Annotated in this window: 54 protein-coding genes (2 of these 54 cut by a window edge); 29 read left to right on the top strand and 25 right to left on the bottom strand. The window is 62.3% G+C overall.

Annotated elements, in window-relative coordinates; all coding sequences use genetic code 11:
• Positions 1-989, top strand: the final stretch of a protein-coding gene (gene ptsP, locus PSH81_RS25740; protein WP_192297879.1) for a phosphoenolpyruvate--protein phosphotransferase. Its footprint begins 1291 nt before the window's first position; only the last 989 of its 2280 coding nucleotides appear in the window; its start codon lies off the left edge, out of view; its stop codon occupies positions 987-989.
• Positions 990-1134: 145 nt separating this feature from the next.
• Here ptsP and PSH81_RS25735 read toward each other — a convergent pair whose 3' ends face one another.
• Positions 1135-1881, bottom strand: coding sequence for an NRDE family protein (locus tag PSH81_RS25735; RefSeq protein ID WP_192297878.1), 747 nt, complete (start codon positions 1879-1881; stop codon positions 1135-1137).
• Positions 1882-2001: 120 nt separating this feature from the next.
• On the opposite strand from PSH81_RS25735, the gene PSH81_RS25730 reads away from it, so the two are divergent.
• From PSH81_RS25730 to PSH81_RS25720, 3 genes are all read left to right on the top strand, one after another.
• Positions 2002-2784 (top strand): sulfite exporter TauE/SafE family protein, encoded by a 783-nt coding sequence (locus PSH81_RS25730; RefSeq protein WP_226454590.1) that lies wholly within the window; start codon positions 2002-2004, stop codon positions 2782-2784.
• Between the two features lie 65 nt (positions 2785-2849).
• The gene (lgt, locus tag PSH81_RS25725; RefSeq protein WP_192297876.1) at positions 2850-3662 is read left to right on the top strand and encodes a prolipoprotein diacylglyceryl transferase; all 813 of its coding nucleotides are present in this window, start codon (positions 2850-2852) and stop codon (positions 3660-3662) included.
• Positions 3663-3716: 54 nt separating this feature from the next.
• Positions 3717-4550 (top strand): thymidylate synthase, encoded by an 834-nt coding sequence (locus tag PSH81_RS25720; RefSeq protein ID WP_226454589.1) that lies wholly within the window; start codon positions 3717-3719, stop codon positions 4548-4550.
• 131 nt (positions 4551-4681) lie between these two features.
• Here the strand turns inward: PSH81_RS25720 and cadR are convergent, their stop codons facing one another.
• Positions 4682-5122, bottom strand: coding sequence for a Cd(II)/Pb(II)-responsive transcriptional regulator (gene cadR, locus PSH81_RS25715; protein ID WP_226454588.1), 441 nt, complete (start codon positions 5120-5122; stop codon positions 4682-4684).
• An 84-nt stretch (positions 5123-5206) separates the two neighbouring features.
• Here cadR and PSH81_RS25710 point away from each other — a divergent pair, with 84 nt between their 5' ends.
• The 7 genes from PSH81_RS25710 to PSH81_RS25680 all read left to right on the top strand — a co-directional run bounded on the left by PSH81_RS25710 (position 5207) and on the right by PSH81_RS25680 (position 14211).
• A complete protein-coding gene (locus tag PSH81_RS25710) occupies positions 5207-7459 on the top strand; it encodes a heavy metal translocating P-type ATPase (protein ID WP_305391695.1) in 2253 nt (750 codons plus the stop codon).
• Positions 7460-7475: 16 nt separating this feature from the next.
• Positions 7476-8339, top strand: a complete 864-nt coding sequence (locus PSH81_RS25705) for a LysR family transcriptional regulator (RefSeq protein ID WP_226454586.1) — start codon at positions 7476-7478, stop codon at positions 8337-8339.
• Between the two features lie 238 nt (positions 8340-8577).
• Positions 8578-9642, top strand: coding sequence for a putative 2-aminoethylphosphonate ABC transporter ATP-binding protein (locus PSH81_RS25700; RefSeq protein WP_192297871.1), 1065 nt, complete (start codon positions 8578-8580; stop codon positions 9640-9642).
• 1 nt (position 9643) lies between these two features.
• Positions 9644-11356, top strand: coding sequence for a putative 2-aminoethylphosphonate ABC transporter permease subunit (locus PSH81_RS25695; protein ID WP_226454584.1), 1713 nt, complete (start codon positions 9644-9646; stop codon positions 11354-11356).
• 19 nt (positions 11357-11375) lie between these two features.
• Positions 11376-12398: a putative 2-aminoethylphosphonate ABC transporter substrate-binding protein gene (locus PSH81_RS25690; protein ID WP_192297869.1), complete on the top strand. Its 1023-nt coding sequence runs from the start codon at positions 11376-11378 to the stop codon at positions 12396-12398.
• Positions 12399-12523: 125 nt separating this feature from the next.
• Complete coding sequence (locus PSH81_RS25685; RefSeq protein ID WP_305391694.1) at positions 12524-13657, top strand: TIGR03364 family FAD-dependent oxidoreductase; 1134 nt, start codon at positions 12524-12526, stop codon at positions 13655-13657.
• Complete coding sequence (locus PSH81_RS25680; protein ID WP_226454581.1) at positions 13657-14211, top strand: phosphonate degradation HD-domain oxygenase; 555 nt, start codon at positions 13657-13659, stop codon at positions 14209-14211. Before PSH81_RS25685 ends, PSH81_RS25680 begins: the two co-directional genes overlap by 1 nt.
• On the opposite strand, the gene PSH81_RS25675 is transcribed toward PSH81_RS25680, so the two are convergent.
• Together PSH81_RS25675 and PSH81_RS25670 are read right to left on the bottom strand one after the other, a co-directional pair.
• Positions 14208-15575 (bottom strand): DUF3482 domain-containing protein, encoded by a 1368-nt coding sequence (locus PSH81_RS25675; protein ID WP_305391693.1) that lies wholly within the window; start codon positions 15573-15575, stop codon positions 14208-14210. The two genes, PSH81_RS25680 and PSH81_RS25675, sit on opposite strands and share 4 nt — an antisense overlap.
• Entirely contained in the window at positions 15568-16947 is a 1380-nt protein-coding gene (locus PSH81_RS25670) for a DUF2868 domain-containing protein (RefSeq protein WP_226454579.1), read from the bottom strand. Before PSH81_RS25670 ends, PSH81_RS25675 begins: the two co-directional genes overlap by 8 nt.
• 69 nt (positions 16948-17016) lie before the next feature.
• Here PSH81_RS25670 and PSH81_RS25665 point away from each other — a divergent pair, with 69 nt between their 5' ends.
• Positions 17017-17529 carry a dihydrofolate reductase gene (locus PSH81_RS25665; RefSeq protein ID WP_192297864.1) on the top strand — a complete coding sequence of 171 codons (513 nt, stop codon included), beginning with the start codon at positions 17017-17019 and terminating at the stop codon, positions 17527-17529.
• Positions 17530-17670: 141 nt separating this feature from the next.
• On the opposite strand, the gene PSH81_RS25660 is transcribed toward PSH81_RS25665, so the two are convergent.
• Positions 17671-19062: an L-cystine transporter gene (locus PSH81_RS25660; RefSeq protein WP_226454578.1), complete on the bottom strand. Its 1392-nt coding sequence runs from the start codon at positions 19060-19062 to the stop codon at positions 17671-17673.
• Between the two features lie 239 nt (positions 19063-19301).
• Here PSH81_RS25660 and PSH81_RS25655 point away from each other — a divergent pair, with 239 nt between their 5' ends.
• From PSH81_RS25655 to PSH81_RS25640, 4 genes are all read left to right on the top strand, one after another.
• Positions 19302-20360: a haloacid dehalogenase-like hydrolase gene (locus PSH81_RS25655; RefSeq protein ID WP_370694873.1), complete on the top strand. Its 1059-nt coding sequence runs from the start codon at positions 19302-19304 to the stop codon at positions 20358-20360.
• A gap of 217 nt (positions 20361-20577) precedes the next feature.
• A complete protein-coding gene (locus PSH81_RS25650; protein WP_192297862.1) occupies positions 20578-21111 on the top strand; it encodes an RNA polymerase sigma factor in 534 nt (177 codons plus the stop codon).
• Positions 21108-22055, top strand: coding sequence for a FecR family protein (locus tag PSH81_RS25645; RefSeq protein ID WP_305391692.1), 948 nt, complete (start codon positions 21108-21110; stop codon positions 22053-22055). The genes PSH81_RS25650 and PSH81_RS25645 overlap by 4 nt, the downstream gene beginning before the upstream one ends.
• Positions 22056-22187: 132 nt before the next feature.
• Positions 22188-24635 carry a TonB-dependent siderophore receptor gene (locus tag PSH81_RS25640; protein ID WP_305391691.1) on the top strand — a complete coding sequence of 816 codons (2448 nt, stop codon included), beginning with the start codon at positions 22188-22190 and terminating at the stop codon, positions 24633-24635.
• A 56-nt stretch (positions 24636-24691) separates the two neighbouring features.
• Here PSH81_RS25640 and PSH81_RS25635 read toward each other — a convergent pair whose 3' ends face one another.
• Both PSH81_RS25635 and ilvD read right to left on the bottom strand, forming a co-directional pair.
• Positions 24692-25339, bottom strand: a complete 648-nt coding sequence (locus PSH81_RS25635) for a putative adhesin (protein WP_305391690.1) — start codon at positions 25337-25339, stop codon at positions 24692-24694.
• A gap of 158 nt (positions 25340-25497) precedes the next feature.
• Positions 25498-27339, bottom strand: coding sequence for a dihydroxy-acid dehydratase (gene ilvD / locus PSH81_RS25630; protein WP_192297858.1), 1842 nt, complete (start codon positions 27337-27339; stop codon positions 25498-25500).
• A gap of 280 nt (positions 27340-27619) precedes the next feature.
• Here ilvD and PSH81_RS25625 point away from each other — a divergent pair, with 280 nt between their 5' ends.
• Entirely contained in the window at positions 27620-29353 is a 1734-nt protein-coding gene (locus PSH81_RS25625) for a DUF4153 domain-containing protein (protein ID WP_226454574.1), read from the top strand.
• Here the strand turns inward: PSH81_RS25625 and PSH81_RS25620 are convergent.
• The gene (locus tag PSH81_RS25620) at positions 29328-30254 is read right to left on the bottom strand and encodes an MFS transporter (protein ID WP_305391689.1); all 927 of its coding nucleotides are present in this window, start codon (positions 30252-30254) and stop codon (positions 29328-29330) included. The genes PSH81_RS25625 and PSH81_RS25620 overlap by 26 nt on opposite strands.
• Before the next feature lie 231 nt (positions 30255-30485).
• Positions 30486-31682: a class I SAM-dependent rRNA methyltransferase gene (locus PSH81_RS25615; protein WP_003195152.1), complete on the bottom strand. Its 1197-nt coding sequence runs from the start codon at positions 31680-31682 to the stop codon at positions 30486-30488.
• A gap of 279 nt (positions 31683-31961) precedes the next feature.
• Here PSH81_RS25615 and PSH81_RS25610 point away from each other — a divergent pair, with 279 nt between their 5' ends.
• Together PSH81_RS25610 and mutM are read left to right on the top strand one after the other, a co-directional pair.
• Positions 31962-32774 carry an HDOD domain-containing protein gene (locus tag PSH81_RS25610; protein ID WP_192298234.1) on the top strand — a complete coding sequence of 271 codons (813 nt, stop codon included), beginning with the start codon at positions 31962-31964 and terminating at the stop codon, positions 32772-32774.
• Positions 32775-32795: 21 nt separating this feature from the next.
• On the top strand, positions 32796-33608 hold the full coding sequence (gene mutM, locus PSH81_RS25605) for a bifunctional DNA-formamidopyrimidine glycosylase/DNA-(apurinic or apyrimidinic site) lyase (protein WP_305391688.1): 813 nt from the start codon (positions 32796-32798) through the stop codon (positions 33606-33608).
• A 124-nt stretch (positions 33609-33732) separates the two neighbouring features.
• Here mutM and PSH81_RS25600 read toward each other — a convergent pair whose 3' ends face one another.
• The 5 genes from PSH81_RS25600 to PSH81_RS25580 all read right to left on the bottom strand — a co-directional run bounded on the left by PSH81_RS25600 (position 33733) and on the right by PSH81_RS25580 (position 38526).
• The gene (locus PSH81_RS25600) at positions 33733-33984 is read right to left on the bottom strand and encodes a YfhL family 4Fe-4S dicluster ferredoxin (protein ID WP_003195146.1); all 252 of its coding nucleotides are present in this window, start codon (positions 33982-33984) and stop codon (positions 33733-33735) included.
• A gap of 196 nt (positions 33985-34180) precedes the next feature.
• Positions 34181-34660: a pantetheine-phosphate adenylyltransferase gene (gene coaD / locus PSH81_RS25595; protein ID WP_003176711.1), complete on the bottom strand. Its 480-nt coding sequence runs from the start codon at positions 34658-34660 to the stop codon at positions 34181-34183.
• Positions 34661-34763: 103 nt separating this feature from the next.
• Positions 34764-36359: a GMC family oxidoreductase gene (locus PSH81_RS25590; RefSeq protein ID WP_305391687.1), complete on the bottom strand. Its 1596-nt coding sequence runs from the start codon at positions 36357-36359 to the stop codon at positions 34764-34766.
• 165 nt (positions 36360-36524) lie between these two features.
• The gene (locus PSH81_RS25585) at positions 36525-37070 is read right to left on the bottom strand and encodes a twin-arginine translocation pathway signal protein (protein ID WP_226454570.1); all 546 of its coding nucleotides are present in this window, start codon (positions 37068-37070) and stop codon (positions 36525-36527) included.
• A 28-nt stretch (positions 37071-37098) separates the two neighbouring features.
• Positions 37099-38526, bottom strand: a complete 1428-nt coding sequence (locus PSH81_RS25580; protein WP_226454569.1) for a coniferyl aldehyde dehydrogenase — start codon at positions 38524-38526, stop codon at positions 37099-37101.
• Positions 38527-38673: 147 nt separating this feature from the next.
• Between PSH81_RS25580 and PSH81_RS25575 the strand changes: the two genes are divergently transcribed.
• Entirely contained in the window at positions 38674-39345 is a 672-nt protein-coding gene (locus tag PSH81_RS25575; RefSeq protein WP_192297850.1) for a TetR/AcrR family transcriptional regulator, read from the top strand.
• 33 nt (positions 39346-39378) lie between these two features.
• Positions 39379-40233 (top strand): sulfurtransferase, encoded by an 855-nt coding sequence (locus tag PSH81_RS25570; RefSeq protein ID WP_305391686.1) that lies wholly within the window; start codon positions 39379-39381, stop codon positions 40231-40233.
• A 32-nt stretch (positions 40234-40265) separates the two neighbouring features.
• On the opposite strand, the gene PSH81_RS25565 is transcribed toward PSH81_RS25570, so the two are convergent.
• The 4 genes from PSH81_RS25565 to PSH81_RS25550 all read right to left on the bottom strand — a co-directional run bounded on the left by PSH81_RS25565 (position 40266) and on the right by PSH81_RS25550 (position 44844).
• The gene (locus PSH81_RS25565) at positions 40266-41261 is read right to left on the bottom strand and encodes a hydrolase (protein WP_305391685.1); all 996 of its coding nucleotides are present in this window, start codon (positions 41259-41261) and stop codon (positions 40266-40268) included.
• Positions 41262-41388: 127 nt separating this feature from the next.
• On the bottom strand, positions 41389-42006 hold the full coding sequence (gene rsmD / locus PSH81_RS25560) for a 16S rRNA (guanine(966)-N(2))-methyltransferase RsmD (protein ID WP_192301240.1): 618 nt from the start codon (positions 42004-42006) through the stop codon (positions 41389-41391).
• Positions 42006-43496, bottom strand: a complete 1491-nt coding sequence (locus PSH81_RS25555) for a pitrilysin family protein (RefSeq protein ID WP_305391684.1) — start codon at positions 43494-43496, stop codon at positions 42006-42008. The genes rsmD and PSH81_RS25555 overlap by 1 nt, the downstream gene beginning before the upstream one ends.
• Positions 43489-44844 carry a pitrilysin family protein gene (locus PSH81_RS25550; protein WP_226454565.1) on the bottom strand — a complete coding sequence of 452 codons (1356 nt, stop codon included), beginning with the start codon at positions 44842-44844 and terminating at the stop codon, positions 43489-43491. The genes PSH81_RS25555 and PSH81_RS25550 overlap by 8 nt, the downstream gene beginning before the upstream one ends.
• Positions 44845-45182: 338 nt before the next feature.
• On the opposite strand from PSH81_RS25550, the gene ftsY reads away from it, so the two are divergent.
• The 4 genes from ftsY (at position 45183) to rpoH (ending at position 49266) form a co-directional block, all read left to right on the top strand.
• Positions 45183-46595, top strand: a complete 1413-nt coding sequence (gene ftsY / locus PSH81_RS25545; RefSeq protein ID WP_226454564.1) for a signal recognition particle-docking protein FtsY — start codon at positions 45183-45185, stop codon at positions 46593-46595.
• Positions 46592-47263, top strand: coding sequence for a cell division ATP-binding protein FtsE (gene ftsE / locus PSH81_RS25540; protein WP_135290290.1), 672 nt, complete (start codon positions 46592-46594; stop codon positions 47261-47263). The genes ftsY and ftsE overlap by 4 nt, the downstream gene beginning before the upstream one ends.
• Positions 47260-48285 (top strand): permease-like cell division protein FtsX, encoded by a 1026-nt coding sequence (gene ftsX, locus PSH81_RS25535; RefSeq protein ID WP_192301245.1) that lies wholly within the window; start codon positions 47260-47262, stop codon positions 48283-48285. Before ftsE ends, ftsX begins: the two co-directional genes overlap by 4 nt.
• 126 nt (positions 48286-48411) lie before the next feature.
• Positions 48412-49266 carry an RNA polymerase sigma factor RpoH gene (gene rpoH / locus PSH81_RS25530; protein WP_016972967.1) on the top strand — a complete coding sequence of 285 codons (855 nt, stop codon included), beginning with the start codon at positions 48412-48414 and terminating at the stop codon, positions 49264-49266.
• Between the two features lie 135 nt (positions 49267-49401).
• On the opposite strand, the gene mtgA is transcribed toward rpoH, so the two are convergent.
• Positions 49402-50124, bottom strand: coding sequence for a monofunctional biosynthetic peptidoglycan transglycosylase (mtgA, locus tag PSH81_RS25525; protein WP_192301246.1), 723 nt, complete (start codon positions 50122-50124; stop codon positions 49402-49404).
• Between the two features lie 70 nt (positions 50125-50194).
• On the opposite strand from mtgA, the gene PSH81_RS25520 reads away from it, so the two are divergent.
• From PSH81_RS25520 to trmB, 4 genes are all read left to right on the top strand, one after another.
• Positions 50195-50569, top strand: coding sequence for a DUF423 domain-containing protein (locus tag PSH81_RS25520; RefSeq protein WP_192301247.1), 375 nt, complete (start codon positions 50195-50197; stop codon positions 50567-50569).
• 79 nt (positions 50570-50648) lie between these two features.
• Positions 50649-50849, top strand: a complete 201-nt coding sequence (gene thiS / locus PSH81_RS25515) for a sulfur carrier protein ThiS (protein WP_015886354.1) — start codon at positions 50649-50651, stop codon at positions 50847-50849.
• 48 nt (positions 50850-50897) lie between these two features.
• Positions 50898-51692, top strand: a complete 795-nt coding sequence (locus PSH81_RS25510) for a thiazole synthase (protein WP_305391683.1) — start codon at positions 50898-50900, stop codon at positions 51690-51692.
• Positions 51693-51701: 9 nt separating this feature from the next.
• A complete protein-coding gene (trmB, locus tag PSH81_RS25505; protein WP_226454561.1) occupies positions 51702-52427 on the top strand; it encodes a tRNA (guanosine(46)-N7)-methyltransferase TrmB in 726 nt (241 codons plus the stop codon).
• 143 nt (positions 52428-52570) lie between these two features.
• Here trmB and PSH81_RS25500 read toward each other — a convergent pair whose 3' ends face one another.
• The 6 genes in view from PSH81_RS25500 to PSH81_RS25475 are tightly spaced (at most 21 nt apart) and all read right to left on the bottom strand, a layout consistent with a single transcriptional unit that may run on beyond the window.
• Positions 52571-52894 carry a DUF3392 domain-containing protein gene (locus PSH81_RS25500; RefSeq protein WP_010207241.1) on the bottom strand — a complete coding sequence of 108 codons (324 nt, stop codon included), beginning with the start codon at positions 52892-52894 and terminating at the stop codon, positions 52571-52573.
• Between the two features lie 18 nt (positions 52895-52912).
• On the bottom strand, positions 52913-54115 hold the full coding sequence (gene hemW, locus PSH81_RS25495; protein ID WP_225595756.1) for a radical SAM family heme chaperone HemW: 1203 nt from the start codon (positions 54113-54115) through the stop codon (positions 52913-52915).
• Positions 54112-54705, bottom strand: coding sequence for an RdgB/HAM1 family non-canonical purine NTP pyrophosphatase (gene rdgB, locus PSH81_RS25490; protein WP_101273418.1), 594 nt, complete (start codon positions 54703-54705; stop codon positions 54112-54114). Before rdgB ends, hemW begins: the two co-directional genes overlap by 4 nt.
• A complete protein-coding gene (locus PSH81_RS25485) occupies positions 54702-55139 on the bottom strand; it encodes a DUF4426 domain-containing protein (RefSeq protein WP_226454558.1) in 438 nt (145 codons plus the stop codon). Before PSH81_RS25485 ends, rdgB begins: the two co-directional genes overlap by 4 nt.
• Before the next feature lie 21 nt (positions 55140-55160).
• On the bottom strand, positions 55161-55781 hold the full coding sequence (metW, locus tag PSH81_RS25480; RefSeq protein WP_105521094.1) for a methionine biosynthesis protein MetW: 621 nt from the start codon (positions 55779-55781) through the stop codon (positions 55161-55163).
• 7 nt (positions 55782-55788) lie between these two features.
• Positions 55789-56416 carry the 3' portion of a homoserine O-acetyltransferase gene (locus PSH81_RS25475; protein WP_192301250.1) on the bottom strand. The gene runs 512 nt beyond the window's last position, so only the last 628 of its 1140 coding nucleotides appear in the window; its start codon lies off the right edge, out of view; its stop codon occupies positions 55789-55791.

Genomic DNA, 56416 nt, shown 5'->3' with positions numbered 1-56416 from the left:
GCGAACTGCCGTGCGTGACCACCGACGGCCATCGCGTGCCGCTGCTGGTCAACACTGGCCTGCTGGCCGATGTGGCCCGCGCGCAACAGCGTGGCGCCGAAGGGGTGGGGCTGTACCGCACCGAAGTGCCGTTCATGATCAACCAGCGTTTCCCGAGCGAGAAGGAGCAGCTGGCGATTTATCGCGAGCAATTGCAGGCCTTCCACCCGTTGCCGGTGACCATGCGCAGCCTGGACATTGGCGGCGACAAGTCACTGTCGTATTTCCCGATCAAGGAAGACAACCCCTTCCTCGGCTGGCGTGGGATTCGTGTCACGCTCGACCATCCTGAAATTTTCCTCGTCCAGACCCGCGCCATGCTCAAGGCCAGCGAAGGCCTGAACAACCTGCGCATCCTGTTGCCGATGATCTCCGGCACCCATGAGCTGGAAGAGGCGCTGCACCTGATCCACCGTGCCTGGGGCGAAGTGCGCGACGAAGGCGCCGACGTACCGATGCCGCCGATTGGCGTGATGATCGAAATCCCGGCGGCGGTGTACCAGGCCAAGGAGCTGGCGCGGCAGGTGGACTTCCTGTCGGTGGGTTCCAACGACCTGACCCAATACCTGCTCGCCGTGGACCGTAACAACCCACGGGTGGCCGACCTCTACGACTACCTGCACCCGGCGGTGCTGCAAGCCCTGCAACATGTGGTGCGCGACGCCCATGCCGAAGGCAAGCCGGTGAGTATCTGCGGCGAAATGGCCGGTGACCCGGCGGCGGCAGTGCTGTTGATGGCGATGGGCTTTGACAGCCTGTCGATGAACGCCACCAACCTGCCAAAGGTGAAGTGGATGCTGCGCCAGGTGGATCTGGGCATGGCGAAGGAGCTGCTGGCGGAATTGATGACCATCGACAACCCGCAAGTTATCCACAGCTCGCTGCAGTTGGCGCTGAAGAATCTGGGGCTGACGCGGATGATCAATCCGGCTTCTGCGAAGACCCTCTGACTTCAGCTGATGGCCCTTGTAGTGAGCGGGCTTGCCCGCGCTGGGTGGCGAAGCCGCCCCAAACCGGCCGCCGCGGTGTTTCAGGAAGATCGCGGTGTCTGGGTTTAGGGCGGCTTCGCCACCCAGCGCGGGGCAAGCCCGCTCACTACACGTTGAGTTCTACCTCACCCAGCCGCCCACCATGGGGCCCAAAACTACGCTCCACCATCCGCCGAGTCCCGTCGGCATTCACAATCAACGCCGTACTCGCCCGCGTCCCATAACTGGGGCTGGCGATAAACACGCTGGATAAAAGACTCTCCGTCGCCAACCCCACGCCGGTATCGGGCAAGTCTGCAAACGGCGCTGTCTGCGGATCACTTAAAAGCCCCAGCAACGCCTCCGGTTGCGGGTCATCCAGCACCGCACTCAACGCCGCCTTGGCCTTGAGCAACTTGGGCCAAGGCGTATCCAGCCCAGCGTTGGATAACCCATACACCCCGGCCTGCAACCGCGTCGGCTGGGTGTGATTGGCGTTGTAGTGCCACAACTCCTCCCGTGTGCCCAGCAGCAGGTTAAACCCGGCATATTCGATCGAACGGCCGTTAACGTCGGCCAAGTAGTCGTCAATCGGCAGGTTTCCATTGAGAAAGCGCGCCACCAGTTCCCCGCGGGACTTGCGCGCCGGTGGCTGGTGCGGATCGCGGATATTGGTCAGGGCGGCAAACCGCCCGTCGGCATTCACGCCCAGCCAGGTGCCGCCGGCTTCCTGATCGCGGCCGGCGTAGACCTCGGGTGCATCCGGCCACTGGGCCAGCGGCAGGCTGGGGCGGGCGTAGAACTCATCACGGTTGGCCGCGACGATCAGTGGCTGGGCATGGCCCGGCCGCCAGGCGAAGACAATCAGGCACATCAGGCGATCCCTTTTGTGTTTTTTGCCACTCTACGCACTCAAGCGCGGGCGTTCCATCGTCTCCAGTTGGGTCGCATGCCTTCCATCCGTTAACATGCCGGACTTGATTTGGGGGCTCCCATGGAATTTTTGCTGTATTTGGCGCTGGGCGCCTGTGCGGGTGTGCTGGCCGGGCTGTTCGGGGTGGGCGGCGGGATTATCATCGTGCCGGTGCTGGTGTTCAGCTTCACCTTGCAGGGCTTCGACCCCCAGGTGCTGACCCACCTGGCCGTGGGCACCTCACTGGCGACCATCATTTTTACCTCGATCAACGCCGTGCGTGAGCACCACCGGCGTGGCGCGGTGCGCTGGCCGATCTTTGTGTGGATGACCGTGGGCATCCTGATCGGCGCCGGTTTTGGCGCACTGACCGCCGAAGCCATCTCCGGCCCGCACTTGCAGAAGGTCATCGGTGTGTTCGCCTTGGTGATCGCGCTGCAACTGGCCCTGGAGGTCAAGCCCAAGGCCAGTCGCACGGTGCCGGGCAAACTCGGCCTGACCCTGGCCGGCACGGTGATCGGCTGGGCGTCGGCGATTTTCGGCATCGGCGGCGGCTCGTTGACCGTACCGTTCTTGACCTGGCGCAGCGTGCCGATGCAGCAGGCGGTGGCCACCTCATCGGCGTGCGGCCTGCCGATTGCCCTGGCCAGTGCATTAAGTTTCATGATTCTGGGCTGGCATGACCCGCTGCTGCCCGCTCATAGTCTAGGGTTCGTGTATTTGCCGGCGCTGTTGGGCATTGCCCTGACCAGCATGGTGTTTGCCCGTTTCGGCGCGCGCCTGGCGCACAAGCTGTCGCCGCGCTTGCTCAAGCGCCTGTTTGCCGGGTTGCTGTTTTGCGTCGGTTTGAATTTCTTGCTGTAACGCAGCCTTAATCGCGCCCCGGCATGGTCCGGGCGCTATAACGAATGATTTAACGAGGAGTCGCAATGCTGCCTTACCCGCAGATCGACCCGGTGGCCCTGGCCATCGGTCCGCTGAAAATCCACTGGTACGGGTTGATGTACCTGATCGGTATCGGCGGCGCCTGGCTGCTGGCTTCCCGGCGCCTGAACCGTTTCGACCCGACCTGGACCAAGGAGAAGCTCTCCGACATGGTCTTCTGGCTGTCGATGGGGGTGATCGTCGGCGGGCGCCTGGGCTACGTGTTGTTCTACGATCTGTCGGCGTACATCGCCAATCCGACGCTGATCTTCGAAGTGTGGAAGGGCGGCATGGCGTTCCACGGTGGGTTTGTCGGCGTGATGATCGCTGCCTGGTGGTTCGGCCGTCGCAACGGCAAGTCGTTCTTCGAACTGATGGACTTCGTCGCGCCGCTGGTACCGATTGGCCTGGGGGCCGGGCGCATCGGCAACTTCATCAACGCCGAGCTCTGGGGCAAGCCGACCGACGTGCCGTGGGCGATGGTGTTCCCGCCATTCAGCGACCCGGCGCAACTGCCGCGCCATCCGTCGCAGCTCTACCAGTTCGCGCTGGAAGGCGTGGCACTGTTCCTGATTCTCTACCTGTTCTCGCGCAAGCCGCGCCCAACCATGGCTGTGTCGGGCATGTTCGCGTTGTTCTACGGGATCTTCCGGTTCATCGTCGAATTCGTGCGCGTGCCGGATGCACAGTTGGGCTACCTGGCGTGGGGCTGGGTGACCATGGGTCAGATCCTCAGCCTGCCGATGATCCTCGCCGGCCTGGGCCTGCTGTGGTGGGCGTACAATCGCCCGCAGCCGCTGAAGAACACTGCGCTTTAAATTCGAATGCCGAGGCGGTTGCCCTGCCTCGGCTTCAACGATACGGGTAAAAAAATGAAGCAATATCTCGAACTACTGAACGACGTCGTGACCAATGGATTGACCAAGGGCGATCGCACCGGCACCGGCACCAAGGCCGTGTTTGCCCGTCAGTATCGGCATAACTTGGCCGACGGCTTTCCGCTGCTGACCACCAAGAAGCTTCACTTCAAAAGCATCGCCAACGAACTGATCTGGATGTTGAGCGGCAACACCAACATCAAGTGGCTGAATGAAAACGGCGTGAAGATCTGGGACGAATGGGCCACCGAAGACGGTGACCTGGGCCCGGTGTACGGCGAGCAGTGGACCGCCTGGCCGACCAAGGACGGTGGCACGATCAACCAGATCGACTACATGGTGCATACGCTCAAGACCAACCCCAACAGCCGCCGCATCCTGTTCCACGGTTGGAACGTCGAGTACCTGCCCGACGAGACCCTGAGCCCCCAGGAAAACGCGCGCAACGGCAAGCAAGCCCTGCCACCGTGCCACCTGCTGTACCAGGCCTTCGTGCATGACGGTCACCTGTCGATGCAGTTGTATATCCGCAGCTCCGACGTGTTCCTCGGCCTGCCGTACAACACCGCGGCGCTGGCGCTGCTCACCCATATGCTGGCGCAGCAGTGCGACCTGATCCCCCACGAGATCATCGTCACCACTGGCGACACCCATGCGTACAGTAACCATATGGAACAGATCCAGACCCAGCTGGCGCGTACGCCGAAGAAGCTGCCGGAGTTGGTGATCAAGCGTAAGCCTGCGTCGATCTATGACTACAAGTTCGAAGACTTTGAAATTGTGGGTTACGACGCCGATCCGAGCATCAAGGCTGATGTCGCCATCTGATCAATGTGGGATCTAGCTTGTGTGGGAGCGGGCTTGCTCGCGAAAGCGGTGGATCAGCTTGCAGATGTGTTAGCTGACACACCGCATTCGCGAGCAAGCCCGCTCCCACATTTAGTCCGTATTCACTTGAGTTAGTGGCCGTGGCTTCTGCCCACATGGGAAGGCTCAGCCTCACTGGCCGCCACACTTCCGCTGACTTCAAGCCGCTGCAAAATCCCGCACTGCTCCCCACCGCCACAACGCTGGCGCAGGTCCAGCAACTGTTCCTGCAACGCCAACAGCCCGTCGATCCGCGCTTTCACATGGTGGATATGCTCGTCGATCAACGCATTCACGCTTTCGCACTGGTCCTGCGGACTGTCGCGCAAATCCAGCAGGCTGCGGATCTCCTCCAGGGTCATGTCCAGGCTGCGGCAATTGCGGATAAAGATCAGCCGCTCGGTGTGCGCCTGGGTGTACACGCGGTAATTGGCCTCGGTGCGCGCCGGCGGTGGCAGCAGGCCTTCCTTCTCGTAATAGCGGATGGTTTCCACGGGGCAGTCGGTCAGTTTCGCCAGTTCGCCGATCTTCATCGCAGCAATCTCCAAATGGGTGCTTGACCCTATAGTGGCTACAGGGTCTTTACTTGGCAACAGGCACCTTACGGACGCGACCTGATGAGCGATTCCATCCACACCCCGCATAAACACAAGCACGACCATGATCATGGCGAGCATAAACTCACGCCTGTGCATAACCACGGCCACGGCGATTCCTGCTGTTCCGCCAGCTCGGCTGCGGCAAAGGTGACGCTGAACGAGGCGCCCACCGCCGGCTCGCGCTTGAGCACGTTCCGCATCGAAGCCATGGACTGCCCCACCGAGCAGACGCTGATCCAGAACAAACTGGGCAAGCTCGCCGGCATCCAGCAGTTGGAATTCAACCTGATCAACCGCATCCTCGGCGTCACCCACGACCTGCCGAGCACCGCGCCGATCATCGCCGCGATCAAATCCATCGGCATGCAGGCCGACCCCATCGAGGAAGGCACCCCGGCTGCCGCACCACCCGCCAAGAAACACTGGTGGCCGCTGGCATTGTCCGGCGTCGGTGCATTGGGCGCTGAAGTGCTGCACTTCACTAACGCCGCGCCGACCTGGGTGATTGCCCTGGTGGCGCTGGTGTCGATCCTCAGCGGCGGCCTTACCACCTACAAAAAGGGCTGGATCGCCCTGAAAAACCTCAACCTGAACATCAACGCGCTGATGAGCATCGCGGTGACCGGCGCAATCCTGATCGGCCAGTGGCCGGAAGCGGCCATGGTGATGTTCCTGTTTACCGTCGCCGAACTGATCGAAGCCAAATCCCTGGACCGTGCGCGCAACGCTATCAGCGGCCTGATGCAGATGACCCCCGAACAGGCCACGGTGCGGCAGGCCGACGGTTCGTGGGCTGAACAAGAGGTCAAAAGCATCGATCTTGGGGCTATCGTGCGGGTCAAGCCTGGCGAGCGCATCGGCCTGGACGGCGAAGTCACTGCGGGCCAATCGACCATTGACCAAGCGCCGATCACCGGCGAAAGCCTGCCCATTGAAAAGACCGTGGGCGACAAGGTCTTCGCCGGCACCATCAACCAGGCCGGCGCTCTGGAATACAAAGTCACCGCAGCGGCCAACAATTCCACCTTGGCGCGGATCATTCACGCCGTGGAACAGGCCCAAGGCGCCCGCGCGCCGACCCAGCGCTTTGTCGACAGTTTCTCCAGGGTCTACACCCCGGCGGTATTCCTGTTTGCCCTCGGCGTAGCCCTGATCCCGCCGCTGTTCATGGCCGGCGTGTGGTTCGACTGGATCTACCGCGCCCTCGTGCTGCTGGTGGTGGCGTGCCCGTGTGCGCTGGTGATCTCCACGCCCGTGACCATCGTCAGCGGCCTCGCGGCGGCGGCGCGCAAAGGCATCCTGATCAAGGGTGGCGTCTACCTGGAGGGCGGCTACAAACTCGACTACCTGGCCCTCGACAAGACCGGCACCATCACCCACGGCAAGCCGGTGCAAACCGATTACCTGGCGCTGTTCCCCAACGTCGAAGCCAGCGCACCGGCGTTAGCCGCGAGTTTGGCCGGGCGTTCCGACCACCCGGTGTCCCTCGCCATCGCCAATGCGGCTGTGGATAAAAACCTGGCGCTGCACGCTGTGGATAACTTCGCGGCGCTGGCGGGCCGTGGCGTGCGCGGCGACATCAACGGCGAAACCTATCACCTGGGCAACCACCGCCTGGTGGAGGACCTCGGCCTGTGCTCGCCGGAGCTGGAAGAAAAACTCTTCGCCCTGGAAAAACAAGGCAAGTCCGTGGTGCTGCTGCTCGACAAGTCCGGCCCGCTGGCGCTGTTTGCCGTGGCCGACACGGTCAAGGACAGCAGCCGTGAAGCCATCCAGCAACTGCACGCGCTGGGCATCAAGACCCTGATGCTCACCGGCGACAACACCCACACCGCCCAGGCGATTGGCGCCCGGGTCGGCATCGATCAGGCCCGTGGCGACCTGCTGCCCACCGATAAACTGCAAGCCATCGAAACCCTCTATGGCCAAGGCCATCGCGTCGGCATGGTCGGCGACGGCATCAACGATGCCCCGGCCCTGGCCCGTGCCGAGATCGGTTTCGCCATGGCCGCAGCCGGCACCGACACCGCCATCGAGACGGCCGACGTGGCCCTGATGGACGATGATCTGCGCAAGATTCCCGCATTCATTCGGTTGTCGCGGCAAACCTCGAGTATCCTGCGGCAGAACATCGCCCTGGCGCTGGTGATCAAGGCGATCTTCCTCGCAGTCACGTTCCTGGGCATGGCCACCATGTGGATGGCGGTGTTTGCCGACATGGGCGTCAGCCTGCTGGTGGTGTTCAATGGCCTGCGCCTGTTGCGCAAATAATGGATGTGAGGGTGGCGTGCTGAGTGCCGAGTTGAAGGCTTTTTACATGGTCGCGCGCCTGGGCAGCATTACCCAGGCGGCGAAAAAACTCGGCCTGAGCCAGCCCACGGTCACCACCCAGATCCGCAACCTCGAAAGCCAATACGGTGTTGAGCTGTTCTACCGTGGCGGCCGGCGTCTGACCGTCAGCGATGAAGGCGCGCGGCTGCTGCCGATGGTCAAGGCGCTGTTGCAGCAAGAAGCGGACATCGAGTTTTTCCTGCGCAACAACGGCCAGGTCCAGGGCGCATTGCGGATTGCCGCGACGGCGCCGTATTACATTCTCGACCTGGTCAAAGCCTTCCGCGAACGCCTGCCGCAGGTGGACGTGTCGGTGGAAATCGGCAACTCCCAACAGGTGCTCGAAGCGCTGGACGATTACCGCGTCGATGTCGCCGCGTCCTCGCAGTTGGTGGAAGACCCACGCCTGATCCGCCGGGTATTGGGCACCGACCCGCTGGTGCTGGCGGTGCATCGCGACCATCCCCTGGCCAAGCTCGACCATGTACCCCTCAGTGCCCTGGCCGGGCATACCTTGTTGATGCGTGAAGCGGGCTCGACCACACGGCGGCTGACGGAAGAGATGTTGCAGGGCGCTAGCGTGAGCTACGGGCCGCTGCTGGAAATCGGCAGCCGCGAGTCGATCCGCGAGGCGGTGTTGCGCAATATCGGCATCAGCATCATTGCGCGCCAGGAAGTGCCCCATGACCCGCAACTGCGGGTGCTGACCATCGAGCATGCGCCGCAGATTCCGGAGTATTTGTACTGCCTCAAGGAAAGAAAAAGCGCACGGTTGCCAGCGGCGTTTCTGGGCTTGGCGCAGGAAATGTCGCCCCTCTGAGTTCTATGGTGGTCTTGAGGGCCTCTTCGCGGGCAAGCCCGCTCCCACATTTTGACCGTGTGAACCCGATCAAGTGTGGGAGCGGGCTTGCCCGCGAAAGCGGCAGTGCAGGCACCACACCCCTTTGACCCCTACCCAAATCCACCAATACCACTATCACCACCTTTTGCCTTCCTGCCACACGCGCGACGCATTGCCTACCTAGCATGACCCTCATCCGTTTGATGAGGTGCCACGCATGAACACTGCCCTGAGCCAACCCGGCGCGCCGATGAAGGTGCGCAATATCCAGAAACGCTTCGGCGCCTTCACTGCGCTCGACAACGTATCCCTGGACGTCGCCGCCGGTGAGTTGGTGTGCCTGTTGGGCCCGTCCGGCTGTGGCAAGACCACCTTGCTGCGCTGCATCGCCGGGCTCGAGCGCCAGGACAGCGGCGAACTTTACCTGGGCAACCGCGACGTTTCCCTGCTGCCACCCCAGGCACGGGACTACGGCATTCTGTTCCAGTCCTACGCCCTGTTTCCCAACCTGACCGTCGAAGCGAACATCGGCTACGGCCTCACCGGCAGCGGCCGCGATGAAGTGCGCAAGCGTGTCGCTCAGATGTTGGAACTGGTCGGCCTGGTCGGCAGTGAAAAGAAATACCCCGGCCAACTCTCCGGCGGCCAGCAACAACGCGTGGCTCTAGCCCGGGCGCTGGCGCCTGCGCCGTCGTTATTGCTGCTGGATGAACCGATGTCCGCCCTCGACGCCCGTGTGCGCGAGCATCTGTGCACCGAACTGCGCCAACTGCAACGGCGCCTGGGCATCACCACGCTGATGGTCACCCACAACCAGGACGAAGCCATGCTGATGGCCGACCGCATCGCCGTGATGAACAACGGCAAGGTCGAGCAGTACGCCACGCCCCAGGAAATCTACGACCGCCCGGCCACGTCGTTCGTGGCGGAATTTGTCGGCCAGGGCAATTGGCTGCCATTCAGCCGCAACAGCGCCAGCCACGCCCAGGTCGGCGGGATGAACATGCGCTTGGCCGATGATGCCGGCGTGGCCAAGTCCGGCCGCCTGTTCTGCCGCCCGGAAGCCATCAGCGTCAACCCGCCGGTGCATGAAGAAAACCTGTTCCCGGCCAAGGTCCGCGAGGTCACGTTCCTCGGCAACCGCTGCCGCATGAGCTTTGAGCTCGAGCAGTTACCCGGCCATGCGCTGCTCGCCGAACTGGCCCCGGAAGCCATGCCGCGCCTGGGCGCCCAGGACATCTGGGTGGCCTTGCCGCCGCGCAGCCTGCAGGTGTTTGCCTGAGATGGCCGTTGTCATGACCTTGCCCGCCGTGCGCCAGGCTTCCCGTGCCGAACTGGGCGACCGCCTGTTTGTGGTCGGCGGCAAACTGCTCTGGCTGTGCTTGCTGGGCGTCGCCGTGTTGCTGCCGTTGCTGGCGATCTTCTGGCGTGGTTTCAGCAGCGAAGCGGGGCAGGGCGGCGGTCTGGTCGCGGCTAAAGCACTGATCACCAGCGCAAACTTCCACTGGTTGCTTGGCAACAGTCTGAAAGTTTCCCTCAGCGTCGCGGCCATCGTCGTACCGCTGGCCTACCTGTTTGCCTACGCCCTGCAACGCACGCTGATTCCCGGCAAGGCGATCTGGCGCGGCCTGTCCCTGTTGCCGTTGATGGCACCGTCGATGCTGCCGGGGATTGCGCTGGTTTATCTATTCGGCAACCAGGGTATGTTGCGCGGCTTGCTCTCGGAGAATATCTACGGTTTCTGGGGCATCGTTCTGGGCGAAGTGATCTACACCTTCCCACACGCCTTGATGATCCTGCTGTCGGCGCTGTCCCTGGCGGATGCGCGCCTGTTCGACGCGGCCTCCAGCATGGGGGCGAGCCCGGCCCGGGCGTTTCGCAGCATCACCTGGCCGGCCACGCGCCAGGCGGTGTTCGCCGCATTCTGTCTGGTGTTTACCTTGACCATCACCGACTTCGGCGTGCCCGTGGTGGTCGGCGGCGATTATCAGGTGCTGGCGCTGGAGGCGTACAAGGCGGTGGTCGGCCAGCAACAGTTCGGTCGCGGCGCGTTGATCGGCATGGTGTTGCTGCTGCCGGCGCTGTTCAGCTTCGGCGTGGATGCGTGGTTGCGCCGCCGTCATGGCGACTCTATGAGCGGCCGCGCCCAAGTGTTCCAACCGCTGCCATCGCGTTCGAGGGACGGCTGCTACCTGGCCATCGTCCTACTGATCTGCGCCGTTTTGCTGCTGGTGTTCGGCATGGCGGTGTACTCCTCGCTGGTGAAATTCTGGCCGTACAACCTGTCGCTGTCGCTGACCCACTACCAGTTCGAAGACACCGCCGGCGGCGGCTGGCTGGCCTATCGCAACAGCCTGACCCTGGCCTTGTGCACCGCGTTGATCGGCAGCGTGCTGATCTTCACCGGCGCCTACCTGATGGAAAAGACCAAGGGCCAGAAAGGCCTGAACCTCGCGCTGCGCCTGCTCAGCTTTGTGCCGATGGCCGTGCCGGGGTTGGTGCTGGGCCTGGGCTACGTGTTCTTTTTCAACCTCAACGGCAACCCGCTGCATGTGTTCTACGGAACCATGACCCTGCTGGTGGTGTGCACCATTGCGCATTATTTGACCACCGCGCAGATGACCGCCACCACGGCGTTGCGCCAGCTGGACGCCGAGTTCGAAGCCGCCGCGCTGTCCCTCAAGGCGCCGCTGTATCGCCATTACCTGAAAGTCACCGTGCCGATCTGCCTGCCGGCGCTGCTGGACATCGTGCGCTACCTGTTTGTATCGGCGATGACGACCGTATCCGCCGCGATTTTCCTCTACAGCCCCGACACCATCCTCGCCGCCGTCGCCGTGTTGAACATGGACGATGCCGGCAACGTGGGCGGCGCGGCGGCCATGTCGACCCTGATCCTGTTCACCTCGGCCGGCGTCTCGCTGTTGCTGGCGTGGGCCTCACGTGGCGCGTTGCGTCGCTCCCAAGCCTGGCGCCAGAGCGCGCCGGGCCAATAATCCCGATAGGAGGTGTTCCATGTTCAAACCCCTGGCACTGGTCGCTGCCGTACTGTCTGCATTCAGCCTGAATGCCTTCGCCAAGACCGACCTTACGGTGTACACGGCCCTCGAAGCCGAGCAGTTGAAGACCTACAAGCAAGCCTTCGAAAAGGCCAACCCGGACATCGAAATCAAGTGGGTGCGCGACTCCACCGGCATCATCACCGCCAAGCTGCTGGCCGAGAAAGACCGCCCGCAAGCCGACGCGGTCTGGGGCCTGGCCGCGTCGAGCCTGGCGATCCTCGATCAGCAAGGCATGCTGGATAACTACGCCCCCAAGGACCTGGACAAGATCGGCAAAAACTACCGCGACCCGGCCAACCCGCCGGCTTGGGTGGGCATGGACGTCTGGGCCGCGACCATTTGCTTCAACACCGTCGAAGCTGAGAAGCAAGGCCTGAGCAAGCCGGTGAGCTGGCAAGACCTGACCAAGCCTGAGTACAAGGGCAAGATCGTGATGCCCAACCCGGCCTCGTCCGGCACCGGTTTCCTGGATGTGAGCGCGTGGTTGCAGACCTATGGCGAGAAGCAGGGCTGGCAGTACATGGACGACCTGCACCAGAACATCGGCCAGTACGTTCACTCGGGCTCCAAGCCGTGCAAGCTGGCGGCGTCTGGTGAATTCCCGATCGGGATTTCCTTTGAATACCCGGCCGTGCAGTTGAAGCGCCAGGGCGCGCCGCTGGACATCATCCTGCCGAAAGAAGGCCTGGGTTGGGACATTGAAGCGACGGCCGTGATGAAGGGCACGGCCCACGCCGACGCGGCGAAAAAACTCGCCGACTTTTCCGCCAGCCCAGCGGCGATGGCGCTGTACAAGGACAACTTCGCCGTGCTCGCCCAGCCGGGGATTGCCAAGCCGCAGACCGAATTGCCGGCCGATTATGAGCAGCGGCTGATCAAGAACGACTTTGCCTGGGCGTCGAAGAATCGCGACAGCATCCTGACTGAGTGGCGCAAGCGCTATGACGGGAAGTCGGAGAAGGTGGCGGGTCAGTAATTTTTTCGTTAGGGCTGCTGGCCTCTTCGCGAGCAAGCCCGCTCCCACATTTTGATTTGTGAACACATTCAAATGTGGGAGCGGGCTTGCTCGCGAAGGCGGCCTTGAATTCAGGACATCATTCCATGACACACCCCACCGACCTTTTGATTGTCGGCGCCGGCATCCTCGGCCTGTCCCACGCCTTCGCCGCCGCCCGGCGCGGTCTCAAGGTCAAGGTCTTCGAACGCAGCGCCACGCCCCTGGGCGCCTCGGTACGCAACTTCGGCCAGGCCCTGGTCACCGGCCAGCCGCCAGGCACGATGCTCGACCTGGCGCGGCAAAGCCGTGACATCTGGGGCCACTGGGCCCAGGCCGCCGGCCTGCAGCTCAAGCGCAACGGCGCCTACCTGTTCGCCCGCAACGAAGCCGAAGAGCATCTGCTCGAAGCCTTCTGCGCCGGCCGCGCCAAGGAACACGGCTACCACGTCGAATTGCTGCAAGGCGCAGCGATGAAGGATTTGTATGGCGGCCAGTTCCGTCATCACCGTGCCGCGTTGCACGGCAAGGACGACCAGCAACTGTATTCGCGCGAAGCGCTCCCGGCGTTGATCAACTACCTTCGCAACGAATTGAACGTGGAGTTTCATTTCTCCACCCTGGTACGCGATGTGGAACCGGGCCTGCTGCACAGTACGGCGGGCAGCTTTCGCGGTGAGCAGATCATCGTCTGCTCCGGTCACGACTACCAAACCCTGCTGGCCGACGCGATGGCCGAACTCAACCCAAGTATCTGTCGCCTGCAAATGCTGCGCGCACGGCCAGCGGTCAATCTCAACCTGCAACACGCCTTGCTCACCGGCCTCAGTTGCGTGCACTACGGCGCCTTCGCCGACCTGCCCGAGGCGGCGACGGTGCGGGCGCAGATCCTGCGCGATGTGCCGCACCTGCACGAGCACGGCATCCACCTGCTGATCAGCCCGACACCCTATGGCGAGCTGATTATCGGCGACTCCCATGCCTACGGCAGCGATGCCTCGCCGTTCAACGCCGAGCAGGTCGACGACTGGATGATCGAACTGGCCGAGCAGACCCTGGGTTGCAGGCTCCAGGTGGTGGAGCGCTGGCAGGGCGTATACGGGGCACGGGGGCCGGGGCCGTTCTCGTTCCTGCGGGCGGCACCGGGGGTGAGCGCAGCGTTGATGCACACCGGCGTGGGCATGAGCGTCGGGCCGGCGCTGGCCGAGCGCAATATCAGTGCGTTGTGGGGGAGTGTGTGATGAGCCCGGAACAGGCGATTGCCGAGGTCTTTGGCCTGTACGAGCGACACGGCGCGGCGGATTACATCGGCGAGCCGGTGTCGCAGATCGAGCACATGTCCCAGGCCGCGCAGCTTGCCATGTTGGAAGGGTTTGACGATGAAGTGGTGCTGGCGGCGTTTTTCCACGACATCGGGCATCTGTGCGGCCAAGGCGGCGCGGACATGGGCGGCTACGGCGTGGTCAGCCACGAAAGGCTGGGCGCGGATTACCTGCGCCGCGCCGGGTTCAGCGAACGCTTGGCCAGGCTCGTGGAATACCACGTGCAAGCCAAGCGCTACCTGACGTTCAACCAACCGGGCTACTACGCCCGATTGAGCGCAGCCAGCCGTCGCACCCTGGGCTATCAGGGCGGGATGATGACCGCCGAAGAAGCCCAGGCCTTTGAGCAGGACCCGCTCTGCGCGGTCAGCCTGCGCATGCGTCATTGGGACGAGCAGGCCAAGCAGATGCATGTGCCGCTGCTCGACCTTGAGGTGCTCAAGGCCAAGGCGCGGCAGGTGTTGGCGGCTTAGGTTTCGTCGAGGCGCTGGGCGAGTGCTTCGACCTGCTCCTGGCGTTCGGCCTGGCTGAGTTTGGCGTGGGGGTTGAGCGACGACCATTGCGGATGGGCGCGAGCTTTGTGCAGCGCGTCCGGCAATTTGCCCTCGCGCCAGCTTTTGTCCTGGGGCGTATCGACCTTGATGCTGTGAATCGCCGCATGCCCACGCAGGTTCAGGGCCTTGAGCAACTGACGTTGGCGTAGCGCGAGCAGGCGCAGCACGCTGTCGTCCACGGTCAGTTCGCGTTGGCCTTTGATCTTGCCCAGCAGCCGGCTGCCGTAGCTGCGCGCGGTTTGCAGCGCACCACCGGCAATCGCCCCGGCCAGGGCGGCGGCGCCGAGGGTCAGGCCGCCGACCAGCAGATCCACACCGGCCCCGGCGGCGGCCCCGGCGGCGATCCCGCCACCGACGCGCACCCCGAGTTGCTTGAGGGTTTCCGGGTTGAACAGGTCATCGCCCCAGCGCCCGTCGAGCAGCGGCAAATCGCTGGCGGCGGCGTCTTGCGGGCGAAAGCCGAACAGTTTGAGCAGCGCTTCCACGCATTTCTGTTCGCGCTGGCGCACGGCCTTGCGCAGCTCGTTGATGGCGTGCGGCTCATCTTCGGTGACCACGCTGCGACGGCACGCGGCACAGTCGATCAGCAGCTCGGCGATCAACCGCGCTGCGCTTTGCTGACGGGCCTGGCGCTGGGCCTGCTGGTCAAGAATCAGGCGCTCCAACTGCGGCCGGGCGTTTTCCAGCAATAGGGCGAGGCTTTCGTACAGGCGGCGCTCGCCGTCTTCCGGCGGTGCGACGCTGTCGAACCGCACCAGTGCATGCAGGCCCAGGCGGGCCAGGGCTTCACGCCAGTCCGGTTCGCGATGGTCGCTGCTGCTGACAAAGTTGAGCACCGGCAGTAACGGCTTGCCGCAACTGGCCAGCACTTGCAGCTCGTCGCGGTACTTGGCCAGCACCGGCTCGCGGGCGTCGATCACATACAGGCCGGCGTCCGAGGCCAGCAGTTGGCGCAGCACCTTGGCTTCCTGTTCGAAACGCTGGCGCGCTTCGCTGCCTTCGAGGAACCGCGCCAGCCGGGCCGGGCCGTCGAGGCGTTCACCCGGGCGGTCCAGGCGCTCCAGGTAGTCGAGCAGGGCGATGGCGTCTTCCAGGCCGGGAGTGTCGTACAACTCCAGCAGGGCTTCGCCGTCCACCGACAAGCGCGCACCTTCGACATGCCGTGTGGTGCTGGGGCGGTGGGAGACTTCGCCGAAGCCCACGTCGCGGGTCAGGGTGCGCAGCAGCGAGGTTTTGCCGACATTGGTGTGGCCGACCACGGCGAGTTTCAGCGGTTTAGTCATGACCGGTCTCCAGCCAGTTCAGCGGCGCGCAGTCGGCGAAGGGCAGCTCTAGCTGTTGCAGCGCGCTGTGCCAGTCGCCCAGGCGTTCGGCGTCCAGCGCCTGGCCGGGCGGTGCTTGCAGCAGCCACACACGGGTGGCGGCGGCGCTACGGGCGAGTTCGGCGATCAGCGCGAGGCTGCCGCGATCCGGCGAACGTCGTGGGTCGCAGGCGATGGCCAGGCGGGCGGGCGGGAAGCGCGTGAGTTGTTCCAGCAGTTTGTGGCGCGATTCGCGGCTGTCGAGGATGCCGGCGTCGTTGACGTTGGCAGGCAGCTTGGGCGGCCATGGATGCTGGTCGTCCAGTTCGATGGCCACCAGCAGGGCGCCGTCGCTGTGCAGGTCGCTGACGCCGCCGCTGACAGGGGGCAACTGCTCCGGTGCGGCGTCGTTGACGCCGAGGCGTTCGCTGCTTGGCATCAGGCGTTCACGCAGCTGGCTGTAGCCCGGCAGGTTGAGGTCCAGGCGCAGGGCGGCGCGCCCGCGTTGCCAGCGCCACAGGCAGAGCAGGGCGAGGAGCAGACGCGGCAGCAGGCCGTAGACCAGCAGCACGCCTACCAACCAAGCGGCCCAGGCCTGGCGGGCGCGTTCGATGTTCAGCGCGAGATCGCCGCTGGCGCGGATCATCTCGACGGTTGGTACGTTGAAGCCCAGCAGCGCGGGCAGGCTGCCCAACGTTTGGGTTGCGGCGACGAAGGTGTCGGCGCTGAGGATGGTGGTTTCCCACACGAAGCCGTAGCGGCGGGTGGCGAGCAGCGTCAGCAGGATCGCCAGGGCGCTGAGCATGGCCAGCAGCCACAGGCCGTTGACCAGCACGCCGACGGCCCAGCGATTGAGTTTCTGGCGTTGCAGCAACAGCAACAACGCCGGTGCCAATTGTGCGGCCTTGGCGTCGCGGGCGAGTTTTTCGCTGAGCCACAACCACAGCCGCCCCAGGCTGGCGCCGTGTTCGCCGGCAAACAGCAGGCCCAGGGCCCAACTGATCAGCAGGATCAGATTCAAACCGAGCAGGCTGCCCAAGGCCCAGAACACATTCACCGGGCCCAGGCCGTTGCCCAGCGCGGCGAAGGCCAGGCCGGCGCCGCTGATCAGCGCGACGATGGCCAGCAGCACCAGCGCCAGGCGCGCACCTTGCAGCCAGCGGGTGAGGGCGGCGCTCAGGCCATCGCGTTCGGCCAGGTGCAGGGCGCGGCGCTGGATACGCGTCGGCAAATCGCCACCGGCCGCGCGGGCCAGGCGGTTGGCTTCCTGGTCGTCCAAGGGGCCTGCGTGTTCTTCGCGCAGGCGCACGGTTTCTGTCAGCCAGAGTTTTTGCAGCGGGGTCAGTGCAGTCACGCGCCGTCCTGTTGTGTTTGTGAGCCTGGAGCATAACCCCTGACTCGGGGCTCTGGTATTCTCGTCGCCATGAAAAAAACTCTCCCTTTAAGCCTGATCGCAGCCCTCGGTGAAAACCGCGTGATCGGCGTCGACAACAGCATGCCCTGGCATTTGCCGGGGGATTTCAAATATTTCAAGGCCACCACGCTCGGCAAGCCGATCATCATGGGGCGCAAGACCTGGGATTCCCTGGGCCGACCGTTGCCGGGGCGCTTGAACCTTGTGGTCAGCCGTCAGACCGATCTGGTGCTGGAAGGTGCCGAGGTTTTTCCGTCGCTGGACGCTGCGGTTGAGCGCGCCGAAGCGTGGGCGCTGGAGCAGGGCGTGGATGAGCTGATGCTGATCGGCGGTGCGCAGTTGTATGCGCAGGGGCTGGAGCAGGCGGACCGCCTGTATTTGACGCGGGTGGCGTTGAGCCCGCAGGGGGATGCGTGGTTTCCGGAGTTTGATTTGAACCAGTGGAAGCTGGTTTCCAACCAAGAAAATCCGGCTGAAGGTGACAAGCCTGCCTACAACTTCGAAGTCTGGAAAAAAGCCTGACAGCCCGTAGTGAGCGGGCTTGCCCGCGCTGGGCGGCGAAGCCGCCCCAAAACCAGACACCGCGTTTTTCCTGAAGCACCGCGGCGTACCTGTTGGGGCGGCTTCGCCGCCCAGCGCGGGGCAAGCCCGCTCACTACAAGTTTAGGCTTGGGCTAGTTCGGCGTGCTCATCGGCATCCAATACGGCTTTATCCGTCTGCCCCATGATCTGGCTGGTAATCGCCCCGGCCGTCATCGAGCCGTTCACGTTCAACGCCGTGCGGCCCATGTCGATCAGTGGCTCCACGGAAATCAGCAACGCCACCAATGACACCGGCAAGCCCATCGCCGGCAGCACGATCAGCGCGGCAAACGTCGCGCCGCCGCCCACGCCCGCCACACCGGCCGAACTCAGGGTCACAATCGCCACCAGCGTCGCGATCCACAGCGGGTCGAGCGGGTTGATGCCCACGGTCGGCGCCACCATCACCGCCAACATCGCCGGGTAAAGACCCGCGCAACCATTCTGGCCGATGGTCGCGCCAAACGAGGCGGCGAAACCGGCGATGGAGTGCGGGATGCCCAGGCGACGGGTCTGCGCCTCGATGCTCAATGGGATCGCCGCCGCGCTGGAGCGGCTGGTGAAGGCAAATGTCAGCACCGGCCAGACCTTGCGGAAAAAGCGCAGCGGGTTGATCCCGGCCAGGGACAGCAGCAGGCCGTGCACCACGAACATCAGGCCCAGGGCCAGGTACGACACCACCACGAAACTGCCGAGCTTGATGATGTCTTGCAGGTTGGAACCGGCGACCACCTTGGTCATCAGCGCCAATACGCCGTACGGCGTCAATTTCATCACCAGGCGCACCAGGCGCATCACCCAGGCTTGCAGGGTGTCGATGGCGTTGAGCACTTTCTGGCCTTTTTCCACGTCATCCTTGAGCAGTTGCAGCGCGGCAACCCCCAGGAACGCGGCGAAAATCACCACGCTGATGATCGACGTCGGCTTGGCCCGCGCCAGGTCGGCGAACGGGTTCGACGGCACGAACGACAGCAGCAACTGCGGGATATTCAGGTCGGCGACCTTGCCCGCGTAATCACTCTGGATCACCTGCAGGCGCGCCATTTCCTGGGTGCCGGCCACCAGGCCTTCGGCGGTGAGGCCGAACAGGTTGGTCAGGCCGATACCGATCAACGCCGCGATCGCGGTGGTGAACAACAGTGTGCCGATGGTCAGGAAGCTGATCTTGCCCAGGGACGCGGCGTTGTGTAACCGCGCCACGGCGCTGAGGATCGAAGCAAATACCAGCGGGATCACGATCATTTGCAGCAATTGCACATAACCGTTGCCGACCAGGTCGAACCAGCCGATGGAAGCCTTGAGCACCGGGTTGCCGGCGCCGTAAATGCTATGCAGTGCCACACCGAACGCCACGCCCAGTGCCAGGGCGAACAACACCTTCTTGGCCAGGCTCCAGTTTGTGCGGCGGGTTTGTGCCAGGCCCAGTAACAGGACCACGAACACCAGTAAGTTGAGAATCAGAGGCAGATTCATTGAAGCTCCGTCAGAGGCTGCCAATCGCGTGAGCCTGCGATTGCGAACCGGAAAGCCTAACAGCTTGAAATATATTGATTTAATACCGATATCGAATGGTGACTGTCGCTTTTGGAATAAGCCTTTGACGCTCAGGTATATGGCGTTGGCGGAATCAGGACGCAAGCGGTCGTGCTCGGGCGCTAACTGTCACAGGGATTTGTTAGCGTCGATGTCTTTCACTCAGGGAGAAAACGCATATGAAGCTCGCTTCGAGAATGTTTGCCGCCGCGCTGTGCCTGGGCCTTGCTGGCCACGCCATGGCCGCCACCGAGTTGAAACACTGGCCGGCCCCGGCCGCCGAGCAACTGAACAAAATGATCGCCGCCAACGCCAACAAGGGCAATTTCGCGGTGTTCGACATGGACAACACCAGCTACCGCTACGACCTCGAAGAGTCCCTGTTGCCCTACATGGAAAACAAGGGCCTGATCACCCGCGACAGCCTTGATCCGTCGCTCAAGCTTATGCCGTTCAAAGACACTGCCGACCATAAGGAAAGTCTGTTCAGTTACTACTATCGCCTCTGCGAAGTGGACGACATGGTCTGCTACCCGTGGGTCGCCCAGGTGTTTTCGGGGTTCACCCTCAAGGAACTCAAGGTCCAGGTCGACGAACTGATGGCCTCCGGCAAGCCGGTACCTGTCAGCTATTTCGAAGGCGACGTGGTGAAAAAATCCGAAGTGCAGCCGCCGAAAGTCTTCACCGGCCAGCAGGAGCTGTACAACAAGCTGATGGAAAACGGCATCGACGTGTATGTGATGACCGCTGCCTCGGAAGAACTGGTGCGCATGGTCGCTGCCGATCCGAAGTACGGCTACAACGTCAAACCCGAGAACGTCATCGGCGTGACCACCCTGCTCAAGGACCGCAAGACCGGCGAGCTGACCACCGCACGCAAACAGATCAGCGCCGGCAAATATGACGAGAAAGCCAACCTCGGCCTCGAACTCACCCCTTACCTGTGGACCCCGGCCACCTGGATGGCCGGTAAACACGCGGCGATCCTGACCTACATCGACGAGTGGAAAAAACCGGTGCTGGTGGGCGGCGACACACCAACGAGCGATGGCTACATGCTGTTCCACGATGTGGACGTGGCCAAGGGCGGCGTGCATTTGTGGATCAACCGCAAGGACAAATACATGACCCAGCTCAACGGCATGATGGCCAAGCACGCGGCGGCGCAGGCCAAGGAAGGGCTGGCGGTGACGGCGGACAAGAATTGGGTGATCGTCAAACCGGATGACATTCAGTAACACCGAGTCGCCTGCATTCGCGAGCAAGCCAGCTCCCACATTTTGACCGCATTCTCATGTTGAAACGCGGTCAACTGTGGGAGCGGGCTTGCTCGCGAAGACGGCCTCAAAAACACCGCATGACCCCCAGCAAAAAATAGATTTCAATTGCGAACCAATCTCATCCTCTGCTAGCGTGCGCACCTCCTGAACCCCTCGTTCACCTCAAGGTAGTGCCGTGCTCTCCTGGAATTCGCAGATCGCGCGCCTGTTCGCGGAGCAGAAGAAAGCCCTCGAAGCCTTCGTCACCCGCCGCACCGGCAGCGCCCAGGTAGCCGCCGACCTGACCCAGGAATCGTTCCTGCGCCTGGCCCGGTTGGACTCCGGCGAGAAGATCGACAACCTCCCGGCCTTTCTCTTCACCATCGCCAGTAACCTGGTGCGCGATCACCAGCGCCAGGCCATTCGCCGTGAGCGCCTGGACGCCGGCGAGCCCAGCGAAGAACTGCCGTGCAGCAACCCCGGCGCCGATGAACAATTGGCCGCCTACCAGCAGGAGCAACTGATGCAGGACGCGATCCTGGCGTTGCCCGAGGCGACTCGGCAGATCTTCCTGCTCTATCATGTCGACGAACTTTCCTACCGCCAGATTGGCGAACGCCTGTCTATCACCCCGCGCAGCGTGGAATACCAATTGCGTCGCGCCTTGATTGAATGCCGCGCCTACATCAAGACGCGGCTTGCCTGCGATGCACAAGGACGTCGGACATGACTGCGTTACCCACTGCCGACGCGTTGTTCGAAGAAGCGTGCGCCTGGTACTTCCGCTTGCAGGCCGAGGACGTGACCCCGGCCGAGATGGACGCCTTTGCCGCCTGGCTCGGGCAGGGCCAGCCCCAGGACGACGCGTGGCAGGAAGTGCAGGCGATGCTCGGCGGTTTGCGTGAACCGGCACGGTTGATCCGCCGCGCCGAGCAGGCCGCGTGGCGCAAACCCGCGCGGCGCTGGGCTTATGCCGCTGCCGTGCTGCTGGCGGTTGGGCTGACCGTACAGAACACGCCCTGGCTCGACCGCCTGCGCGCGGACTACGCCACCGGCACCGGCGAATCGCGCACGGTCGAATTGGCCGATGGCTCTCAGTTGCAACTCAACACCGACAGCGCGATTCAAGTGCGCATGAGCGGCGGCGAGCGTCAGATTCGTCTGCTGCGTGGCGAAGGTTTTTTCAGCGTGACCAAGGACCCGGCGCGGCCGTTCGTGGTGCAGTCCGGTGAGGGCTGGGTCAAGGTGGTCGGCACCCAGTTCAGCGTGGCGCGGCGCGATGCGCAGACGCGGGTGCAGGTGGCCGAGGGCAAGGTGCAGGTCAGTGCGGGCATGGGCGAGCCGGTCTACCTGGCGCCGGGACGGGCGGTGGAATATCAGGACCAGCGCCTCGCCGACGTGCACGCTTTCGATCCCGCCAGCGGTTTCGCCTGGCGCCAGCGCCAACTGGTGTTCCGCCAACAGCCGCTGTCGGAAGTGGTCAACGAGTTGAACCGTTACTGGCCCGGCAAGACCTTGGTGCTTGGCGACGCGTTGCGCAATCGCGTGGTCTCCGGCGTGTTTGAGATCGACAAACCCGATGCCGTAATCAGGGCGCTGGAATACACCCTCAACCTGCATGCCGAGCGCTACACCCCGTATTTGCTGGTGTTGCGCGAAGGCAAAGCGTCCTGACGGCAACTTTTTCAAAATATTTTCAGGGTTTCCCGGTGGGGCATCGTCCTTGATCACTGAGGCGTAAATAGTAAGCACTCTCAAGTAGTGCGGCGCCGATCACCGACTTTTTTGCACCGGGGAGCACCATTCATGGCACACCGATACGCCGCACGGCCCTTGCTGGCACTGGCCATTTCCTTGGCCAGCGGCACTGCGCCGCTGTATTTGCAGGCTGCTGAGACCATCCAGGCCCAGACTTACCGCTTCGATATTCCAGGGCAAAGCCTGGACGGTGCGCTGGCGGCATTTTCGGCGCTGACGCGGGTGCAGGTGTTGGTGAATGGTGAGTTGACCCAGGGGGTGGTGTCGCCGGGGGTGAAGGGCAACCTGGGGCAGCGTGAAGCCTTGGGGCAACTGCTCGGCGGCACGGGCTTGAGCGCAGCGTTTATCAATGCCGATACCGTCACCCTGGAAAAGCGTGTGGACGCCGGTGGCACCCTCGAAGTCGGCGCCACCACCATCAGTGCCGAGCGCCTGGGCGTCACCACCGAAGGTACCGGCTCCTACACCACGGGGGCCGTGACCATCGGCAAGGGCGAGCAGAAACTCAAGGACATCCCGCAGTCGGTCAGCGTCATGACCCGCAAGCAGATGGACGACCAGAACACCACCAAGCTGTCCGATGTGGTCAAGCGCACGCCCGGCCTGACGGCGACCAAATCTCCTGGCCCTGGCATGTTCATCTTCTCCCGTGGTTTCGAAGTGGGCACGCTGCAATACGACGGCGTGGGCATCCCGCGTAACACCTACACACTGGGCAGCTACCTCACCGAAAACATGGCGATCTACGACCGCGTCGAAACCCTGCGCGGCCCGGCCGCCTTGCTGCAAGGCGCCAACAGCCCCGGCGGCACCATGAATCTGGTGCGCAAGCGTGGCCAGCAGGCGCCCACAGTGACCATCACCGCCAAGGCCGGCTCGTGGGACCACTACGGCACCCAAGTCGATGCCGGTGGCCCGCTCAACCCGGAAGGCACCTTGCGCGGCCGGTTTGTGGCGGATTACGACACCACCAACTCCTTCGTCGATTACGCGGGCGGCTGGAACCAGACCGTCTACGGCGCCGTCGACTACGACTTCACGCCAGACACTACCGTGGGCGTCGGCATCAGTAACCAGAAAGGCCACTCACGCCCCAATTTCATGTCGTTGCCCCGCTACGCCAATGGCAGTGATATCGGCCTGCCGCGTTCGACCTTTGTCGGCGCCAGCTGGAACCGTGCCGTCAACAACCAGACCCAGGTGTTCGCCGACCTGGAGCATCGTTTCAACGATGACTGGAAAGTGAAGGCTGCGCTGGTGGCAATGGACGAGCATAACGACGCGACGTACCAGGCGACGTGGGATACCGTCCCCAACCCCGGTGATACGGGCAATGTGCGCTACATCGACTGGGTGACCGACTTCAATACCAAAAGTCGTGGCGCGGACGTGTATGTCAACGGCAAGTTCGACGGCCTGGGTTTCCAACAGGAAATGGTCCTGGGCGCCAACTATTCCAAACTCACCACCGACGACCAGTGGGCGCGGGCGGCAACGAATGGCGCGGATATTTTCAACATCGACCACAACCGTGTGCAGCGCGACAAATACCAGTTGTTCCAGGCGGGGAACGCCTCGAAGAGCTGGTATGACATTCGCCAGAAAGGCATCTACGGCACCTGGCGCGTCAAGGTGCTGGACCCGCTCACGCTGATCCTCGGCGCGCGCACCAGTTGGTATGAGTACTCCTACATCGGCCAGAACGGTCGCCAGGGCGTGTACGGCGCTGCCGAGGAAAGCACCACGCAAACCTCCGGCAAGGTCACCCCGTATGCAGGCCTGGTCTATGCCCTGAACGATCAATGGTCGGCCTACGCCAGCTACGCCGATGCGTTCGAGCCGCAAACCAACCTGACCACCTCCGGCTCGCTGCTCAAGCCTATCGAGGGCAAGAACTACGAGCTGGGCATCAAGGGTGAACTGGCCGATGGCCGCCTCAACACCTCGTTTGCGATCTTCCGCTACGACCAGGAAAACCGTGGCGTCCAGGACCTGCAAGGGCCGATGAACTGCAATGGCTGGTACTGCTCGGTGGCCTCGGGCAAGGTCCGCAGCCAGGGTTTTGAAGCCACATTGGGCGGTGAAGTGCTGCCGGGTCTGCAACTGGTCTCCAGCTACACCTACAACACCACCAAGTTCCTCAAGGACGACACCTACGAAGGCAAGGTCTTCAGCACTTGGACGCCCAAGCACCTGCTCAAGGTGTGGGGCGACTACCAATTGCCGGGGGACTGGCAGAAGTTCAGCGTCGGTGCTGGCGTGACGGCGCAAAGCAGCACCGTCGCCTACGACCGCACCTTCAGCGTGCCGGGCAATGCACTGTGGGATTCGCGGGTGGCCTACAAGATCAACCAGGAGTTCACCGTCGCGGCGAACCTGAACAATATGTTCGACAAGAAGTACTACATCCCGGCGTACAACGCGAACTGGGGCAGTAACTACTATGGCGACCCGCGCAATGTGATGTTCACCATGACCTACACTCCACAGTTCTGATTTCAGCCGGATAAAAAATGCCCGGCTCTTGGCGGGCACTTTTTATGCGCGGCGTTTCAGCCTGACGACTTATCCTGTATCGGCGCTCCAGTTGCCGGGACTGTATCGCAACTTTCTTCACGCAAAGTGGCACGGTATAGAGGTGCTGCAGGATTAAGCAGGTTCGGGCGACAGAATGAAGCGTGAATCTCTTGATACTGCAGCCCCTTGTTATTCACCTCCGTCAGGGCATCCTGCAAAGTGATGGCTATGTTCCTCAAGGCGAGTGAAGGGGTTTTCCGGTTGCGTACAGTCAGCACGTCGAAGTCCGAGTTGTTCACGGTATACCGAATGTTGTTGTAAGAGTCCTCCGGGTATTTGCCGAGCAGATAATTTCGGACGTCTTCACCTGGGCGCGTTTTCTCGTAAATATTCACGGTTTCTCGGGCTACGCCACCCAGGGTGGGGTCTTGCAGCGAATGGCCATCCGGGCCATAAAAAACAAGAGACGTGTTCTCTGGCACTTTCAAGTTCATACCCGGAAGGTAGGCGCCATGGGCGCTGATGACCAGTTTTCTGGGAGACTGCTGTGTCGGGCCTTGGAATAGGTAGAAATGTTCACCAAGGGCCGTTGCCCCGTTTGGCGGCAGGTTTGCTTTGTGTTGTGGAGGATGCTGGAGTTGCGGGGCAACAGTGAAAGAAGGTGCAGGCGCGATTCTGGGCATGAGCGTTACCTGTTAGAAAACTGAAACCATGAACGGGCATTTGCAGTGCTGAGTTCGGTAGGGTCAGTTTGTTTATCGGTAGCTGATGACATTTAGTTCCAGCGAGCGGGCAAAAAAATGCCCCGAAGATCGGGGCATTTTTGAGACGCTGAGGGGGGTTATAGCCCGTCAAGCATCGCCTTGTTACGCACGGCACCCTTGTCGGCACTGGTGGCCAGCAGGGCATAGGCTTTCAACGCGGTGGTGACTTTGCGCGGACGCTTCTCCACCGGCTTCCACCCCTTCTTGTCCTGCTCGACCCGGCGTGCCGCCAGTTCTTCATCGCTGATCAACAGGTTGATCGAGCGGTTCGGAATGTCGATCAGCACCTTGTCGCCATCCTGCACCAGGCCGATCGCGCCGCCGGCTGCGGCTTCCGGCGAAGCGTGGCCGATGGACAGGCCCGAGGTGCCGCCGGAGAAACGGCCGTCGGTCAGCAAGGCGCAGGCTTTGCCCAGGCCCTTGGATTTCAGGTAGGAGGTCGGGTAGAGCATTTCCTGCATACCCGGGCCGCCTTTCGGGCCTTCGTAGCGGATGATCACGATGTCGCCTTCCTTCACTTCGTCGGCGAGGATGCCGCGAACCGAGCTGTCCTGGCTTTCGTAGATCTTGGCGCGGCCTTCGAAGACGTGGATGGATTCATCCACACCGGCGGTTTTCACCACGCAGCCATCCAGAGCGATGTTGCCGTACAGCACGGCCAGGCCGCCTTCTTTTGAGTAGGCGTGCTCGACGCTGCGGATGCAGCCGTTTTCACGGTCGTCATCCAGCGTGTCCCAACGGGTCGACTGGCTGAACGCGGTTTGCGTCGGGATGCCGGCCGGGCCAGCCTTGAAGAAGTGGTGCACCGCTTCGTCGTCTGTCTGGGTGATGTCCCACTTGGCGATGGCTTCTTCCATGCTGCGGCTGTGCACGGTCGGCAGGTCGGTGTGCAGCAGGCCGCCACGGGCCAGGGAGCCGAGGATCGAGAAGATCCCGCCGGCGCGGTGCACGTCTTCCATGTGGTACTTCTGGATGTTCGGCGCGACTTTGCACAGCTGCGGCACGTGGCGGGACAGGCGGTCGATGTCGCGCAGGTCGAAATCGATCTCGGCTTCCTGGGCCGCGGCCAGCAAGTGCAGGATGGTGTTGGTGGAACCGCCCATGGCGATGTCCAGGGTCATGGCGTTTTCGAACGCCTTGAAGTTGGCAATGTTGCGCGGCAACACCGAGTCATCGTTCTCGCCGTAGTAACGCTTGCACAGCTCGACGATGGTGCGGCCGGCCTGCAGGAACAGCTGCTCGCGGTCGCTGTGGGTGGCCAGTGTCGAACCGTTGCCCGGCAAGGCCAGGCCCAGGGCTTCCACCAGGCAGTTCATCGAGTTGGCGGTGAACATGCCGGAGCACGAGCCGCACGTAGGGCAAGCGCTGCGCTCGTATTCCGCGACCTTCTCGTCAGAAGCGCTGGAATCGGCGGCGATGACCATGGCGTCTACCAGGTCGAGGCCGTGGGAGGCGAGCTTGGTCTTGCCGGCTTCCATCGGGCCGCCGGAGACGAAGATCACCGGGATGTTCAGGCGCAGGGCGGCCATCAGCATGCCGGGGGTGATCTTGTCGCAGTTGGAGATGCACACGATGGCGTCGGCGCAGTGGGCGTTGACCATGTATTCCACGGAGTCGGCGATGATCTCGCGGCTCGGCAGGGAATACAGCATGCCGTCATGGCCCATGGCGATGCCGTCGTCGACGGCGATGGTGTTGAATTCTTTCGCCACACCGCCGGCGCGTTCGATCTCGCGGGCGACCAGTTGGCCCAGGTCCTTGAGGTGGACATGGCCGGGTACGAACTGGGTGAACGAGTTGGCAATCGCGATGATCGGCTTCTTGAAGTCGTCATCTTTCATCCCCGTGGCACGCCACAGTGCGCGCGCGCCGGCCATGTTGCGGCCGTGGGTGGATGTTTTCGAGCGGTAATCAGGCATTGGAGCACTCCGGGCGGCTAATCAAGTACTAAAGGGGAGTGAGCTTCTATTTCACGACTGGAACACCCGAAAAATGGCCGTGTGTCCGGAAGTTGCCACTCGCGTCGCGGGATCGCCGCGTGCTTGGGCCTCGAGCTCATAAACCCGCCGGGGGATGACTGGCGATGAATAGGGCCGATTCTACACCGCTGGCGGCTGGAGGGAACGGGGCAATACAGGGCCTGCGGCTTTGTTTAGACTGGCGGCCTTTTTTGTCCCTCTCCACTCCAAAGGAACTGGAATGCCCGGTATCAATCGTTTTCTTGGGTTCTACCTGCTGATCGGCCTGGTCCAGGGAATCGCCTTCTATTACTCCGACCAGCTGTATCGCTTGAACGAAGCGCTGTTTTTTGTCACCTACACCCTGGTCCTGGTGGGCGGCACCACGTTGCAGTTGCTCGGGGAAAAAGTCCGGCACTGGCGTTCGCTGTTGCCGACGCTGCTGTTCACCCTGCTGATGGGCGGCATGACGTTGTGGGTGTGTTATGGCGTCGAGCATATCGGCGACAACCGTTGGGCGATCAACTCGTGGTTTATCAGTGTGGTGGTGCTGAGCTACGTCTGCGCCAGCTTCCTGTTTGCCTGGCCCTCGGCCAAAGGCCAGCGCTGGCGCTATGAAGACCTGTTCCAGCAAGCCTGGAACAGCGTGTTCATCGTGCTCTACGCGTTGATCCTGGTGGGGCTGTTCATGGCGTTGCTCAAGCTGTGGGGCCGGCTGTTCCTGATGTTGGGCATCGAGTTCTTCGAGCATCATTTCTGGAGTGAGTTGTTCCTGTGTTTCGCCCTGCCACTGGTGTTCGCGCTCGGCATGTACTTGGCGGCCCGCAGTGAAAAAGTCATCGGCCAGATGCGCGGCATGCTGTTCAGCGCGTGTGGTTTGCTACTGCCGTTGATTGCGCTGATCAGCGTGCTGTTTACCCTGGCCCTGCCGTTTACCGGGCTTGGGCGGATATGGGCGACGGGCTATTCCACACCGATTTTGCTGGTGCTGGCCGGGGCTCAGCTGTTTCTGCTCAACGGGGTGTTCCAGGATGGCGCGCAGCCTCGGCCGTATCCAAAGTGGCTGACGCGGTTTATCGAGTTGAGCCTGTTGTGCCTGCCGGTGCTCGCGGCGCTGGCGTTTTATTCGAGCTGGCTGCGGGTCGAGCAATACGCCTTGTCGCCGCAACGGTTCATTGCGCTGGCGGCGGCATCACTGTGTGGTTTGTACGGCCTGGCGGCGGTGTGGGCGGTGGTGCTGCGTAAACCGGTGTGGCTGGGCAACTTGCGTGTGACCAACCCGGCACTGGCGTTGCTGTTTTGTGCGCTGGTGGTGTTGATCAACACGCCGCTGCTCAACCCGGTACAGATCAGTGTGAATGATCAGGTGCAACGCTTGCTGGACGGGCGCACCAAGGCCGAGGCCTTTGATGCGCACTACCTGCGTTTTGGCCTGGAGAAGGCCGGCGAGGAGGCTTACGCCAAGTTGCAGGAGGATCTGGATAAAGAGCGCATTCTTGACGCGGATTCGCGTCGTGCCTTGCGCGAGCGCATGGACGACACGGCGCTGAGTTTCAGCGAACAGTATGAAAAGGAGCGCGCCCGCCGGCCCAAGCCCGAACTCGAATGGATCGGTCCCAAGCCCAAGGGCAGCGAGCAGTTTGCCGAACTGAGCCTGGCTACCGACTCACCGTGCGAGTCCAACTGTGTGTTGTGGGCGGTGGATCTGGACCTGGACGGCCAGCCCGAAGTGCTGGCGATTCCAAACACCGGCTACCGCCAAGACTCCAAGCCACCGCGCATCTTTGCCCTGGATGAGAAAGGCCAATGGGACGATCGCGGCCCACTGGTCTGGACGCAACTGCCGGACGGCTATGTGGACACCGAAACGCTGATCCACGACATCCGCATCGGCAGGATCGAACTGGTCAAGCCGCGTTACCGGCAATTGCAGACCAGTGACATGCTGCTCACGCCGGTAATGCGCGAGCCGTAGTCTGCCGGTTGGTCACCAGCCCCCATAGGCTGAGCACGATAAAACTGAGGGCGATGCTCAGCAGCAGATGCTCGCCGGCCTGGGCCAGTGCCGCGCTGCTGACGGCGGCGGTGAGGAACATGATGCTGTTGCCCGCCGACGCGGCCGTGCCGGCGCTGCTGGAAAACAGCAGCATCGCTGCGGAAATCGCGGCGGGTCTTACCAGGGTCACGGCCAGGGCGCTGATCAGCATCGGGATCAGCAAGGTCACCGTGGTGATGGCGTGCATGCCGACAATCAATGTCAGCAGCACCCCGGCGACACTCAGCAAGCCGAGGCCGATGTTTATCTGCCGCGACAGCGTGATGCGTTTTTGCAAATACGACGCCACGACGCCGCCGAGCAGGTAGGCCACGCCGTACACCATCAGCACCAGCGCGTATTGGTATTCGGAAAGCTGCAGCGTGTCCATGAAGATCAGCGGTGACAGCGCGACAAACGAGCCGCTCAAGGTCATGTAATACAGGCGCACGCGGGCGCGGTCTTGTTCGTCGAACAGGTCTTCCACCAGCGCGTGGCCCAGCACGAAAAATCCACAGCCCATGGCCTGGACACTGCGAAACAGCAGGAAGCTCAGGTAATCCGGCGCCCATGCGCAACCGATGGCGCCGAGGATCGACAGGCTGATGCAGCCGATCAGCACTTCCTTGCGCCCCCATTTATCCGACAGCGGGCCGGCCACCAGTTGGGAGATCGCAAAGACCAGCGTGAACAGGCTGATGGACAGCGCGACGTCAGCGGTGGGCGTATCGAAGTGGGCGGACAGGGCGGGGAAGGAGGGCAGCAGGATATTGATCGGAAAGAAGCTGATCAGGGAAATGCAGGTGATCAGGATGAAGCGCGAGAGGGCGGGCCCAGACATTGTTTTTGTTTTCCCGGAGTAGAACCAGAAATCGATACTAGTCTGCGGAAAATGGAATTCAATCAAAAAAAGTGGCTTGTAGAAGTCGGAACAATGTTTCTGGCACTGCGCAAAAAAGTGTGGGAGCGGGCTTGCTCGCGAATGCGGTGTGTCAGTTAACAACTTTGTAACTGATCCACCGCATTCGCGAGCAAGCCCGCTCCCACATTTTGTTCTGCGTTCTAACTCTACTTAGCTGTTAGGCAGCAACCGGCACGTGATGCTCTTGATGTAGCGCGTCTCGGCAATCGCCGGATGCACCGGGTGATCCGGGCCTTGGCCGCCGCGTTCGAGCATCTGGATATTGCGGTCCAGGTGGCGGGCGCTGGTCAGCAGGATGTTTTGCAGGTCGTCTTCCGGCAGGTGCATGGAGCACGAAGCGCTGACGAGGATGCCGTCCTTGCTGAGCAGGCGCATGGCTTGCTCGTTGAGGCGGCGGTAGGCGCCTTCGCCGTTCTTCATGTCTTTTTTGCGTTTGATGAACGCCGGTGGGTCGGCGACGATCACGTCGAAGCGTTCTTCGCTGGCTTTCAGTTCTTTCAAGGCTTCAAACACGTCGCCTTCGATGCAGGTCATTTTCTCGGCAAAGCCGTTCAGCGCGGCGTTGCGCTCCACGCCGTCGAGGGCGAAGGCGGAAGCGTCGACGCAGAATACTTCACTGGCACCAAAGGCCGCAGCTTGCACGCCCCAGCCGCCGATGTAGCTGTACAGGTCCAGTACGCGCTTGCCCTTGGCGTAAGGGGCCAGGCGCGCGCGGTTCATGCGGTGGTCGTAGAACCAGCCGGTTTTCTGGCCCTGGATCACCGGGGCTTCGAATTTCACGCCGTTTTCTTCCAGCGCCACCCACTCCGGCACCAGGCCGAACACGGTTTCGACGTAGCGGTTGAGGCCTTCGGCGTCGCGTGCGGCGGAGTCGTTCTTGAACAGGATGCCGCTGGGCTTGAGCACTTGGGTCAGGGCGGCGATCACGTCTTCTTTATGGGCTTCCATGGTCGCCGAGGCGATCTGTACCACCAGGATGTCGCCGAAACGGTCGACCACCAGGCCTGGCAACAGGTCGGAATCGCCGTAGACCAGGCGGTAGAACGGCTTGTCGAACAGGCGGTCACGCAGGGACAGGGCGACGTTCAGGCGGTGCACCAGCAGCGACTTGTCCAGCGGCAACTTGATGTCACGCGACAGCAGGCGGGCGCAGATCAGGTTGTTCGGGCTCATGGCCACGATGCCCAGGGTCTTGCCGCCGGCCGCTTCCAGGATAGCCTGGTCGCCTGCCTGGAAGCCGTGGAGTGGGGTGGCGGCCACGTCGATTTCGTTGCTGTAGACCCACAGGTGGCCGTTGCGCAAACGACGATCGGCGTTGGCTTTGAGACGCAGGCTTGGCAGGGACATGACGTCGCTCCGGAAAAAAGAGCGGGAGTATACCTGTTGCACGCCGTTTCATGTGGGAGCTGGCTTGCCTGCGATGCAGACGGCGCGGTGTATCTGACGTACGGCGGTGAGGCCATCGCAGGCAAGCCAGCTCCCACATTGGATCGGGTTTCAGTTCCGGTTTTTGAGGTGTCGGTCAGGTTCCCATAGAGGTTAGAATCCCCGCCTAGCCCAGAGTAAGTACTTATGTCCCAAGAGCTATCCGCCGAACAGATCCAGCAGGCCCTGCAAGGCATCAGTGTGCCGCCTCAACCGCAGATCATGGTGGATCTGCAGATGGAGCAGTACATGCCTGACCCGGACCTGGAAGTGATCGCCCGGCTGATCGCCCAGGACCCGGGCCTGTCCGGGGCGTTGCTGAAGATCGTCAACTCGTCGTATTACGGCTTGAGCAACAAGATCGCCTCGATCCAGCGCGCCGTGAACCTGCTGGGCAGCCGTTCGATCATCAACCTGATCAACGCCCTGTCGATCAAGGGCGAGATGAGCGACGACACCATCGTCACCCTCAACCGCTTCTGGGACACTGCCCAGGACGTGGCCATGACCTGCCTGACCCTGGCCAAGCGCATCGGTGCCCAGGCGGTGGACGAGGCCTACGCCCTCGGCCTGTTCCACGATTGCGGCGTGCCGCTGATGCTCAAGCGCTTCCCCAACTACATGACGGTGCTCGAAGAGGCCTATGCCAACGCCGGCCCCGACTGCCGCGTGGTCGACACCGAGAACAACGCGTTCAACACCAACCACGCGGTGGTCGGCTACTACACCGCCAAATCCTGGCGCCTGCCGGAGCATGTGACCGACGCCATCGCCAACCACCACAACGCCCTGGCGATCTTCAGCGATGAATCGTCGCGCAATCCGCAGCTGAAAAACCTGCTGGCGATCCTCAAAATGGCCGAGCACATCGGCTCGTCGTACCGCGTGCTGGGCAACCAGACTGTCGATCATGAGTGGAATGCCATCGGCCATCTGGTGCTGGACTACGTGGGCCTGTCGGACTACGACTTCGAAAGCATGAAGTTGTCGATCCGCGAACTGGGCGCCCACTGACCCTTCTTTCACGAGGTACGCATGCCCGAGTTACCTGAAGTCGAAACCACCCGGCGCGGGATCGCGCCGCACCTGGAAGGCCAACGCGTCAGCCGTGTGGTGGTCCGTGAGCGGCGCCTGCGCTGGCCGATCCCGGAAGACCTGGATGTGCGCCTGTCCGGGCAGCGCATCGTGCTGGTGGAGCGGCGCGCCAAGTACCTGTTGATCAATGCCGAAGTGGGCACCTTGATCAGCCACCTGGGCATGTCGGGCAACCTGCGCCTGGTGGAGGTCGGCATGCCAGCGGCCAAGCATGAGCATGTGGACATCGAGCTGGAGTCTGGCCTGGCCCTGCGCTACACCGACCCGCGGCGCTTTGGCGCGATGCTCTGGAGCCAGGACCCGCACAACCACGAGCTGCTGCTGCGCCTGGGGCCGGAGCCGTTGACCGACCTGTTCGACGGTGAGCGTTTGTTTCAACTGTCTCGCGGCAAGTCGATGGCGGTGAAGCCGTTCATCATGGACAACGCGGTGGTGGTTGGTGTGGGCAACATCTATGCGACCGAGGCGTTGTTTGCGGCGGGGATTGATCCGCGTCGTGCGGCGGGCGGTATTTCCCGTGGGCGCTATTTGAAGCTGGCGATCGAGATCAAGCGCATCCTGGCCGCTGCGATCGAGCGGGGCGGTACGACATTGCGCGACTTTATCGGTGGGGACGGGCAGCCGGGGTACTTCCAGCAGGAGCTGTTTGTCTATGGCCGGGGGAACGAGGCGTGCAAGGTGTGCGGGACTGAGTTGCGCAATGTGGTGCTGGGGCAGAGGGCGAGTGTGTTTTGCCCAAGGTGTCAAAGCTGATTGCGGTGTGAGGGCTGATGCCGCCATCGCGGGCAAGCCCGCTCCCACACTTGATCGGGTTCACACGGTCAAAATGTGGGAGCGGGCTTGCCCGCGATGAGGCCCTTGCAGGCACTGAAAATCTTCAGGCCTTGCCAGTAATCTTGCGGTACTTCTCCATCAACTGCTCTTCCGTCTCCGGATGGGCTTCATCCAGCGGAATGCAATCCACCGGGCAGACCTGCTGGCACTGAGGTTCGTCATAGTGGCCGACGCACTGTGTGCACAGGTTCGGATCGATCACGTAGATCTCTTCACCTTGGGAAATGGCAGCGTTCGGGCACTCGGGTTCGCAGACGTCGCAGTTGATGCAATCGTCGGTGATGATCAGGGACATGGAAACTCCTGCCAGGGCTGTCAGCCAGGGCATCTGAAAACTAATGCGCGCAATTGTGCCGCATTGGCGCCCGCAGTGCGAGCAGCTCTGACCTATGGCTGTAGTGAGCGGGCTGCCCCGCGCTGCGATCGACCAGGCGCCTCAAGCTAACCTGACACACCGCGGGCGCGGGCAAGCCCGCTCACTACGGGCCAAGTTACTTTTTGAAGCGCAGGGTCAGTGCATCGGCGACGGCCGGGTGGACGAACTTGGTGATATCTCCACCCAACGCGGCGATTTCACGAACCAACGTCGAGGAAATGAACGAATAACGTTCCGACGGCGTGAGAAACAGGCTCTCCACGTCCGGCGCCAGTTGGCGGTTCATGTTGGCCAGCTGGAATTCGTATTCGAAGTCCGACACCGCGCGCAGGCCGCGCAGGAACACATTGGCGTTCTGCTCTTTGGCGAAATGCGCCAGCAGCGTCGAGAAGCCCACCACTTCCACATTGGGCAGGTGCTTGGTGACTTCACGCGCCAGCTCCACGCGCTGTTCCAGGGGGAACAGCGGGTTTTTCTTGGGGCTGGCTGCGACCGCGATGATCACATGGTCGAACAAGCGTGAGGCGCGTTCGACCAGATCGCCATGGCCTTTGGTAATCGGGTCGAAAGTACCTGGGTACAACACTCGGTTCATCGCGTCGTCCTGGCGGAGTCCGTTGGGGAACCGGATGGTATCGCAGCCATCCCGGTCGGCCAAGTCGACTTATGTAGATAGAGGCCGCTTATCCGACGTTTTTTCACGCTGTTTTCAGACGTTCGGCCAAGGCAGTGGCCAATTGCGCGGTCAATCCATACACCGACAATTGCGGGTTTGCCCCAATGCTGGTGGGGAATAGCGAGCCATCGTGGATCGACAGGTTGCGTAATTGGTGATGGCGCCCGAGGCTGTCGGCCACCGCATTTTTCGGCTCTTCGCCCATGGCGCAACCGCCCATCACATGGGCGCTGCCCAGGCAGGTGCGGTGCAGTTCCAGCTTCAGGCCTTCGATCAGGGTACGGGCTTCGGCCAGGGTTTTGACGTAGCGCGCATCGTGATGCAGCGGCTTGACCGACTTGGCGCCCGCCGCGAACTGAATCTCGGCCATGCTGTGGAATGCCCGGCGCAGGCCGTCCCAGGCGTAGTCCGAGACCTGATAGTCGAGCACCGGCGTACCGTCGCCGCGCAACTCCACGTTGCCACCGGGGCTGTCGGGGTGAAAGCCATCGCGCAGCAGGGCGAGCATCGCGTGGGTATTGGGCAGTTGGCTCATGTCCAGGGCGTTTTGCGTGCCGTAGCCACCGAGCAGGGTACTGGCCAGCGCCGGGTGCAGGGGCGGCGCCTCAAGCTTGTACGACATTTTGCCGGTGGTGCCGTCCTGCCATTGGAAATGGTCGGAGTAGATCGACTGCGGTGCGCCGTAGAACGGGTTGATCACCTCGTCGAACAGCCCGGCGGAAAAATTCACCAGGTGCAAAAAGGTCCGCTTGCCCAGGCGCGAGTGCGGGTCGGGCGCGTCCGAGCGCATCAGTAGGGCCGGGCTGTTGATGCCGCCGCCAGACAGCACGTAGTGCTTGGCCTTCACGCTGATCCTGCGCCCTGTGGGCGCCACGCACAGGGCGTCCATCGCCACGCATTCCAGGCTGCTGATGGTGTCGCCGGTGAATTTCAGGCGTTCGGCGCGGGCGAGGTAGAGCAGCTCACCGCCTTTTTCCAGGGTGGACGGGATCGTGGTCACCAGCATCGATTGCTTGGCGTTGACCGGGCACCCCATGCCGCAATACCCCAGGTTGAAGCAGCCGCGCACGTTGCGCGGGATCACGTGCCAGCTGTAGCCGAGCTTCTCGCAGCCTTTGCGGATCACCTCGTTGTTGGCATTCGGCGGCATGGCCCAGGGGGCGATGCCCAGGCGCTGCTCCATTTTTTCAAACCACGGCGCCATCTCGGCGCTGCTGTGGCCCTTCACCGCGTATTCGCTGGCCCAGTGGGAAAGGGTGGCGTCTGGTGTGCGAAAGCTCGATGTCCAGTTGATCAGCGTGGTGCCGCCTACCGCCCGACCTTGCAGGATGGTGATCGCGCCGTCCTTGCTCATGCGGCCGATGCCTTCCTGGTACAGGCTGGTGTAGGCCTCGTCTTCGAGCAGCTTGAAGTCGCTGCTGGTCTTGAGCGGGCCCTCCTCGATCAGCAACACTTTGTAGCCGGCGGCACTGAGGATTTCGGCGGTGGTACCGCCCCCGGCGCCGCTGCCGATGATGGCTACGTCGGCTTCCAGGGTCAGGTCGCTGTCGAGGGCAGCGCCATTGTGGGTTTTCCAGCCACGGGCCAGGCCATCACGGAACAGATCGGGTACGGGCATAGACATGCACTCTTGTTGTTATAGGTGTCGGTCGCTACGAAGTTGCAATCAAAATGTGGGGGCGGGCTTGCTCGCGAAGGCGGTACATCAGTGAAGAATGTATTGGCTGACACACCGCTTTCGCGAGCAAGCCCGCTCCCACATTTTGGGTTGGGTTATCAAGGCTTAGATCTTTGGTGGGCCGGGATAGCCGCAGTGGGCCCACGACGCCGGCTGGAAGTACCACGCCATGATCACCAGCTTGAGCAGCGAGCCCTGGCCCATGCGCAACAGGTTCAGGTAACTGTTCTCCCAGCGGTGCAGGAAGTTGCGGATCTGCTCGCTGCTGGCGTTTTCCCAACTGCCCCAGATCCCGGTCAACGGTCCGCGGGTGATGCCCATGCCCAGCACGTCGAACAGTTGCTGGGTGAGCTTGAACATCTCCGGCGACAGGCGTTGCAGGCTGAAGTCGAGCTTTTTCAGCGTGTCTTCCATTGTGCTGGCAACTTCCTGGGCGCTGGCCACACCTTCAAGCAGTACCGGGATGACGGCGCGCAGGAACGGCAAATCACTGCTGCGCAACATCACAAAACCGCTGGCCGGCGTGCTGCTGGAGCAGCCGCTGAGGCTGGCGCCAAGCCCGGCGGTGGCCAGGAAGGCGCTGGCGCACAGGCCGATTTTCAAGACGCCGCGCCGTGACAGCGCGGGTGTTTCAGTCAGGCTGGGGTTCATTGTTATTGTTATCCCGAGAGTGGCGTGATCAGCGGATAAACAGCTTCTGGATCAACTTCTGGATGGATTTTCCGTACGGCGGGTAGATCAATTTCGCGGCGTTCAGGCGCTGTTTCACCAGCACGCCCTTGGCCTTGCTGAAGGTGAGAAAGCCTTCGTGACCGTGGTAGTGGCCCATGCCCGAGGGGCCGATGCCGCCAAATGGCATGTCGTCCTGGGCCACGTGCAGCAGGGTGTCGTTCAGGCACACGCCGCCGGAATGGGTCTCGTGCAGCACACGCTCCTGTTCGCGCTTGTTGTAGCCGAAGTAATACAGGGCCAGCGGGCGAGGGCGCTGGTTGATGTAGGCGAAGGCCTGGTCGAGGCCGCGATAGGGCACGATGGGCAGCAGCGGGCCGAAGATCTCGTCCTGCATCACCGTCATGTCGTCGCTGACATTCAGCAGCAGGCTGTGGGCCATGCGCCGTGCCTGGCCTTGCTCATACAGCGGGATCAGGGTGGCGCCTTTGTCGGTGGCGTCCTTGGTGTAGGCATTGAGCCGCGCCAATTGCCGTTCGTTGATGATGGCGGTGTAGTCCGGGTTGTCTGCCAGGGTCGGATAAAACCCGCGAATGGCTTGGGTGTAGGCCTCGACGAACCCTTCCACACGATCTTCCGGGACCAGCACGTAGTCCGGCGCCACGCAGGTCTGCCCGGCGTTCAAGGCTTTGCCGAAGGCGATGCGTTCGGCGGCGTCCTTGAGCGGAACATCGGCGGACACGATGGCCGGCGACTTGCCGCCCAGCTCCAGGGTGACCGGCGTGAGGTGCTCGGCCGCCGCGCGCATCACGTGTTTGCCGATGCTAGTGGCGCCGGTGAACAGCAGGTGGTCGAAACGCAGCCTGGAAAACGCCATGCCCACCTCTGCCTCGCCCAGCACCACGCACACCAGGTCCTCGGGAAAGATCTTCGCCAGCAGCGTCTTGAGCAGTTCGCCGGTGGCCGGGGTGGATTCGCTGAGCTTGAGCATCACCCGGTTACCGGCGGCCAATGCACCGACCAGCGGGCCGATGGCCAGGTACAACGGGTAATTCCAAGGCACGATCACCCCGACCACGCCCAGCGGTTGATAGATGACTTTGGCTGACGCGGGCTGGAAGGCCAGGCCTACGGCGCGGCGCGAAGGCTTCATCCAGCCCTTGAGGTGTTTGCTGGCGTAGTGAATGCCATGCAGGCTGGGCATCAGTTCGGCGAACAGGGTTTCGTCGGCGCTGCGGTGGCTGAAGTCCTGGCTGATCGCGTTGATCAACGCCTGGCGTTCGTCGCTGAGCACGTCGCGCAAGGCCTTGAGCCACTGCTGGCGTTGCGCCGCCGGCGGCATCGGGTTGGCGGCATAGGCGCGCTGTTGGGCGTTGAACAGGTCCTGGAGTTGGTCCAGCGCCTGGGAATCTTGCAGGTAGGCAACGTTGGCAGACATGGCGCAGTTCCCGATTGTTATAGGTCTGCCTGGATTTTTAGAGTCATTGCTCTAAATTGTCAAATAACATTGCAGCAACATGCAGATTTATCCTGGCCGGGATAGGCCGTAAGATGCCCCATCACGTGTATAGAAGCTGATTCCCCTATGGCACCACGAGTAAAGACCAGCGAGCGCATTGTGCAAACCAGCCTGGAGCTTTTTAACCAGCAGGGCGAGCGCAGTATCAGCACCAACCACATCGCCGCCCACATGGAAATTTCGCCGGGCAACCTGTACTACCACTTCCCCAACAAGCAGGCGATCATCGCCGTGCTGTTCCGTGAATACGAAGCCCTGGTAGACAGTTTTCTGCGCCCGCCCCAGGGGCGCGCCGCCACCGTTGAAGACAAGCGCTTCTACTTGCAGGCCCTGCTGGCCGGCATGTGGCGCTATCGTTTCCTGCACCGCGACCTTGAACATTTGCTGGAAAGCGACCCGGAACTGGCCACTGGCTATCGGCGGTTTTCCCAGCGCTGCCTGACCCAGGGCAACGCCATCTACCGGGGGTTTGTCGATGCCGGCATCCTCAATATGGACCCGATCCAAACCGAAGCCCTGACCCTCAATGCGTGGATTATCCTTACCTCGTGGGTGCGTTTCCTGTGCACCACCAATGAAAACTCCGCCCATTTGAGCGCCGAGGCGATCAAGCGCGGGGTGTATCAAGTGCTGGTGCTGGAGGCGGGGTTTGTCACACCCCAAGCCAAGGATGCGGTGGATGCGTTGTTCAAAGAGTTTTACGTGCCGTTGAATCAGGCACTGGAAGAAGTGAAGTAGGACCTTTCCCGAATCTGTTTACAGGAGTCCGTCATGCCGCTTGCCCAACTGATCAGTCCCTCCCAATTGGCCGAGCGCCAGAAGTCGCCCGGGCTGGTGATCCTGGATTGCCGTTTTGCTCTCGAAGACCCGGATTACGGGCGTTGCAGCTACGCCGAGGGGCATATCGAGGGCGCGCAGTACGCTGACCTAGAGCGCCACCTCAGTGGCCCGGTGATTAAAGGTGTGACCGGCCGTCATCCACTGCCGGCGGCGGACGTTCTGCTTCAACAACTGCAGGTGTGGGGCATCAATGCCGACACCGACGTGGTGCTGTATGACGACGGCCCCGGCGCATACGCCGCCCGGGCGTGGTGGTTGCTGGCCTGGTTGGGCAAGCGCGATGGTGTGTTTATCCTCGATGGTGGCCTCAAGGCCTGGCATGCCGCCGGTTTCCCGTTGAGCCTGGATGCGCCGCTGGTTGCGTCTGGCACCTTTGTCGGCACGCCGGACTACGGTTTGCTGCTGGATGCCGAGCACTTGCAAAAACGCTTGGGCCAGCCAGGTTTGACCCTGATCGATGCCCGCGCACAGGCGCGGTTTCGTGGTGAGGTTGAGCCGATCGACCCGGTTGCCGGGCATATTCCGGGGGCGCAGTGCGCGGCGTTCAGTGAAAACCTGGGCAGCGATGGGCGTTTCCTGCCGGTTGAGCAGCTCAAGCAACGGTTTGCTGAGCAGTTGCAAGGCCGCTCACCGGACGAGTTGGTGGCCTATTGCGGTTCGGGGGTGACGGCGTGTCATAACCTGTTCGCCCTGAGCCTGGCGGGGTACCCATTGGGTAAGTTGTATGCGGGGTCTTGGAGTGAGTGGATTACTGATCCGGCGCGGGCTATTGCAACCGGCGATTGAGCTATCCGGGATGTAAGCCCGCTCCCACATTTTTACCGATGTTGTGTCAGTAGCCATTGTGGGATGCGGCGTTCGAGGTAGTAGCTCGGGTGCTTGAGTGAGCCGTCGACAAATCCGACATGCCCACCTTTGGCGGTCAATTCGAACTCCGTGCAATCCGACAACTCAGCGGCCTCAGGCAAGCTGTGGGCAAACACGAACGGATCATCCACCGCCTGGATAATCAGCGTCGGCGTGCGGATTTCCCCCAAGTAGTAGCGACTCGACGCTCGTCGGTAATAGTCCTCGGCACTGAGGAAGCCATGCAGTGGCGCAGTCACCCGCCCGTCGAAATCCCAGAACGTGCGCATCTTCTCCAGCGAGCCCAAGGCCTCCAGGGTCTTCAGCCCGTCCGCGCGGCCGTCCTGTAGGAAGCGGCTCTGCTTGACGCGGATATACGCGAGCATCTCGCGCATGAAGTGCTTCTGGTACACCCGCGAAAACCCCAGCCCGATGCGGTCGGCGCATTGATCCAGGCGAAAGGGCACCGACACCGCCGCCGCGCCTTGCAGCCCGCAGGCGCCGCCGGTTTCACCGAGGTGCTTGAGCAGCACGTTGCCACCCAGCGAATACCCCACCGCATACAGCGGCGCCAACGGTCGCTTGGCACGCAGGTGGGCAATTGCGGCGGCCAGGTCTTCGCTGGCGCCTGAGTGATAGCTGCGCGCCAGTAGATTGGGCTCTCCCGAACAGCCACGCCAGTTCAGCGCTGCGCTGGCCCAGCCTTGGCTGGCGAGGGCTTTTTGCAGGCCGGCGACGTAGGGCGAGTTGGATGAACCGGTCAGCCCGTGCAGCACCAGCACCAGCGGCGCTTGGGCGTCGTGGGGGCCGTGCCAGTCGAGGTCGAGGAAGTCACCATCGTCCAGCCACAGGCGTTCGCGTTGGCGTTCGAGATGGGTAGTGGGGCGCCACAGCGGCCCCCACAGCGTTTGCAGGTGGGGGTTGCCGAGGCCGAAGGCGGGTTTGAACCGGTCTGAAGAGGGAGTCATGAGAATCTCGGTAGCAGGCGAACTCAATGGTGGTGAGCGGGCTCGCCCCGCGCCGGCGGTGTGTCAGGTTAGCTTGAGGCGCCTGGTTGATCGCAGCGCGGGCAAGCCCGCTCACTACAGAGTCCTGCTAGGCGGCGCTTTCGACCAGGCGGTGCCACAACGCGTAATACACCCGACCGGACTTCTGCTCCCGGTGCAGGCGCCAGGCGCCCGGCAGACCCAGTGTGGAAGGTGCGGTCTCGCTTTCAGTGTAGATCCACGCATCGGGAGCCAGCCATTGGCGCTCTTCCAGCAGTGTGCACACGGTCGGCAGCAGGTTCTGGTTGAACGGCGGGTCGAGGAACACCACGTCGTACTCGCTGGCTGGTTGGGTTTCCAGGTAGCGCAGGGCATCGGCAGTCTGCACCTGGCCGTTGGTGCAGCGCAGGGTGCCCAGGTGTTCCTTGAGGCTGGAGACCGCCACGTTGCTCGCGTCCAGCGCCTGGGCCTGGGCGGCGCCACGGGACAGCGCCTCCAGGAACAGCGCACCGCTGCCTGCGAACGGGTCCAGTACCTTGGCACCGCCGATGTACGGCGCGAGCCAGTTGAACAGGGTTTCACGCACGCGATCCGGCGTTGGGCGCAGGCCCACGACATCGGGGAAGCTCAGCTTGCGGCTGCCCCATTCACCGCCAATGATGCGCAGTTGGCCCACACCGTTGTGGACGTTGTGGACAGGTTTTTTCGGGCGAGATGAACTGGCCATTAATGCTCCGGAACCCCGAGCGGCTGCTCGGCGGGTTTATCAGTGGGGGGCGGTAGTGGCTTTTGCGCAGTCGTCGGGCCGGCGGTCACGATGACCATCTTGTCGGCGCTCAAGTGTTTGTTCATTGCAGCCTTGACCTGCTCTACGGTCAGGGCCTGGGATTGTTTCATGAAATCTTCCAGATAGCTCAGCGGCAGGTTGTAGAAACCCATCGCACCCAGCTGCCCGACGATATCGGCGTTGCTCGCGGTAGACAGAGGGAAACTGCCGGCCAGTTCGCGCTTGGCGTCATCCAGTTCCTTTTGTGTCGGGCCGGTCTTGAGGTAGTCGGCGACAACATCCTCGACCAGGCGCAGGGTGCCGCCGCTCATTTCGGCTCGGGTCTGCAGGTTGATCATGAACGGGCCGCGCGCCTGCATCGGGGAGAAGCCGGAGTAGACGCCGTAGGTCAGGCCGCGTTTTTCGCGCACTTCGCTCATCAGGCGCGTGCCGAAACCGCCGCCGCCGAGGATCTGGTTGCCCAGGGACAAGGCTGCGTAGTCCGGGTCGGTGCGATCGATGCCGAGCTGGGCGAACAACAGGTGTGTCTGCTTGGACGGAAACTCGATATGGCTCAGGCCGGCTTTAGGTTCGCTCGGCTGGGCGATCTTCGCCAGTGCCGGGCCTTTGGGCAGCGATGCGGACACCTTGGCGGTCATGGCTTCGGCTTCGGCGCGGGTGAGGTCGCCTACGACTGCAATCACGGCGTTACCCGCTGCGTATGCCTTGGCGTGGAACGCCTGCAACTGCGCCAGGCTGATCTTCGGAACGCTCTCGGGAGTGCCTTCGCTCGGGTGTGCGTAAGGGTGGTCGCCATAAAGACGCTTGAACAGCTCAAGGCTGGCCAGCTTGGCCGGGTTTTGCTTCTGGTATTCGAAGCCCGCGAGGATCTGGTTCTTGATCCGGGCCAGGGAGTCGGCCGGGAACGTCGGCTTGCCGATCACCTCGTCAAACAGCGACAGCGCGGCGTCGCGCTTGTCGCTGGCGCTCAGGCTGCGCAGCGACACCAGCGCCATGTCGCGGAAGGCGCCATTGCCGAAGTCTGCGCCCAGGCCTTCAAAGTCGCGGGCAATCTGGCTGACATCCTTGCCCGGCACGCCTTCGTTGAGCATGGCGTTGGTCATCAACGCCAGGCCCGGCACGTTGCCGTCCTGACTGCTGCCGGCGGCGAACAGGATGCGCATGTCGAACATCGGCAGTTCATGGGCTTCGACGAACAGTACTTTGGCGCCCTCGGCGGTGGTCCAGGTTTGTACGTCGAGCTTGCGGTTGGTCGGCGCCTTGCCGTCCAGCTCCGCAAGGGATTGCAGCTTGTTGGCCGATTGGGCTTTTTCCAGTGCCGGGCTGGCGATGGATTCGCTCGGGCGCAGGAAATACACGGCGCCGGCGGCGACCAGGGTGACGGCGATCAGGCCGGGCAGGATCAGGCGGCTGCTTTTGCGATCACTCATGAGCGGTCTCCTCAGGCAGTACGTGGGCGACGCTGAGACGTTCGCGGGTGAAGTAGGTGCGGGCGGCTTTCTGGATGTCTTGCGGGGTCACGCTTTGCAGTTCGGCAAGCTCGGTGTCCATCAGCTTCCAGGACAGGCCGACGGTTTCCAGCGAGCCGATGGCCGTGGCCTGGCTGGTGATGGAGTCACGCTGGTAGACCAGCCCGGCGATGACCTGGGCGCGGATGCGTTCCAGTTCTGCGGCGGTTGGCGGCTTGGCCTTGAGTTCATCCAGCAGGCGCCACAGGCCGGCTTCGGCTTGGGCAATGGTCTTTTTCTTCTGCTGGTTCGGCGTGGCCGAGAGGGTGAACAGGCTGTCGCCACGGGTGTAGGCGTCGTAGTTGGTGGAGGCGGCGGAGACCAGCTCTTCACCACGCTCCAGCTGTTCGGAGATGCGTGCGCTGTAGCCGCCGTCCAGCAGCGCCGAGATCAGGCGCAGGGCCTGGACCGAGCGTTTGTCTTCGGCGGTGGCCAGGCCCGGCACGTTGAAGCCGAGGATCACGCTGGGCAGTTGGGTCTGCACTTTCATGGTCAGCAGGCGCTCGCCGGGCTCGGCCAGTTCCATCGGCACCTTGGCCGGTGGCACGTCACGCTTGGGGATAGGGCCGAAGTAGCGCTGGGCAAGGGTCTTGACCTCGTCCGGGGTCACATCGCCGACCACCACCAGGGTGGCGTTGTTCGGCACGTACCAGGCCTGATACCAGTGGCGCAGTTCTTCGACCTTCATGCGGTCCAGGTCAGCCATCCAGCCGATGGTCGGCGTGTGATAGCCGCTGGCCGGGAAGGCCATGGCCTTGAAGCGTTCGTAGGCCTTGGACATCGGGTTGTCGTCGGTGCGCAGGCGGCGTTCTTCCTTGATGACCTCGATCTCGCGGCTGAACTCGTCGGCCGGCAGGCGCAGGCTGGCCATGCGGTCGGCTTCCAGTTCGAAGGCGACGCCCAGGCGGTCACGGGCCAGTACCTGGTAGTAGGCGGTGTAGTCGTCGCTGGTAAAGGCGTTCTCTTCGGCGCCCAGGTCACGCAGGATCAGCGAGGCTTCGCCGGGGCCGACCTTGGCGCTGCCCTTGAACATCATGTGTTCCAAGGCATGGGACAAACCGGTCTGGCCCGGGGTTTCGTAGCTCGAGCCCACCTTGTACCAGACCTGGGACACCACCACTGGCGCACGATGGTCTTCGCGCACGACGACTTTGAGGCCGTTATCCAGGGTGAATTCGTGGGTGGGTTGTGGGTCGGCAGCCAAGGCTGAAAGGGGCAGACAAACTGTGCTGAGCAGCAGGCCTGCGGCGCGGCGGGCTAGAGCATTCATTCGTTTTTAAACCTGTTGGGCTGCCCGCTTGGTCTTAGCGTCGGCGGGCGAGGAGGTGCTAGGATACTGATCCGATTTAGGGACGGCCACTGCGGCAGTCATCTTGTCCCGGATCAAGTCGTAGGAATGTTGGAATAGACCCTCGGTTTCCCCGACGATCTTCCACTTTTCGCCGATTTTATCGCTTCAGTCCTATATTGAATCGATTTGTAGAGGCCTTTATTTACGCCTTACAAAATGTTGCGCATGAACAAGCGAGCCTTAAAGCAGTCTGTTCTGCATCGAATTTATTTACCGAGGCGCCCTGGCGCATCGCTACCTTGAGATAGCCGTCCTCCATGTTTGGTTCCAACGACGACAAGAAGAGCCCAGCTGCGGCTGGCGAGAAAAAAGGCCTGTTCGGATGGCTGCGCAAAAAGCCGCAGGAAACCGTCGTCGAACAGCCACAGGTCCAGCCTGAGCCGATTCCAGCGCCCATCGTGGACGCCGAGCCGATGGTCGAAACCCCTGCGCCGGTGGTACTGCCGCTGGTTGAGCCGGTGTTGCAGCCGGTCGTGGAGGCCGCGCCAGAACCCGAGCCAGAACCCGAGCATAAGCCTTGGCCGGAACTGCCAGTCGCCGAAGAGCCGGTGGCGTTGGTTGAAGACGTTCAGGCCGAACACGTAGCGCCACCGATTCCTGCTGTGGTTGAACCTGTGGAAGACGTGGTGGTGCAGGCGCCGCCAGTTGTCGAAGTCGCAGCGCCTGTTGCTGTGGTCGCGGCCGCTGTGCCTGCGGTTGTCGAGCCAGAGCCGGTCGTCGCTGCCGTTGCCGAAACCAGCAAGACCGGCTTTTTCGCCCGCCTCAAGCAAGGCCTGAGCAAGACCAGCGCCAGCATCGGCGAAGGCATGGCCAGTCTGTTCCTCGGCAAGAAAGTCATCGACGACGAGCTGCTGGAAGACATCGAGACCCGTCTGCTCACCGCCGACGTGGGTGTCGAAGCCACCGCCGTGATCATCCAGAGCCTGACCCAGAAGGTCGCGCGCAAGCAACTGACCGACGCCGACGCCCTCTACAAATCGCTGCAGGCCGAGCTGGCCGCGATGCTCAAGCCGGTGGAAGCACCGTTGGTGATCACGCCGAACAAGCCGTTCGTGATCCTGGTGGTTGGCGTCAATGGCGCCGGCAAGACCACCACCATCGGCAAGCTGGCCAAGAAGCTGCAGTCCGAAGGCAAGAAAGTCATGCTGGCGGCGGGCGACACCTTCCGTGCCGCGGCCGTGGAACAGCTGCAAGTGTGGGGCGAGCGCAACAAGATCCCGGTGATCGCCCAGCACACGGGTGCCGATTCCGCTTCGGTGATCTTTGATGCCGTGCAGGCCGCCAAGGCCCGCAACATCGATGTGTTGATCGCCGATACCGCCGGCCGCCTGCACACCAAAGACAATTTGATGGAAGAGCTGAAGAAGGTCCGCCGCGTGATCGGCAAGCTCGACGCAGACGCGCCGCACGAAGTACTGCTGGTGCTGGATGCTGGCACCGGCCAGAACGCCATCAGCCAGGCCAAACAATTCAACCAGACGGTGCAACTGACCGGCCTGGCATTGACTAAGCTCGACGGCACGGCCAAGGGCGGCGTGATCTTTGCCCTGGCCAAACAGTTCGGGTTGCCGATTCGTTATATCGGTGTCGGTGAAGGCATCGACGACCTGCGCACCTTTGAAGCCGAACCCTTTGTACAGGCACTTTTCGCCGAGCGGGAGCGTTCATGATTCGATTCGAACAGGTCGGTAAACGCTATGCCAACGGGCATGTGGGCTTGCATGAGCTGAGCTTTCGAGTGCGTCGCGGCGAATTCTTGTTTGTCACCGGTCATTCCGGTGCCGGTAAAAGTACCTTGCTGCGCCTGTTGCTGGCCATGGAGCGTCCGACCACGGGCAAACTGCTGCTGGCCGGCCAGGACCTGGCCACCATCAGCAATGCACAGATTCCGTACCTGCGCCGTCAGATCGGCGTGGTGTTCCAGAACCACCAGTTGCTGTTCGATCGCACGGTGTTCAACAACGTTGCGCTGCCCTTGCAGATCCTCGGGCTGTCCAAGGCCGAGATCGTCAAGCGCGTGGACTCGGCCCTGGAGCGCGTGGCGCTGTCGGACAAGACCGACCTCTACCCCGGCGACCTGTCCACCGGCCAGCAACAGCGCGTCGGCATCGCCCGCGCCATCGTCCACCGCCCGGCCTTGCTGCTGGCGGACGAACCCACCGGTAACCTCGACCCGCGCCTGGCGGCCGAGATCATGGGCGTGTTCGAAGACATCAACCGCCTGGGCACCAGCGTGCTGATTGCCAGTCACGACCTGGCGCTGATTGCCCGCATGCGCCATCGCATGCTGACCCTGCAACGCGGCCGCCTGATCGGTGACGGGGAGGCTGGCGTATGAGTGCTACCCGCAGCCCCAAGGTTTCCGAACGCGTGGCGCCGAAAGCCGCCGACCCGCAACCGCAGAAAAAGAAAAAACACGACGATGACGACGGCCCGGACTTCGGCACGCTGCTGCGCGCCTGGATCGAAAGCCATCGCGCCAGCCTGCTCGACAGCCTGCGTCGCCTGGGCAAGCAGCCGATTGGCAGCTTTTTCACCTGCCTGGTGATGGCCGTGGCCTTGAGCCTGCCGATGGGCTTGTCGCTGCTGCTTAATAATGTGGAGCGCCTGGGCGGTTCCTGGCAGCGTGCGGCGCAGATTTCGCTGTACCTGAATATCGACGCCAGCAGTAAAGAGGGCGAAGCGCTGCGCGACCAGATCAAGAACATCCCGGGCGTGGCAGAGGCCGAGTACATCAGCCGCGATCAGGCGCTTGAGGAGTTCCAGCAGCAATCCGGCCTGGGCGAGGCGCTCAAGGAACTGCCGCAGAACCCGCTGCCGGGTGTGGTGCTGGTGACGCCAAACGAAGTCGACAAGCCAACCCTGGAGGCCCTGCGACAAAAACTCGCAGAGATGCCCAAGGTGCAACAGGCGCAACTTGATCTAGTCTGGGTAGAGCGCCTGGCGGCAATCCTCAAGCTGGGCGATCGTTTTGTGTTCGGTCTGACGGTGCTGTTGGTGTCTGCATTACTTTTGGTGATAGGTAATACCATTCGTCTTCATATTGAAAACCGTCGCACCGAGATAGAAGTGATTAAACTGGTCGGCGGCACGGACAGCTATGTGCGTCGTCCTTTTCTGTACATGGGCGCGCTTTATGGCTTCGGTGCCGGGATTTTCTCCTGGGGGCTGTTGGCGTTTGGCCTGGACTGGCTGAACGACGCGGTTGTCGGGCTGGCCGGTTTGTACGGCAGCGATTTTGCCTTGGCCGGGGTGCCGGTAGCCGATGGTCTGAGCCTCTTGCTTGGCGCGGTATTGTTGGGGTATATCGGTGCGTGGATTGCGGTCGCTCGTCATTTACGTGAACTGGCACCGAAGTAGTTAATGTCAGATTAATGTGGTTTCGTTTGTATTGACCGTATCAGTGGTTTAGGGAACTTTTCCTACGGTTCCCGGTCAATTTTCGCAGTGCTGAACTGCACGAGTTATGTAAGTCGGAGGTTTCGTATGACCACTTCTTTGCAACCTGCTTATGCTCTGGTCCCAGGTGCGAACCTGGAGGCGTATGTGCACACGGTCAACAGCATTCCATTGCTGACGCCCGAGCAGGAGCGTGAACTGGCCGAGAGTCTCTACTATGAGCAGGATTTGGGGGCGGCTCGGCAGATGGTGCTCGCCCACCTGCGTTTTGTCGTACATATCGCCCGTAGCTATAGCGGCTACGGCCTGGCGCAGGCTGACCTGATCCAGGAAGGCAACGTCGGCCTGATGAAGGCTGTAAAGCGCTTCAACCCGGAAATGGGCGTGCGCCTGGTGTCGTTTGCCGTGCACTGGATCAAGGCGGAAATCCACGAGTTCATCCTGCGCAACTGGCGCATCGTGAAAGTCGCGACCACCAAGGCCCAGCGCAAACTGTTCTTCAACCTGCGCAGCCAGAAAAAACGCCTGGCGTGGCTGAACAACGAGGAAGTCCACCGCGTGGCTGAAAGCCTCGGCGTGGAGCCTCGTGAAGTACGCGAGATGGAAAGCCGCCTGACCGGCCATGACATGGCCTTCGACCCGGCTGCCGAAGCAGACGACGACAGCGCCTTCCAATCGCCGGCCAACTACCTGGAAGACCACCGGTACGACCCGGCGCGTCAACTGGAGGATGCGGACTGGAGCGACAACTCCAACCACAACCTGCACGAAGCCCTGGAAGTGCTGGACGACCGCAGCCGTGACATTCTCTACCAGCGCTGGCTGGCAGAAGACAAAGCCACGCTGCACGACCTGGCGCAGAAGTACAACGTATCGGCCGAGCGGATTCGTCAGCTTGAAAAAAGCGCGATGAACAAGCTGAAACTGTCCATCGCCGCCTAAAGCGCGGGTTTCGAAAACAACACGATCGAATGTGGGAGCGGGCTTGCCCGCGAAAGCGGAGTGTCAGTCGCCAGAGATGCTGGCTGATACATCGCATTCGCGGGCAAGCCCGCTCCCACATTTTTTTGTGTTGGGTCAGTCGGACCAGGGGGCTTTTCGGGAGCTGTTCAGCTCGAGCAGGTAGCCATCGCCGCCCAACTGGCCCATCTGCTGGCGAATCCACGCCGCGCGCCGCGCCACGTACGCCGTCGGATGGCTGGCACTCCACACTCGCGGGTTCGGCAACACCGCAGCCAGATAGCTGGCCTGCTGTCGCGACAGGGCCTTTGCACTCACCCCAAAGTGATGCCGCGCCGCCGCTTCTGCGCCAAACACACCCTCATCCCATTCCACGCTATTGAGGTACACCTCAAGAATCCGCTGCTTGGGCCACAACACCTCGATCAGCCCGGTAAACCAGGCTTCCAGGCCTTTGCGCAGATAACTGCGGCCGGCCCACAAGAACAGGTTTTTCGACACCTGCTGGCTCAAGGTACTGGCGCCGCGAATCGAGCCGCCGCGCTCGTTGTGCAGGAGCGCCGCCTGGATCGCGCCGAAATCGAAACCCCAGTGCTGCGGGAAACGCTGGTCTTCGCCGGCCATCACCGCCACTTTGAGTTCGTCGGAGATCTCCTCCCACGGCACCCAGCTGCGTTGCAGGTCAATGGGTTCGCCATCGATCCAGGATTCGATCTTGCGCTCGACCATCAACGCGGTGAACGGAGGCGGAACGATACGGAACAGCAGCACGAGCAAAACGCTGCCGATCGCAAACCATTTCACGACTTTGAGAAAACGACTGAAGAGGACACGCAGCATAGAGATGGCTTGGCCGAACCCGTTGAGCGGGCCATTATACAGACCCTGCCCCTTGTGACTGGAGTTCCTCATGCTGCGTGGCTTTCTGATGTTGGCTGCCTTTTTTGGCTTTACGGGTGTCGCCCTTGGCGCGTTCGCCGCTCACGGCCTGAAAAACCGCCTGAGCGCCGAGTACCTGGCGATCTTCCACACCGGCGTGACCTACCAGTTGGTGCACACCCTGGCCCTGTTCGGCGTGGCACTGCTGGCGGCGCACCTGCCTGGTCGCCTGGTGACCTGGGCAGGCGTTTCGTTTGTGGTCGGTATCCTCTTGTTCTCCGGCAGTCTGTACGTGCTGACGATGACCGGCATCAGCAAGCTCGGCATCATCACCCCGTTTGGCGGCCTGGCATTCCTGCTCGGCTGGTTCCTGCTGGGGCTGGCTGCATGGCGCTTGCAGCTGTGACCGCTTGACGCTTGGTGCTGACCTTCCGGTCTCAATCACGCTAGAATGCGGGCCCCTAAAAACGATGGCGGCCCGTGGCATGCGCATTCAGTTGAACGGCGAATCCTTTGAACTGCCCGACGGTGAAACCGTTGCGGCCCTGCTGACCCGTCTGGACTTGACCGGACGTCGTGTCGCAGTGGAACTCAACCTGGATATTGTCCCGCGTAGCCTGCACGCCGAGACCGCGCTCACCGAAGGTGACCAGGTCGAAGTGGTCCACGCCATCGGTGGCGGCTAGTCGCCGGCCCGAATTCTGCAGAACCTCACCCCATTACGAGGATTTCCCATGAGCATCGTTCGTAGCGACAAGCCCTTCGTCCTGGCCGGTCGTACCTACCAGTCCCGTCTGCTGGTCGGCACCGGCAAGTACCGCGACATGGAAGAAACCCGCCTGGCCATCGAAGCCTCGGGCGCCGAGATCGTGACTTTCGCCGTACGCCGTACCAACCTCGGCCAGATCGAAGGCGAACCGAACCTGCTCGAAGTCCTGTCGCCGGATCGCTACACCTTCCTGCCGAACACCGCCGGTTGCTACGACGCCATCGAAGCCGTGCGCACCTGCCGCCTGGCGCGTGAGCTGCTCGACGGCCACAACCTGGTGAAGCTGGAAGTGCTGGCCGACCAGAAAACCCTGTTCCCCAACGTGATTGAAACCCTCAAGGCCGCCGAAACCCTGGTCAAGGAAGGTTTCGACGTGATGGTCTACACCAGCGATGACCCGATCATCGCGCGCCAACTGGCAGAAGTCGGCTGCATCGCCGTGATGCCGTTGGCCGGTCTGATCGGTTCCGGCCTGGGTATCTGCAATCCGTACAACCTGCAGATCATCCTTGAAGAAGCCAAGATCCCGGTGCTGGTGGATGCGGGCGTGGGCACCGCCTCCGACGCAACCATCGCCATGGAACTGGGCTGCGACGCGGTGCTGATGAACTCGGCCATCGCCCATGCCCAGCAGCCGATCCTGATGGCCGAAGCCATGAACCACGCGATCGTCGCGGGCCGCCTGGCCTACCTCGCCGGCCGCATGCCGAAAAAACTCTACGCCAGCGCCTCTTCGCCGCTGGATGGTCTGATCAAGTAAGAGCCATTGATGACTGAATCAAACGAAACGCCGAACACCCTGGAAGAAGGCGACGAGTCCAAGCACCGCCGCATCAAGAGCTTTGTGATGCGCGCCGGTCGCATGACCGAAGGCCAGCAAAAGGGCCTGGAACAGGGGACGCCGCTGTTCGTGTTGCCCCTGGCCGACGCGCCGGTGGACTACGACCAAGTGTTCGGCCGTTCGGCCCCGCGCTCCCTGGAAATCGGCTTCGGCATGGGGCACTCCCTGCTGGAAATGGCTGCGGCCTCGCCGGAGCAGGATTTCATCGGCGTTGAAGTGCACCGTCCGGGTGTCGGCGCGCTGCTCAATGGCGTGCTGACCCAGGGCCTGACCAACCTGCGCGTGTACGACTGCGACGCGATCGAGGTGCTCAACCGTTGTATCGCCGATAACAGCCTCGACCGCCTGATGCTGTTCTTCCCGGACCCATGGCACAAAGCCCGTCACCACAAGCGTCGCATCGTCCAGGCCTCCTTCGCGGAACTGGTGCGCAGCAAGCTGAAAGTGGGCGGCGTCCTGCACATGGCTACCGACTGGGAACCGTATGCGGAATACATGCTGGAAGTGATGGATGTCGCGCCTGGCTATCGCAACCTGGCCGAAGACGGCAAATGCGTGCCGCGCCCGGCCGAGCGGCCGATCACCAAGTTCGAACGTCGCGGTGAGCGACTCGGGCATGGCGTGTGGGATTTGAAGTTCGAGAAAATCGACTGACAGACTTCCAGCCTGGAATGCGGTCAAAAATGTGGGAGCGGGCTTGCTCGCGAATGCGGTGGATCAGTCGACATCTTCAGTGACTGAAAGTCCGCATTCGCGAGCAAGCCCGCTCCCACATTTGTTTCTCGGTGTGCTCGGGACTAGCGGCGGTCGGCGACTACGCCGATCAACACCAATACGACCACCAATACCGGCGCCAGGCTGTAGTTATTGAACTGGCTCAACCCCCGCACAATCCACGGCGTGGCGTAGATCAACGCCGCACCGCTGCCAATCATGCACAGCAACGCCATCAACGGTACGCGCAACGCACCGGCCACGCTGCCCAGGCGGGCTTCGACCCAGCCTTTGATGTCGGCGCCAAACAGCACCAGCAAACAACCGACGAGGGCCAGGGAGATTTCCGACAGGTTGCTACGGCTCCAGCGGGATACGGTGGCGAGCAGGTCGAGTACCAAATCCATTCGATTTCCTTAAGAGCTTCAGCTCAAAAACGTCTGCAACAGGTCATTGAGAAAGAGTTGCCCGCGGTCGGTCGCCGCCAGGCGTGACGGTTCGACCTGCATCAGGCCACTTTGTTCGGCCTCACGGCGGCCTTCGTTGAGGCTGGCCAGGTCCAGCCCGGTACGCTCGGCGTAGAGCCTGGCTTCGACACCTTCGGTGAGGCGCAGGGCGTTCATCAGGAACTCGAACGGCAACTCTTCGTTGGTCAGCTCTTTCGCTCCGGCCTGGAAGTTCTTGGCCGGGTTGAGGTAGTCCTTCGGTGCACGGGTCTTCCAGGTGCGCACAATGCGCCCGTCCGGATGGCTGAGCTTGCCGTGGGCACCGGCGCCGATGCCAATAAAGTCGCCAAAGCTCCAGTAGTTCAGGTTATGCCGCGCCGGGCGACCCGGTTGGGCATAGGCCGACACTTCATATTGCGCGTAACCATGCTCGGCAAGCAGGGCCTGGCCGGCTTCCTGGATGTCCCATAGCGTGTCGTCTTCCGGCAACGCCGGCGGCTGGTTCCAGAACACCGTGTTGGGTTCCAGGGTCAGCTGATACCACGACAAATGCGTGGGCTTGAGCGCGATGGCCTGGCGCAGGTCGCTCAGAGCATCATCAAGGGACTGGTTGGGCAAACCGTGCATCAGGTCGAGGTTGAAGTTGTCGAACCCGGCCTGGCGCGCCATGCCCGCAGCCCGAACGGCTTCATCGCCATTGTGGATACGCCCCAGGGCCTCAAGCTTTTCCTGCTGGAAGCTCTGGATGCCAATCGACAGGCGATTGATCCCCAGCTTGCGGTACGCCACGAACTTCTCTTGCTCGAAGGTACCGGGGTTGGCTTCCAGGGTGATCTCGATGTCGCCGGCAAACGGGATGCGCGCTTCCACGCCCTTGAGCAGGCGGCCCAATGCTGCGGCGCTGAACAGGCTTGGCGTGCCGCCGCCGAAGAAGATCGAACTCAGCTCGCGCCCATACACGGCATGCAGGTCCTGATCGAGATCGGCGAGCAAGGCGTCCACATACTCTTCTTCCGGCAGCACTTTGCTGGCGGTGTGGGAGTTGAAGTCGCAATACGGGCATTTGCGCACACACCACGGGATGTGGATGTACAGCGCCAGGGGCGGCAGCAGGGGCAGGGCCGCCCGAGGGGTTTGCGCGCCGCCGTGGATCAGCGGCTGCGCAGAGGTGTTCTGGGTCATTTCAGGCTCAAGCGTTGGCGCAGCAAATCCATTGCGCGGGCGCGGTGGCTGATCTGGTTCTTGTCGGCCGGGCTCAGCTCGGCGCTGGAGACATTACGCTCAGGCACCCAGAACAGTGGGTCATACCCAAAGCCATGTTCGCCGCTGGCCGCATGCAGGATGCGCCCGTGCCACAGGCCTTCGCAGAGGATCGGCAATGGATCGTCCGCATGGCGCACCAGGGCCAGCACGCAGACGAACTGTGCGCCGCGCAGCGCGTCCGGTACGTCCTTGAGGGCGTCCAGCAGCTTGGCGTTGTTGGCCGCGTCGCCTTTGCCATCGGCATACCGCGCCGAATAGATGCCGGGGGCGCCGCCGAGGAAGTCCACCGCCAGGCCCGAGTCGTCGGCCAGTGCCGGCAGGCCGGAGATGCGTGCGGCGTTGCGCGCCTTGAGGATGGCGTTCTCGACGAACGACAGGCCGGTTTCTTCCGGCTCTACCTGGCTGAACTCGCCAATCGAGCGCAATTGCACCGATTCGCCGAGCATGGCCTGCAGTTCCTTGAGTTTGCCGGCGTTATGGCTGGCCAGTACGAGTTGAGTCAGGTTCATTTGTCGGCCGGGAACAGTTCTTGGTTGAATTGGAAGCTATGGGCTTTGCCGCCGGTTTCAACGTTGATGGTAAACGTCTTGTATTCACGCTGCGTCACGGAGTAAGGCGCCAGGTAGTTGATCCCGCCTTTCTCGTTGATCTGCTTGAAGGTCAGGATCTCGCTCTTGCCGCCCAGGTCCTTGATGGTGCCGGTCACTTGCGCCGCCACTGGGGTCACGCCCTTGATCACGGTCACGTTGATCAAGCCTTTCTCCTTGCTGCGCACCACGCCGATGTTCTGGGCGGTTTCCGGTTGCAGGAAGCTGGAGGTGAAAGTGTTGTAGTGGACGGTGATGTCACCGAAGTCTTTCTTGCGGTTAGCGTCGATAGCGTCCGCTGCGATGGCGCTGGTGCCCAGGCATGCGGTCAGTAGAAAAATAGCCAAGCGACTCATGATCATCCCTCTTGAAAATGATTAGACGGCAATCTTGTGATCCGTCAGGCCAGGACTGCTGACCCGGTAAATGCCGATTTCGCCCAACAGGTTGGGCCATAGCTTGCTTGCCCAGCCGTGGCGGTGCTGTTGATCGACCGCAAGGCGGTTGATCACCTTGGCTTCACGCTCACCGCACAAGGCTTCGAAGTCTTCGAAGGTGCAGAAGTGGATGTTTGGCGTGTTGTACCACGTGTATGGGAGGAAATCCGAGACCGGCATACGGCCCTTGGTGGCCAGGTACCAACGGCAACGCCAATGCCCGAAATTCGGGAAGGTGATGATGCACTGGCGGCCCACGCGCAGCATTTCGTCGAGGATGCGGTCCGGGTAGTGCACCGCTTGCAGGGCTTGGGTCATCACCACGATGTCGAAGCTGTTGCTGGCAAAGTTGCCCAGGCCCTTGTCCAGGTCCTGCTCGATCACGTTGATGCCCTTGGCCACGCACTGGGCGATGTTGTCCGGGTCATTTTCCAGGCCGTAGCCGGTGACTTGCTTGTTGTCCCGCAGCCAGCTCAGCAGTTCGCCATCACCGCAGCCCAGGTCGAGCACGCGGCTGCCGGCGGGGATCCATTCTTGGATGATGTCCAGGTCGGCTCTCATGGCTTTCTCACAATACGATTCGGTTCATGTAGTTGCTGAACGCTTGCAGGTAGCGCGGGATCGGGATCAGGAAGGCATCGTGGCCTTGCGGAGCGTCGATCTCCAGGTAGCACACGTCTTTGCGCGCGGCCATCAGCGCGTCCACCAGTTCGCGCGAGCGCGCCGGCGAGAAGCGCCAGTCGGTGGTGAACGACATCACGCAGAACTTGGCCTTGGCGCCTTCGAAGGTTTTCGCCAGGTCGTCGTCAAAGTTGGCGGCCGGGTCGAAGTAGTCCAGGGCCTTGGTCATCAGCAGGTACGTATTGGCGTCGAAACGCCCGGAGAACTCCTCGCCCTGATAACGCAGGTAGCTTTCCACCTGGAACTCGACACTGTGGAAGTCGTAGTTGAGCTTTTCGCTCTTGAGGCCACGGCCGAATTTCTCGCCCATGGAGTCGTCGGACAGGTAGGTGATGTGCCCCACCATCCGCGCCAGCATCAGGCCGCGTTTGGGGATCACGCCCGCTTCCTGAAACGAACCACCGTGGAACTCGGGGTCGGTGAGGATGGCCTGGCGCGCCACTTCGTTGAAGGCGATGTTCTGCGCCGACAGCTTGGGGGCCGAGGCGATTGCCAGGCAATGGCGCACGCGATCC

This window comes from Pseudomonas sp. FP2335 (genome assembly GCF_030687535.1).
In the GTDB taxonomy this organism is placed as follows: domain Bacteria; phylum Pseudomonadota; class Gammaproteobacteria; order Pseudomonadales; family Pseudomonadaceae; genus Aquipseudomonas.
The sequence above is the reverse complement of the archived record's forward strand: the minus strand, read 5'-3'. Positions and strand labels throughout refer to the sequence as shown.

Coding starts and splice junctions, on each gene's coding strand:
- PSH81_RS25735 (WP_192297878.1), bottom strand. CDS start 1,881: ATGTGCCTGATTGTCTTCGCCTGGCGGCCGGGCCATGCCCAGCCACTG.
- PSH81_RS25730 (WP_226454590.1), top strand. CDS start 2,002: ATGGAATTTTTGCTGTATTTGGCGCTGGGCGCCTGTGCGGGTGTGCTG.
- lgt (WP_192297876.1), top strand. CDS start 2,850: ATGCTGCCTTACCCGCAGATCGACCCGGTGGCCCTGGCCATCGGTCCG.
- PSH81_RS25720 (WP_226454589.1), top strand. CDS start 3,717: ATGAAGCAATATCTCGAACTACTGAACGACGTCGTGACCAATGGATTG.
- cadR (WP_226454588.1), bottom strand. CDS start 5,122: ATGAAGATCGGCGAACTGGCGAAACTGACCGACTGCCCCGTGGAAACC.
- PSH81_RS25710 (WP_305391695.1), top strand. CDS start 5,207: ATGAGCGATTCCATCCACACCCCGCATAAACACAAGCACGACCATGAT.
- PSH81_RS25700 (WP_192297871.1), top strand. CDS start 8,578: ATGAACACTGCCCTGAGCCAACCCGGCGCGCCGATGAAGGTGCGCAAT.
- PSH81_RS25695 (WP_226454584.1), top strand. CDS start 9,644: ATGGCCGTTGTCATGACCTTGCCCGCCGTGCGCCAGGCTTCCCGTGCC.
- PSH81_RS25690 (WP_192297869.1), top strand. CDS start 11,376: ATGTTCAAACCCCTGGCACTGGTCGCTGCCGTACTGTCTGCATTCAGC.
- PSH81_RS25685 (WP_305391694.1), top strand. CDS start 12,524: ATGACACACCCCACCGACCTTTTGATTGTCGGCGCCGGCATCCTCGGC.
- PSH81_RS25680 (WP_226454581.1), top strand. CDS start 13,657: ATGAGCCCGGAACAGGCGATTGCCGAGGTCTTTGGCCTGTACGAGCGA.
- PSH81_RS25675 (WP_305391693.1), bottom strand. CDS start 15,575: ATGACTAAACCGCTGAAACTCGCCGTGGTCGGCCACACCAATGTCGGC.
- PSH81_RS25665 (WP_192297864.1), top strand. CDS start 17,017: ATGAAAAAAACTCTCCCTTTAAGCCTGATCGCAGCCCTCGGTGAAAAC.
- PSH81_RS25660 (WP_226454578.1), bottom strand. CDS start 19,062: ATGAATCTGCCTCTGATTCTCAACTTACTGGTGTTCGTGGTCCTGTTA.
- PSH81_RS25655 (WP_370694873.1), top strand. CDS start 19,302: ATGAAGCTCGCTTCGAGAATGTTTGCCGCCGCGCTGTGCCTGGGCCTT.
- PSH81_RS25645 (WP_305391692.1), top strand. CDS start 21,108: ATGACTGCGTTACCCACTGCCGACGCGTTGTTCGAAGAAGCGTGCGCC.
- PSH81_RS25640 (WP_305391691.1), top strand. CDS start 22,188: ATGGCACACCGATACGCCGCACGGCCCTTGCTGGCACTGGCCATTTCC.
- PSH81_RS25635 (WP_305391690.1), bottom strand. CDS start 25,339: ATGCCCAGAATCGCGCCTGCACCTTCTTTCACTGTTGCCCCGCAACTC.
- ilvD (WP_192297858.1), bottom strand. CDS start 27,339: ATGCCTGATTACCGCTCGAAAACATCCACCCACGGCCGCAACATGGCC.
- PSH81_RS25625 (WP_226454574.1), top strand. CDS start 27,620: ATGCCCGGTATCAATCGTTTTCTTGGGTTCTACCTGCTGATCGGCCTG.
- PSH81_RS25620 (WP_305391689.1), bottom strand. CDS start 30,254: ATGTCTGGGCCCGCCCTCTCGCGCTTCATCCTGATCACCTGCATTTCC.
- PSH81_RS25615 (WP_003195152.1), bottom strand. CDS start 31,682: ATGTCCCTGCCAAGCCTGCGTCTCAAAGCCAACGCCGATCGTCGTTTG.
- mutM (WP_305391688.1), top strand. CDS start 32,796: ATGCCCGAGTTACCTGAAGTCGAAACCACCCGGCGCGGGATCGCGCCG.
- PSH81_RS25600 (WP_003195146.1), bottom strand. CDS start 33,984: ATGTCCCTGATCATCACCGACGATTGCATCAACTGCGACGTCTGCGAA.
- coaD (WP_003176711.1), bottom strand. CDS start 34,660: ATGAACCGAGTGTTGTACCCAGGTACTTTCGACCCGATTACCAAAGGC.
- PSH81_RS25590 (WP_305391687.1), bottom strand. CDS start 36,359: ATGCCCGTACCCGATCTGTTCCGTGATGGCCTGGCCCGTGGCTGGAAA.
- PSH81_RS25585 (WP_226454570.1), bottom strand. CDS start 37,070: ATGAACCCCAGCCTGACTGAAACACCCGCGCTGTCACGGCGCGGCGTC.
- PSH81_RS25580 (WP_226454569.1), bottom strand. CDS start 38,526: ATGTCTGCCAACGTTGCCTACCTGCAAGATTCCCAGGCGCTGGACCAA.
- PSH81_RS25575 (WP_192297850.1), top strand. CDS start 38,674: ATGGCACCACGAGTAAAGACCAGCGAGCGCATTGTGCAAACCAGCCTG.
- PSH81_RS25570 (WP_305391686.1), top strand. CDS start 39,379: ATGCCGCTTGCCCAACTGATCAGTCCCTCCCAATTGGCCGAGCGCCAG.
- PSH81_RS25565 (WP_305391685.1), bottom strand. CDS start 41,261: ATGACTCCCTCTTCAGACCGGTTCAAACCCGCCTTCGGCCTCGGCAAC.
- rsmD (WP_192301240.1), bottom strand. CDS start 42,006: ATGGCCAGTTCATCTCGCCCGAAAAAACCTGTCCACAACGTCCACAAC.
- PSH81_RS25555 (WP_305391684.1), bottom strand. CDS start 43,496: ATGAGTGATCGCAAAAGCAGCCGCCTGATCCTGCCCGGCCTGATCGCC.
- PSH81_RS25550 (WP_226454565.1), bottom strand. CDS start 44,844: ATGAATGCTCTAGCCCGCCGCGCCGCAGGCCTGCTGCTCAGCACAGTT.
- ftsY (WP_226454564.1), top strand. CDS start 45,183: ATGTTTGGTTCCAACGACGACAAGAAGAGCCCAGCTGCGGCTGGCGAG.
- ftsE (WP_135290290.1), top strand. CDS start 46,592: ATGATTCGATTCGAACAGGTCGGTAAACGCTATGCCAACGGGCATGTG.
- ftsX (WP_192301245.1), top strand. CDS start 47,260: ATGAGTGCTACCCGCAGCCCCAAGGTTTCCGAACGCGTGGCGCCGAAA.
- rpoH (WP_016972967.1), top strand. CDS start 48,412: ATGACCACTTCTTTGCAACCTGCTTATGCTCTGGTCCCAGGTGCGAAC.
- mtgA (WP_192301246.1), bottom strand. CDS start 50,124: ATGCTGCGTGTCCTCTTCAGTCGTTTTCTCAAAGTCGTGAAATGGTTT.
- PSH81_RS25520 (WP_192301247.1), top strand. CDS start 50,195: ATGCTGCGTGGCTTTCTGATGTTGGCTGCCTTTTTTGGCTTTACGGGT.
- thiS (WP_015886354.1), top strand. CDS start 50,649: ATGCGCATTCAGTTGAACGGCGAATCCTTTGAACTGCCCGACGGTGAA.
- PSH81_RS25510 (WP_305391683.1), top strand. CDS start 50,898: ATGAGCATCGTTCGTAGCGACAAGCCCTTCGTCCTGGCCGGTCGTACC.
- trmB (WP_226454561.1), top strand. CDS start 51,702: ATGACTGAATCAAACGAAACGCCGAACACCCTGGAAGAAGGCGACGAG.
- PSH81_RS25500 (WP_010207241.1), bottom strand. CDS start 52,894: ATGGATTTGGTACTCGACCTGCTCGCCACCGTATCCCGCTGGAGCCGT.
- hemW (WP_225595756.1), bottom strand. CDS start 54,115: ATGACCCAGAACACCTCTGCGCAGCCGCTGATCCACGGCGGCGCGCAA.
- rdgB (WP_101273418.1), bottom strand. CDS start 54,705: ATGAACCTGACTCAACTCGTACTGGCCAGCCATAACGCCGGCAAACTC.
- PSH81_RS25485 (WP_226454558.1), bottom strand. CDS start 55,139: ATGAGTCGCTTGGCTATTTTTCTACTGACCGCATGCCTGGGCACCAGC.
- metW (WP_105521094.1), bottom strand. CDS start 55,781: ATGAGAGCCGACCTGGACATCATCCAAGAATGGATCCCCGCCGGCAGC.